This is a genomic window from Empedobacter sp. GD03865, from assembly GCF_029840775.1.
GTDB lineage: Bacteria > Bacteroidota > Bacteroidia > Flavobacteriales > Weeksellaceae > Empedobacter > Empedobacter falsenii_B.
The window spans coordinates 1-54,951 of sequence record NZ_JAOCDF010000024.1 but is presented as its reverse complement, the minus strand read 5'-3'; the positions used below and the strand labels follow the sequence as shown (position 1 = coordinate 54,951).

Genomic DNA, 54,951 nt, shown 5'->3' with positions numbered 1-54,951 from the left:
AACTAATTCTATATTTATTGTGTTTAACCAAATCCTCTACTCTACTAAATCGTTAAAAATTAATCAAAAAACAGAAGAAGTATCTTATAACATTCAAAACGTTTGTACTTTTGTCTTATAAAAAAAATATCCAATATGAAGCATCAAGCAGTAGAAGGTTTTTCGAAATTATCGAAAGAAGGAAAAATTGAATGGGTTGTCAATGAATATTTGAATGGCGATGAAAAAGCAATTCAAATCATGAAACAATATTGGAATGATGATGCAGATTTACAAAAACTGCACGACGAGTTTTCAGAAAATACAGTTTCTAATTTCTATATGCCGTTTGGTTTAGCACCAAACTTTTTAATCAACGACGAATTATATGCCATTCCAATGGCTGTTGAAGAGTCGTCTGTTGTTGCTGCGGCTTCTAAAGCTGCGAAGTTTTGGCAAACACGTGGTGGTTTCAAAACAACAATTTTATCCACAACAAAATTGGGTCACGTTCATTTTATGTACGAAGGCGACAAAGAAAAGTTACAAAATGCATTTGAAACAACGATTAAAAATCAATTAATCGAAACGACAAATGATATCACAAAAAACATGCGTGCGCGTGGTGGTGGTATTTTAGCTTTGGAATTAATTGATAAAACTGCCGATTTAGAAAACTATTATCAAATAAAAGCGTCTTTCGAAACAATGGATTCGATGGGTGCAAACTTTATCAATTCTTGTTTAGAGCAATTTGCCAAAACATTACGCAACGAGATAGAAGCTGATTCTACTTTTACAGATGATGAAAAAGATTCAGTTCAAATCGTGATGTGTATTTTATCGAATTATACGCCAGATTGTATTGTTCGTGCAGAGGTTTCTTGTCCTGTTGAGCAATTGGCAGAAGGAAATGTAACGTCAGAAGAGTTTGTAGAAAAGTTTTCGCGCGCTGTTCGCATTGCAGAAATAGAACCATATCGTGCAACAACACATAACAAAGGAATTATGAACGGAATTGATGCGGTTGTGATTGCAACAGGTAACGATTTCCGTGCTGTAGAAGCTTGTGCGCATACATATGCGGCGAAAGATGGGCAGTATTCTTCATTAACACATTGCGAAGTGAAAGATGGTATTTTCCGTTTTTGGATTGATTTACCAACTGCGCTTGGTACAATTGGTGGATTGACAGCTTTGCATCCGTTAGTAAAATTAGCAATGGGAATTCTTGGGAAACCGAATGCTAAAGAATTGATGGGATTTGTTGCTGTTGCAGGTTTAGCGCAAAACTTTGGTGCATTACGTTCTTTGGTTACAACTGGAATTCAGAAAGGTCACATGAAAATGCACTTAATGAATATCTTGAATCAGTTAGAAGCAACTGAAGAAGAAAAGAAATATTTTGTCAATTATTTTAAAGATAAAACGGTTTCTCATCACAATGTTATCGAAGAGTTTTGCAGATTACGTGGTGTAAAAAATGTAGAAGAGATCAAAAAAGAGAAGTAATCTAACAAATGCGAATTTGGTCTGTTCATCCGAAATATCTCGATGCAAAAGGAATTGTAGCACTTTGGCGCGAATCGCTTTTGGCAAAAAATGTTTTGGAAGGCAATACAAAAGGTTATAAAAATCATCCGCAATTAATTCGTTTCAAATCAATTGAAAAACCGCTTGAAGCGATTAATCAATATTTAGCAGAAGTTTGGGACGAAGCCACAAGACGAGGATATAATTTTGACCGAAATAAAATTGATTTTGATTTTACAAAGATTAAAATTGAGGTTACAACAGGTCAAATGCAATATGAATTCAACCATTTATTAAAGAAGTTAGAACAAAGAGATCCTGAGCGATTCAAACAATTTGAAAACCTCAAAATGGTTGATTGCGCAGAGATTTTCGAAGTAAAAGAAGGAGAAATAGAAAAATGGGAGATCATTTCTTAGAAGAATATTTTGCGAAAGCAAAAGAAAAACAACGTGAACATAAAAAGTTTTTGGAGAAGTTGAAAAAGAAACCACCTAAAAACTTGGATCAGAAAATGGAAGAAATCCACGAAGATGTTTTCAATCGTATTGATTGTCTTTCTTGCGCGAATTGTTGCAAAACAACTGGTCCACTTTTTACACAAAAAGATATTGAGCGTTTAGCGCATGTTTTTCGCATTAAACCAAGTCAATTTATTGATAAATATTTGCGAATTGATGAAGACAACGACTATGTTTTGCAGCAAGTTCCTTGTCCTTTTTTGGATAGTGAAAATTATTGTTTGGTTTATGAAGATCGCCCGAAAGCTTGTCGTGAATATCCGCATACAGATCGTAAGAAATTTTACCAGATTAATCATCTTACCATAAAAAACACGCTAATTTGTCCTGCAACTTACGAAGTTGTGGAACAAATGCAGAAAGAAATAAAAGTATAAATGGAAACACCTCTAAAAATAATCGCATTTATTATGTTGATATTTCCGACAATTTATCAAGGAATTGCTGGATTTAGAACCAAAGATGCTGCTGTTGTAAAAAAAGTGGCTTGGCGCGCTGTTTTGATGCAAATCATGGGAACACTTTTGGCTTATTTTATCTTCATAAAAATTGGTCAAGACAAGCAAGTTGCCATTTATGTTGGCTTTATGTTTTTTACATCGGTTGCAATTTTAGTGCTGATTCAAAACATTTTGATTTACTTAAAAAATAATAGTAATAATTAAAACGTCGTCTATGAGCGACGTTTTTTTAATATCATTAAGCTAATAAATTAACGTATTGTTCTGCTTTTTCGGTTAGTTTAGTTTTTACTTGATCATAATTTGAATCAAAAAAACTTCGTAATCTGAACTTTGATTTTTTGGTTTGAATAGTTAGAATTTGATTGCGATTCAAGCGAAAAATGTCTTCTTCTTCGTACAAATAATAAATTGCTCGATATGGAATTTCATCTTTTTTGAAAATTGTTCTGATTTCGAACGTTTCTTCTTTTAGTGTAAATAAGGTCAAATTAAACGTTAAATCGTATAAAATTGACATCGATGCAAGTAAAGAAATCATGAAAACGCCAATGCGCAAAAAAAGGTTCGTCTATCCAAAAATTTCCTCCAAACCAAAAAGCTTTGACAAACGTAAAGTTAATCATCATTAATAATAGAAAAATGATGACGAGAAGAAGTGTTTGCCAACTAAGTTTAGATTTTACCATCTGCTTGGATTTGTACTAATTTACAATTTTTTGAACAGATTTAGAAAATTTTTCTACAAATAAAAAACCTCAGATAAATCTGAGGTTCATTATATTTTAAAAATGTTATGTTATAAAATTTCAATACTAAAACTATGATTGAGATATTTCTTATATTCCAAGATTTATGCCAAACTGAATCATTTTACGATTATCAAATGTGTTATCTTTAAAATAATTGTTCAAATCTTTTCTTACAAAGACATCAATCAATCCTAAACCAATTGTTATTTCAGCACCGTAGATAAAATTATTCACATTATAATTTCCACGTTCTTTGTTGCGAACACCATCTCCTTTGTAAATATTATTCGATGATAACAACGTTCCTCCATACATATACGCTGCGATATAGTGTTTTCCTTGCGGACGATATGCAAAATCTTCGGTAATATTTTTGACTTTCGAAAAGTTGTATTTAAATCCAACTGGAACCATAAAATAAGCCGAGCGCAACTTCGATTTGTCTAACGATTTGTCATGTTTTATTAAACCAACATCTCCATTTTCATCACGATTAAAACGCATATCATCGTCAATTCTGTAAGTTCTCCAAGAGAATAGTGCTCCTGCTAAAAAGTTAACTGGACTCGTTAAGGATAATTGTCTTTCGTACATTAAACCTGCCGTAATATTACTTGAAAACTTTTCGTGTTTGTTCAATTCTTCGTCTTTTTTACCTGTAAACGCCATGTATCCAAAAGAAGCATAACCGTTAATTTGATTCGCAATTCGGTAACGTTTCGTCACATCTTGTTTTGTTTTTGGCGTAATTGGATCTTCGCCATTCATAATCGAAAATGCAACTTGTTGTTTGATGATATCATCTAAGTTAAAATTCACTTCCTGAATACGATCATTTATCGTTCCCGAATACACATTTGCAATCGCTTCTTTCTTCGCTGTAGCCTCAGAAGCATTCAGTTTTCCTTCTGCTAATTCTTTGTCAACTGCCGCAATTTTCTTTTCCATTGCAGATTTTTCTTCCTGCACAATTTGACGAATCACTAACGTAAATTCGCTAATGCGATCTTTTACAATTGGACTGATTTTTTCGTCATTTTTATCATTCAAATCAAATGTAAATTTTTGAGCATATAGTGATGTAGCTGATAAGCATAATAATCCTGCTACGATAAGTTTTTTTATCATAATCTTGCTAATTTAGGGATATTAATGTTTTATTTGAAGCCGATAGAAACCACGCGCGATTGGTTTGACTCCTTTAGATTTTCTTTATTTTCGATCGAATACAACAACATATTTGGATCTACAAAATTCTTCTTCTTTTTGTTCACTTTTACAGAATCTAATGTTGTGTTAGCTGCAATATTTTTCTTTGGTTGAGCTTCTGATTTTAACTCTTCTTTCTTCTCTGCAATAGCTTCTTTCTTCGTTGGAAAAGCCATTTCAACTTGTTGAGATTCTTCATTTATTGCAACCTGAACTTTACCATGTTGAATCGGTTTCTTCTCTTCTTGTGGTTGGGCTTCAATTTCTTTAGAAGAATCAATCTTTTCATTATTCGCTAAAATAGATTCTGAAGAGTGAATTGTATTCGAATCTAATTGAACTTTTTCAGAATTACTTTTTTCTTGATGATTTACAAATTCTTTTGGTTGATCATTTTTAGATTGATTCGAGAATAAATAAACCGACGTAGTAACTGTAAACAACGCCACAACCGCAGCAGACAACCACCATTTATAGTTTGATTTTTGTGGTGATGGAGCGACATCCATACGAGCTTGAATTCTGTCCCACGCATCATGAGAAGGATTCAATTCACGATTTTCTAAATCGTCTTTTATATAGTTTGATATTTTATCGTTGTTTTTCATTTGTCATTTTCTTTTTACTTAGAACAATTTCTTTCAGTTTTGCCTTTGCTCGAAACAATTGCGTTTTGCTGGTCGATACCGAAATATTCAGCATTTCTGCAATTTCTTGATGCGAATAATCTTCGAGAATATGAAGATTAAACACCAATCGATAAGGTTCTGAAAGTTGATCTAACACGTCTTGCACATTAAAATTTAACCACGCTTCCTCTACTTCTTCATCCGCTTCATCATAATTAGAAACTCTTACATCATCAACATAAATCAATGTTTTATTTGCACGTAAAAAAGTTAAACATTCGTTGACCATAATTCGACGCATCCAACCTTCGAAACTTCCTTTATTTTGAAATTTCTCGATATGATTAAAGACTTTACAAAAACCGTTAATCATACAATCTTCTGCATAATGCATGTCTTCGATGTAACTTCTACAAACGCTCAGCATCTTTTTGGAGTTTTGTTCGTAGAGTTCTTTTTGCGCCAAAGCATCGTTCTTTTTTAGTCGTTCGACTAAAATTTCTTCTTTACTTTTTCGATTTAGTACAAATAATTTCACGTGTGTTAATTGCTTTCTTACTTAATAGACTCAAGGTTTGTAAAAAGGTTACAGAAAATTAAACATTTTTTTTGAAATGATTTGATATAGAACGAAAAAAGCTCGCAATTAGCGAGCTTTTTAATCATATTTATCAAAAATAAATTATTTCTGAAACGAATCTTTATTCAATTCGTATAATATTTTAAGACCTTTTATTGTGTGTAAACGATCATCAATATCAATTTTATCTGTCAACGATTTGTAAACACCGCCAACTCCTCCTGTCGAAATCACATAACATTGTTCTCCTTCTTCGGCATTGATACGATCAATCATTCCTTCAACCATACTCAAAAAACCATAAACCATTCCTGATTGCATGCAAGATTCTGTATCTGATCCTAAAACAGTTTTAGGTGCTTTCAGTTCGACTGTTGGTAATTGAGCTGTTTCTCCCACCAACGAATTTAAGGCAGTAATAATTCCAGGAGCAATTACTACTCCACCAACACTTGCCGATTCGTCGATGCCTAAGAAAGTTAGCGCAGTTCCAAAATCAATGACAATTTTTTTGCCTTGATAATTTTGATAATGTGCAGCTACTGCATTCGCATATAAATCTGTTCCCATTTGGTTTGACTTATGCTTGATTGCTGATGGCGTATTACGATCTACAACCATTGGTTTGAACTTGTGAATCTTTTGTAACGCAATCTTAACGCTTGCTGTAAGTGGTGGTACAACCGAACCTATCACAATATCTGTAATATCATTTTTCGAAATTCCGAAAGGCTCGTACATGTTCGAGAATTTTGCAAAAAACTCGTATTCGGTACGATAAGGTTTTGAATTGATTGTCCATGTAATAATCTCCGTTTCACTTTTGAAAACTGCGAAACGAAGATTAGTATTTCCAATATTTACTGCTAATAACATTATTTTGTAAATACGTTATTTTTATCGTTTACATCTGCCAAACGTTTTGTTGGATCGATGGTAACTTGTTTAACTTCTTTCGAAACTTTAACATCATAGGTAGGTTTTGTCCAGAACCAATCTTCTAAAATAGTTCTTTTTGCACCTTGATATTCTACTAAGTTTTCTGTTGGTTTTTCTCCACGCATTTCACGTAAAGGAATGTAGAATAATTCTTTTGAACCATCTGTATATTCTACCAATAAATCAATAGGCATTGCAAAATCTGATTTGTTTGCAATTGTGATTGTGTTTCCGTTTACAGCTTCTACAGCGTAATCAATTTTGCGTGTTGTGTTCAAGAATAAATTAAAATACCATTTAAGATTAATTCCAGAAACTTCTTCTGCTACACGTTTGAAATCATTCCCTGATGGATGTTTGAATTTCCATTGTTTATAGAATTCTAGGAATGTTTTGTTTAAATTATCATTTCCAATAATATATCCCAATTGAATTGCTAAAACTTGACCTTTGTAATACGCTTCTAAAGAGTATGCATAATTTGTATTATAATAGTCTGCTAATAAACTTGCAGGTTCTTCTTTACCAGAAAGTGCTAAATTAATATATCCTTTGTAGGCATCTGGATTTGGATTTGAAGGCATTACTTTTAATTTATCTACAACATTAAGGTGCGCCATTTGCTCTACATATGATGTAAAACCTTCGTCGAACCACTCGTTGTATGTTTCATTGATACCAAATAATTGTTGGTACCAAGAGTGAGCTGCTTCGTGGAAAATAGTTCCGATTAAGCTATTTAAATTACTTCCTCCAGCAATTAAAGTTGCAGTACCATATTCCATACCACCGTCACCACCTTGAATAATTGAATATGTTTTCCAAGGATATTCGCCAAAGTGTTCAGAATTATAATCGAAGAAACCTAATGCGTAAGGCATTGCTTGTTTCCATGCAGAAGATTTATCATTATCTTGGTAAACTAAATAAACATCTACGCCATGTTTAGATTTTTCGTGCTCCACAATAAATTCTTTATCCGCAGCCCAAACAAAATCGTGAATATTTTCAGCTTTGAAATTCCAAGCTACTTTTCCATTCTTTGTTTTGATTGTTGGATTTTTTACATAACCTTTTACACTATTAGGGTCTTGTAATTCTCCTGAAGCTCCGATTACATAATCTTTATCGATGTTAATTGTGACATCAAAATTACCAAAAGGCGCAAAAAATTCGCGACCAATGTATTCATCTAAATGCCATCCTTCTGGATCGAATTCTGCCATTTTAGGATACCATTGTGCCATAGAAAATTCTACACCATCTTTCGAATTACGTCCAGAACGACGAATTTGTTCGGGAACTTGTGCATTCCAAACCATATCGAAAGTAGAAGTTTGTCCTTCTGCAATTGGTTTTGCTAATGTAACTTCTAAGATTGTTCCGTCTACTTTATATGAAACGGCTTTACCATCTTGTTTAAGAGATGTTACTTTTTGATAACCAATTTGATCTGGTTTTAATTCAGAAATACGGCTAACATATTTAGGATTTTCTTTTGTTCCGATATTTGTTGCCATTCTTTTATCAGGATCTGGAATGTTTTGTAAACGATTATCCATCATACTTCCTGGTTGAAAAGCATTAAAATATAAATGAAAATAAACTTTATTCAGGCTTTGACCTGAATTGTTGGTGTATTTCAATTGCATTTTTCCATCGTATTGATATGATTTTTCTTTCATATCAACATCTATTTTATAATCTACCTTTTGTTGCCAATATCCTTTACGTTGTGCAAAAGCTAATTGAACCAAACATAAGCAGATTAGTAAAGTGAATTTTCTCATTTCTAACTAATCATTAAACTTTAACTTCAAAAATACAAAAAAGATTGAGATTAAGGTGAAGGTTGGGGGGTGATGATTTTATTGAGTTTTTTTTAATTATTTTTCATTTTTGTTTTTATAAGTTGGTATTTATATTCCTCTAATTCCTCTTGAGAGGGGATTTTCTGTTACTTGTTTTTGTCAAAAAAAAGTAAACAAAAAAGATATGGTTGTAGATTGATTTTATTTAACTTTTACCTTGATGCAAAAGTTACAAAACATCAAGGCTGTGATTTTCGACGGTCAAAATAGTTTTAGTCATTGAATGTTTTAAATCATTTGCTACGCAAACAGTAAAACATTCTAACCATGATTTTCAACTTTTTTACACTCGTCTGCAAATCAAAAGCCTTTTTAAAATTTGGATATAATTTAGTGGATTGGCTTTACATTTCCCTAACATCTCTTGAGAGGTGAAATATTTATTCCTATATAGAGTGTGTTGTATCTTTTTTTGACGAAAATATAACCAAAAAAAAGCTCGTGTCAAGTACTTGACACGAGCTTTTAAATAATAAATAATAAAAAACTATATAATAATCATTCTACAATTACCACATTGGCGTTTGTAAAAATGATGATAATATTCCTGGAAAAATTCCCATCACAATTAAGATTACCATTCCGATAATTAAAAGGAAATTCGTTAATCCATCTTGTGTTTTTACTTTGTTTTTCCCTTTTTTGAAATACATGTAGTTGATGATTTTGAAGTAATAATACATACTCAAAACTGCCATAACCAATGCAATTACAATCAAAAATAGGTTTTTATCGTTTGTTCCTCCAATACTCAACGCCATAAATTTCGCAAAGAAACCTCCTGTTAATGGAATACCTGCTAATGAAATTAATGAAATTGTCATCGCTGCTGCTAAAACTGGATTTGCTTTTCCTAAACCAATGAAACTCTCAAATTTTGGATTTTTGAATTGATCAATCGCATAGAAAATAATGAAGTTCGCAACTGAATAAGCAATCGTATAGAACATCAAAGCCTCTTTAGAAGCTGAATTGATATTGAACAAAACAAATAACATGAAACCTGCTTGCGCGATTGATGAATAAGCCATCAAACGTTTGACAGATTTTTGAGAAACTGCTCCGAAGTTTCCGATAAATAACGTCAAAATGATGATTGACGCGAATAATAAACGGTAATATTCGGCATATTCTACATTTGTTGGGAATGATTTTAGGACTAAAATAAATCCTAAAAATGATCCTCCTTTGATGATTGTCGACATAAACGATGTAAACACAGTTGGTGTTCCGTCGTAAACGTCTGGTGTCCATGCGTGGAACGGTGCTGCAGAAACTTTGAAACAAAATGCGAAGATGATTAAACACCATCCTGCGTAATAAATTGTTTCGAAATCTTTGTTATAGTTTACCAATTGATCAACCATAAAAGTTCCTGTTGCGCCGTACAAAAATGTTACACCTAACATCAAAATTCCTGTTGAGAAAGCTCCCATCAAGAAATATTTTACAGAAGCTTCTGTACTTCTAAGACTTTCTTTGTTTGTTCCTGCAATAATGTACATTGGAATTGACATTAATTCGATTCCTAAGAACATAATTACTAAGTTGTGGAATTGTGCTAAAACTGCGATTCCTGTAAAAGAGAAGAAAATTAAGGCATAATATTCTGCCACATGTTTTCCTACTTTTCCAAACGAATCTTTGTTCAACAATAAGTAAAAAATTGCCAATCCTGCCAATGCGATAAAGAACGAAACGCCGTAAAGCGATTGTCCAATCATATTATCGAATTTTCCTGCGAACATTGAGCAACCTTTCAAGTCGAAAATTCCTCCTACAATCATTCCGAAAAACAGAACAACAGAAAGTATATTTAAGGCACGATTATTTTTGATGTAGAATCCACTAAACATCAAAATAATACCTGAAAGTGCTGATAAAATAATCGTATTCATATCTATTTATTCAAAAATGATTAATGTGCTAATAAATTAAAAATTGGTGTTGGATAAACTCCTAAAATAATCACGATGATTGCGATTACAGAAATAACTGCAATTGGTCCAAAACCTCCTTTTTGAGCATCTTTTTGTTTGATGTTTTTCACTTCTCCAAACAATAATGCGCTTGATAATCTCAACGTATAAACGGCAGATAAAATAACACCTAAACAAGCTACTACACATAAAACTGGATTGTGTGTAAATAATGCAGAAAGCATCATAAACTCTCCGATGAATGAGCTTGTCAATGGTAATGCTACGTTTGCTAAACCGAATATCATGAATAAGATAGATAATGTTGGATCAACTTTTGCTAAACCACCAATCGATTTGATGTCTGTCAAATCATATTTTCTTTCCATAATATCTACACATAACCATAATCCTAAAACAACTAAACCATGTGAAAACATTTGGAAATAAGCTCCTGCTACACCATTTGCTAATTCAGAAAATAATGACACAAAAATTAAAGCTAAGTGAGCAATCGAGCTATATGCAATAATTTTCTTCACATTTTTTGCACTCAAAGCTATTAACGAGGCATAAACTAATCCGAAAATTGCTAAATAAGTAATGTATTTGAACAATTCTGAAATCGTTGGAAACATTCCCAAATACCAAGTAACCACTGCAAATAATCCCATTTTCGCCATCAAAGCTGAAAGTACAACTGTTAATGGAGTTGGTGATGTTTTATAGATTGTTGGTTGCCATGTATGAAATGGAAAGATTGGAATTTTAATCACAAAAGCGATTAAGAATAACAATGCCAACGCTGTGTTTGTTGAATAATGCGGTCCTGTAACTTGTACAACATCTGTTAATAAAAATGATGCTGGTTGTAAGAAAAATCCGATGTAAATAATTCCTCCTAACATAAACATCGATCCTAAAATCGTATATAAGAAGAATGTCATATTTGCGCGAATTTTGTCTTTTCCAATTCCAAATAATCCGATTAAGAAATAAACTGGAATTAAGACAACTTCCCAGAAGAAATAGAATAAAATTAAATCTTCTGCTAAGAAAACTCCGTTTAATCCTGCTAAAGTGATTAACAATAATCCATAGAATGTATTGCTATATTTTTGTTTTGTTGTTGATAAATAAACAAAAAGAGCTAAGTAAGTAAGGTTAGTTAATAGAATCATTAATCCTCCCAAACCTTGAGCATTTAACGCGAAATAAGTTTTAACGCTGTTGAAATTGAACCATTGTGTTTGAAACGTTAACTCGTTGTTTCCACCTTTGCAAGTGATAAACAAGTACAACGCCAACAACGCTCCACCAACGAATGCTCCTAACCATCTTTGTGGTTTTTGACCTTGCATTAATAGCATAAAAACTCCTACTATTAATGGTAAAATGATAAATAAAGATAAAAGCATTACTAACCTATTTTGAAATTAAATACCCCATAAAAAAGATTGCGATACCTGCCACGATTCCTACAACCATTAGCATAATATAGAATCCTACATTTCCGTTTTGTAGCTGACGTACATTTTTTGATGCGCGACCAGAAACAGTTCCAACTCCTAAAACAAAAGCTGCAATTCCTGCTTTTTCTACATATTTTTTCAAGACATCACCCAACTCGAACAATGGTTTTACAATTGCATTGTCATATAACTCGTCGATGTACCATTTGTCTTCAAAGAATTTTGCAATTCCTGTTGCTTCACCATCTACATGGTTTGTGTATTTCTTGATTGCATAATAAATTGCACCAAGTACACAAAGTAATAAAGCTCCCATCATCATCCATTCTGTTGCATGAGAAACATGATGAGCTTCTCCGATTGATACAACTCCACTTAAGAAAGTTTGAAGTTTATGTCCGTCTTGCATAAACAACGCTGGAATTCCGATATAACCTGCAAAAACAGAAAGAACTGCTAAGATGATTAATGGAATTGTCATTGCAGCTGGACTTTCATGCGGATGAGCTTCTTTATCTCTTAAATCTCCTAAGAAAGTCATTGCATATAAACGGAACATATAGAATGCTGTCATCACAGAAACGATAAATCCGATTCCGTAAACAACTGGATTAGAAACAAACATTCCTAATAACATTTCGTCTTTCGAGAAGAAACCTGATAAACCTGGAATACCAGCGATTGCCAAACATCCAATCAAGAAAGTGATATGTGTAATTTTCATGTATTTGCTCAAACCTCCCATTTTGCGCATATCTTGCTCGTGGTGCATTCCGTGAATTACAGAACCTGCCCCTAAGAATAATAATGCTTTGAAAAATGCATGCGTCATTACGTGGAAAACTGCTGCGATATACGCTCCAGATCCAATTGCTGCGAACATTAATCCTAATTGAGAAACTGTAGAATAAGCCAATACTTTTTTGATATCGTTTTGACGCATTGCAATCGTTGCAGTAACAAAAGCTGTTGCAATTCCTACGTACTGAATAACTTGTAATGTGATTGGCGCTGCCGAAAATAATTCGTTGCAACGTGTAATCATAAAGATACCTGCCGTTACCATTGTTGCAGCGTGAATAAGTGCTGAAACTGGCGTTGGTCCTGCCATCGCGTCTGGTAACCAAGTAAATAATGGTAATTGAGCCGATTTACCTGTTGCTGCTAAGAATAACAATAATGTGATTCCTGTTAATACAAAACCTGTAAATGCAGATGGATCAATTGCTAATTGGCTGAATACTTTTACATATTCTAACGTTCCAAATTCTTTGAAAATCCAAAACATTGCCAATAAGAATCCAACATCTCCAATACGGTTCATGATGAAAGCTTTCTTTGCTGCTTTGATATATTCTGGATTTGTAAACCAAAAACCAATTAATAAGAATGAACAAAGTCCAACTCCTTCCCATCCAATAAACATCATTACGAAATTGTTTCCCATCACAAGAATCAACATGAAGAAGATGAATAAATTTAGGTAAGAAAAGAATTTTGCAAATCCTTTGTCTTCGCTCATGTAAGCCGAGCTGTACACGTGAATTAAAAATCCAACTCCTGTAATAATTAACAAGAACAAACTCGTTAATGCATCAATTTGAAATGCAAACGGAACTTGTAAAGTTGGAATATTGATAATATCAAATGCCTTAAAAATTAATGGTTGTGCATCTGCTCCTGATGGAACTGACATAAAAACCATGATTGATAAAATGAAACTTGCTAAAACTGCTCCACTTCCGATGAAAGTAACTAAGCTTTTTGAAAGTACATTTCGTCCTAAACCGTTAATCAAAAATCCTATGAATGGAATCAAAGGAATTAACCATATATACTGCTCCATTCTTAACCTTTTAAACGATTTAACACATTAATATCTACCGAGTATACTTTGCGGAACAATAAAATTATCACTGATAATCCTACAGCAACCTCAGCCGCGGCTACAACCATAATAAAGAATACTAAAAGTTGTGCATCTGTTCCTTTTTCTAATGCTGGATTTGCATGATAGTGCATTTTTGAGAACGCTACTAACAACAAATTCACAGAATTTAACATCAATTCTATACACATAAAAATGACAATTGCGTTACGACGTAGCATAACACCTGCCATTCCTATTCCGAATAGGATTAATGATAAAGTAATATAATAACTGATTGGTAACATCTTTTACTTTTTATATTTAATCCAATAATTCTTCGTCCTTTTTCGATAACATCACCGCTCCAATCATTGCAGAAATAAACAAAATACTGCTCAACTCGAATGGTAAAACATATTCTGAATATAACAATGATCCTAAGTTGTGAATCAATCCTAAATCACCTGTTCCCATTTCTACAGCTGTGTTTGCAGAAGCTTGATTTTGTGAGAAAATACCAATTGTCAAGGCAACAAATAACAAAGAGATTAAACTCGCTGCTAATATTTTTGCTGGTCGACCAAATGATTTCTTTTCACTATTCAAGTTCATCAACATCACCACGAATAAGAACAATACCATAATTGCTCCGGCATAGACAATGACATTTACAATTGCCAAAAACTGTGCGTTTAGCAATACATAATGTCCGCTGATGCAGAAGAATGTTACGATTAAATATAAAATGGAATGTACAGGATTTTTACTGAACACCATTAGTAGCGCACTTAACACCGTTAAGCTCGACAAAACATAGAATAAAATGATAGGTAATTCCATTAATTTGTAGCTTTTTTCGGGATTAATAAATCTTCTTTCGAATAGATAAAGTTTTGACGTTTGAAACTTGCTGGTGGAACTGTTTGCGATAAATAAACAGCATCTTTTGGACAAGCTTCTTCACAGAATCCACAGAAAATACAACGTAACATGTTAATTTCATATTTCGCTGCATATTTTTCTTCGCGGTAAAGATTTTCTTCACCAGGAAGTCTTTCTGCTGCTTCCATTGTAATCGCTTCTGCTGGACAAGCCAAAGCACAAAGTCCACAAGCCGTACAATTTTCGCGATCTTCTTCATCTCTATTCAAAACGTGTAATCCTCTAAATACAGGACTAAACGGTCTTTGTTTTTCTGGATAACTAATTGTTGCTTTCTTCGAAAAGAAGTGCTTCAATGTAATCATCAACCCTTTTGCGATAGAAATCAAATAGATACTTTCCCAAAAAGTAAGGGGTTTACGTTCTACTTGTTTTACTCTATTTGTAATTGGTTTCATACTTTTAATGATTTTGATGATTCTACTTGTTTAATAATAAAATCACTAAGCCTGTAATTAACATATTGATTAATGCTAAAGGCAATAATTTTTTCCAACCTAAATCCATTAATTGGTCATATCTGAAACGAGGAATCGTCCAACGCACCCACATATAGAAGAAGATGAAGAAACAAGCTTTACCGAATAATGAAAGGAAATTAAGAATTGCCGTTCCATTCACTCCGATAGAGTTTACTAATGTTGCATCGTCTACAAATGGGATATCGTATCCACCAAAATATAAGGTAGAAATTACTACAGAACTGATAAACATGTTGATGTATTCTGCGAATAAGAAGAATCCCATCTTCATCGAAGAATATTCTGAGTGATAACCTCCAATTAACTCATTTTCTGCTTCTGGTAAATCGAACGGAGTACGGTTAGTTTCTGCGAACGAACAAACCAAGAAAATAATAAATCCTAATGGTTGTAATAAGATAAACCACGCATGCTCTTGTTGATAATGTACAATATCACTCAATTTTAAAGAACCTGTCATCATCAAAATTGTGATTAACACTATTCCCATCGGTAATTCGTACGAAATAATCTGCGAAGCTGCACGCAAACCTCCCATTAAAGAGTATTTGTTGTTCGATGCCCAAGCACCAATCATAATTCCATAAACACCTAAACTTAATACACCTAAAATGTATAAAAATCCGATGTTAACATCTGCAATTTGAGGAACAACTACACGATCTCCAATCTCGAAAGCTGTCGACCATGGAATAACTGCACCTGTCATACAAGCTACAATCATTGCCAAAGATGGACCTAAGATGAATAAAAATTTATTCGAATCTTTTGGTGTAATTTCCTCTTTCGAGAATAATTTTAAACCATCGGCAAGCGGTTGTAATAAACCAAAAATACCTGCACGGTTTGGTCCGATACGATCTTGTAAGAATGCTGCAACTTTACGCTCAGCCCAAGTAGAGTACATGGCAACAACTAATGCAAAACCAATCATTACGCCTACTAAAGCTAACTTTTCTAATGCATCAGCAATAAATTCTTCTGTCATTTTGTTAATTTTATTTACGAATGATTAATCTTTAAAATCTTTACTTGTTGCTGGTCCATCAATTTTAGATAAATCACGATTTGGTTCATTTACTTCTGAAACCGAGTGAATATCTAATAAAATCTTTGGATCGCGTTTGATTACTTTCGGAAGTGTTTCTTTTGGCTCCACTTTATTCTCAAAGTAATGACCTTGACGAACAACAGAATCTTTAGAAATTTCTGATGGTTTTTCTAACGTCCAATCGTTGATATCTTTTTTATCGAAACGACATGTGTTACAAATCCAATCTTTTACTTCGTTAAATTCATCTTTGCGAGCTGTTACACGGAAAACTTCGTTTCCACGGAACCACACTTGTGCTTTACCAGAACAAGTCGGACAATCGCGATGTGCATCAACTGGTTTCAAGAACCAAACACGATTTTTGAAACGGAACGTTTTATCTGTTAGAGCTCCAACTGGACAAACATCAATAATATTTCCGATGAATTCGTTATCTAAACTTTTGTTGATATGAGTTGAAATTTCTGCGTGATCTCCACGATTCATTACACCATGCTCACGACAACCTGTGATTTGATCCGCAGTTTTTACACAACGATAACATAAAATGCATCGGTTCATGTTCAACTGAATATTTGGACCTAAATCTTCTTTTGGGAATGTACGACGATCAAATTCGTAACGTGTTGCTTCTGCTCCGTGCTCGTAACTTAAATCTTGTAATTTACATTCTCCTGCTTGATCACATACTGGACAATCTAAAGGATGGTTGATTAATAATAATTCAACAATACCTTTACGTGCCTCAACTGTACGCTCAGACGTTTTATTGCCTACAACCATTCCGTCCATAACTGTTGTACGACAAGACGGAACCAATTTTGGCATTGGACGAGGATCTGCTTCACTTCCTTTTGATACTTCTACCAAACATGTTCTACAGTTTCCTCCTGTATTTTCTAATTTACCGTAGTAACACATCGCTGGAGGTGCTACTTCTTTACCAACCATACGAGCGGCTTGAAGGATCGTTGTTCCCGCAGGTACTTCAATCGTTTCGTTATCGATGGTAACTTTAAATAATGGTGTTTCTTCTGCCATCTTCGTATTAATTTGCGGTTTCTTTAATTTCGATTGGATCAGCATAATGTGCTAAACCAAAATTACGCATCAAACATTCTTCCGGATTATTAATATGCCATTCAAACTCATCACGGAAGTGACGAATTGCCGCTGCTACTGGCCAAGCCGCTGCATCTCCTAATGGACAAATTGTATTTCCTTCGATTTTACGTTGAACATCCCATAACAATTCGATGTCAGACATTTTTCCTTTTCCTTCATCGATTCGTTTCAAGATTTTTTCCATCCAACCTGTTCCTTCACGACAAGGTGAACATTGTCCACACGATTCGTGACGATAGAAACGAGCTAATGTATACGTGTGGTAAACAACATCTTGATCTTCATCTAAAACAATAAATCCTCCGGAACCCATCATTGTTCCTGTTTGGAAACCTCCTTCTGATAAACTTTCGTAATTCATGTAACGAGGTTTACCTTCTGCAGTTTTTAACAATAAGTTTGCTGGAACAATTGGCACAGAACTTCCTCCAGGAATACATGCTTTAAGGCGTTTTCCATTTGGAATACCTCCACAATATTCGTCTGAATAAATAAATTCTTCAACCGTAATTGTCATATCAATTTCATAAACGCCTGGTTTATTAATATTACCACAAGCTGAAATTAATTTTGTTCCTGTTGAACGTCCAACTCCAATTTTAGAATATGCTTCTCCTCCAATCTCAATAATTGGAACAATAGCTGCAATTGTTTCTACATTGTTTACAACCGTTGGTCTTCCCCATAAACCTTTAACAGCTGGGAAAGGTGGTTTTAGACGTGGATTTCCACGTTTACCCTCTAACGATTCTAACAATGCCGTTTCCTCTCCACAGATATAAGCTCCACCTCCACGTTGAACATAAATTTCGCAATCGAAACCTGTTCCTTGAATGTTTTTACCTAACCAACCTGCAGCTTTTGCTTCGTCGATTGCTTCTTCTAAAATTTCTGCAACCCACGCATATTCTCCACGGATATAAATAAATGATGTATTAGATCCTAAACAGAATGATGAAATCAAAACTCCTTCAATTAATAAATGAGGAATATATTCCATCAAGAAACGGTCTTTGAACGTTCCTGGTTCAGATTCATCTGCATTTACCACTAAGTGCCTTGGAACACCTTCTGGCTTTGCCAAAAAGCTCCATTTCATTCCAGTTGGGAAACCTGCTCCACCACGACCTCTTAAACCAGAAGTTTTTACTTCTTCTAAGATTTCATCAGTTGTCATTTTAAATGCTTTTTCAGCATTTGCATAACCACCGTTTTCGCGGTAAGCTTGATACTGACGAATTCCTGGAACATCAATATTTTTTAACAGTAATTTTTGTCCCATTATGCTAATTTTTTCAATTCCTCGATTAATTCGTCTACTTTCTCGATCGTTAAATTCTCACGATACGTTTTTCCTAACTGTAGCATTGGCGCGTAACCACATGCTCCTAAACATTCGGCTGGTTTTAATGTAAATAAACCATCTGCCGAAGTTCCACCAGCTTCAATATTTAATTTTGTTTTGATGTGTTCAATAATTTTGTCTGAACCTCTTAACATACAAGGTCCTGTTTGACAAACTTCTAACACAAATTTCCCTACAGGATTTAAGTTAAACATCGAATAAAATGAAGCTACTTCGTAAACTTCTACTGGTAAAATTTCTAATACTTCTGCAACATAATCTAAATGAGGAGTGTCTAACCAACCACCAAACTCAGCTTGTGCGACATGAAGTAAAGGAATCAATGCACTTTGTTTTTTATCCGATGGATAACGTGCAATGATTTTATCTACTTTTTGTTGTGTTTCTTCTGAAAATTGAATTGCCATTTTTAATAATTTTTATTAAGCATCTAATTCTCCAGCAATCAAATTCAAACTACTCATTGTGATAATGGCATCTGAAATCATTGATCCTTCAATCAATTCTGGATAAGCTTGATAATAAATGAAACAAGGTCTACGGAAATGTAAACGGTATGGCGAACGTCCACCATCAGAAACGAAATAATAACCCAACTCACCATTTGCAGCTTCGATTGAATTATAAATTTCTCCTTTTGGCATATCTACCTCTCCCATAATAATTTTGAAGTGATAGATTAACGCTTCCATTTTTGTGTAAACATCTTTCTTTAGTGGTAAATAAAAGTCTGGAGCATCAGCATGATATTGCGTTGCTTCTTCTCCTTCTAATGCATCAATTTTTGCAATTGCTTGTTTAATGATACTTAAACTTTGCCACATTTCTTGACCACGAACTAAGAATCTATCGTAACAATCTCCCGTTGTACCAACTGGAATATCGAATTCGAATTCTTCGTAACGAGAATATGGTTTCGCTACACGAACATCATAATCTACACCAGCCGCACGTAAATTTGGTCCTGTGAAACCATAATTTAATGCACGTTCAGCCGAAATTCCTCCTACTCCTTGCGTACGATCCATAAAAATACGGTTACGTAAAAATAAGTTTTCAAACTCTGTTAAGACATCTGGAAACTCTCTCACGAAACGATGGATTTTTGTCCAAGCAACTTCAGAAAAATCACGTTCGAAACCACCGATACGACCAATATTTGTTGTTAAACGAGAACCACAAATTTCTTCGTAAATCTCATAAATCAACTCGCGGTATTTCATCATATAAAGGAATCCTGTAAATGCTCCTGTATCAACACCCATAATCGAGTTACATACAATATGATCTGCCATACGAGCCAATTCCATAATGATAACACGCAAATAAGAAACACGTTTTGGAACTTCAATTCCAACGAATTTCTCAACTGTCATGTGCCAACCTAAGTTATTTAACGGCGCCGAACAATAGTTCAATCGGTCTGTTAAAGGTGTAATTTGGTACAAAGGTTTGCGTTCAGCAATTTTCTCAAAAGCACGGTGAATATACCCAACTGTAGGAACCGCAGATTTGATGATTTCACCATCAATCTCTAAAATATTTTGAAATACCCCATGTGTTGCAGGATGCGTAGGTCCTAAGTTTAAGGTAATTGTGCTTTTTTCTAACGAACCATCTGGAAGATCAAGATGCTTTAATTTTTTAGTTTTCTCTTTTCCCATGGTTAATTTGCTTTTACATTAAAACCTCCGTAATTAAAATCTCCACCACGACCAAACATATCGTCGTCTTTGTCTTTACGTGTTTGATCCTCTAATGGGAACTCTTTGCGTAACGGATGATAATCCATTTCTGGAACATTCATGACACGAATTAAATTTGGATGTCCTACAAAATCAACTCCATAGAAATCATACGCCTCGCGCTCTAACCAGTTAGCTGTTTCGAATAATTTAGTTGCGGTAAAAATCGAAGGTTTTTCGATTGGTAAAGCAAATTTTAATCGAACCTCAACTCCTTCATATAGATTATAAACTAAATAGGTTACAACCAATTCTTCTCCAACATTATTAGGATAATGAATAGCAGTTAAATCCTTCAAAAATTTGAAAGATAATTGCTCATCATCATATAAATATTGTAAAATCTTTAGATTGAAATCTTTGTTAGCGTATAAAGTCAATACACCGAAATGCTCTTCGTATCCGTATATATTTTCTTGAAACTTCTGAACCAAACGGTCTTTTATAAATGAATTGTCCATTATTTCAACTTATTTAATTCCATAACTTGCTAAAAGTTGTTGATATTCTTCGCTACTTCTGCGACGAACACTTTCGCTCTCTACCAACTCCTGAATACGCATTACACCATCGATAATTGCTTCTGGACGAGGCGGACAACCTGGCACATATACGTCTACTGGAATTACTTCATCAATTCCTTGTAAGACCGAATATGTATCAAAAATTCCTCCCGAACTTGCACAAGCGCCAACAGCAATCACCCAACGAGGTTCTGCCATTTGGATGTAAACTTGCTTCAGAACTGGTGCCATTTTTTTAGAAATTGTACCCATTACCATCAACAAATCGCACTGACGAGGCGTAAAAGCCAAACGCTCAGATCCAAAACGTGCCAAATCGTATGTCGAACCCATAGTCGCCATAAACTCGATTCCGCAACAACTTGTCGCAAATGGTAAAGGCCAAATAGAGTTTTTACGCGCTAATCCAACTACTTTTGATAGTTGCATCGCCATAAAACCTTCACCTTCAAAACCTCCTGGAGACTCTACAATCTTCACATTGGTATTGTGTGTTACTGGTCTTTTATTATGAATCATTATACTATTATTTTAGAATTTTAATCGCTCTATTTTTCCCAATTAAGAGCTCCTTTTTTGCGTACATACAAGTACATCACAAAGAATAATCCAACGAATGTTACAACTGCTGCAAAACCTTCCCAACCTAACTCTTTAAAATTCGCTGCATATGGGTAAAAGAAGATTACCTCTACGTCGAATAACACGAATAAAATGGCTACTAAGAAGTATTTAATTGCAAATGGCTGTCTTGCATTTCCAACTTTCTCAATCCCAGACTCGAAATTCTCTAATTTTTCGTCTGTTTTTCTGGACGGTCCAAGCAAATGTGTCGCAACGATAGTACCCGCTACAAACGCAAAAGCAACCACAAAAAGAATGAGAATAGGAATATAACTTGATGCTGTTTCCATAACTACTTTACTATTTTTCCAACTAATATTTTATCGATAAAAATAATAATAAAATATTATATTATTTATGTAAATTAGTTTTCAGCGAGTTATAGTTCTTTATATGATAAATTATATATTATTTATCTATATCGGAAGTTTGATGATTGAATAAAAAAAGGAGAACTAACAACTTGGTCAATTCTCCCTATGTATTTTATTAGATTACTAATTAAAACTTAAAAAAGTTAATGAATTAATAAATTTTGTAGATTTTGCAGTGCTTCATGCACAGTTTTAATATGTTCAAATCGTACTAACAATGTTGGATACTCTTCTCCTTTTTTGGGTGATTTTTCCTTAAAATTGATGTTTTTAGGGTTATTTTGAACGTAATTTAAAATTAATCTAAATTCATCTGACTGATAAAATTCGCTTTGTGGTTTATTAATAAAATAAGCCAATAAAACACCATTTTTCATCACCAAACGTTCGAAACCTAATTTTTTACTGATCCATTTCAGTTGAATTGATTCCAATAAATTTTCGGCTTCAATTGGTAATTTTCCAAAGCGGTCAATCAAATTATTTTTAAACGTTTGTAAATCTGTTTCAGTTTCGACATCAGCTAATTCTTTGTACAACAATAAACGTTCTTCCGAACTTTCAATGTATTCGTCGGGGAACATAATTTGTAAATCCGAATCAATTTGCACATCCGATACATACGATTTTACTTCTTCCGATTTTTGATCTTCGAACAAATCTTTGAAATCTGTTTCTTTCAATTCTTCAATCGCTTCATTCAAGATTTTTTGATACGTTTCGAAACCGATATCCATCATAAATCCTGTTTGTTCAGCACCTAAAAGATTTCCAGCTCCACGAATTTCTAAATCTTTCATCGCAATATTGAATCCTGATCCTAAATCAGAAAACTGCTCAATTGCTTGCAAACGTTTACGCGCTTCGTCCGTTAAAACCGAAAGTGGTGGCGCAACCAAATAACAAAACGCTTTGCGGTTACTACGACCAACACGTCCACGCATTTGATGCAAATCTGCCAAACCGAAATTCTGCGCATCATTAATTAAAATCGTATTCGCATTCGGAACATCTAAACCAGATTCGATAATAGTTGTTGACACAAAAACATCATATCGACCATCAATAAAATCGAGTAAAACGGCTTCTAATTCTTTCCCATCCATTTGTCCATGACCAATCGCCACACGCGCATCAGGAACTAATCGTTGTACCATTCCAGCAATATCTTTTAACGATTGCACACGATTGTGAATGATATAAACTTGTCCACCACGTTGCATTTCATACATAATCGCATCACGGAAAATCTCTTCATTAAAACCAACCAATTGCGTATCGACAGGTTGTCTATTTGGTGGAGGAGTTTTGATAACCGATAAATCACGCGCAGCCATCAACGAGAATTGAAGTGTACGCGGAATTGGCGTCGCAGTCAAGGTTAATGTATCAATATTTTCGCGAAGTGTTTTCAATTTATCTTTTACACCAACACCAAATTTGTGTTCCTCATCCACAATTAATAATCCCAAATCTTTGTATTCAATTTTTGGATTAACCAATTGATGCGTTCCTATCACAATATCAACTTGACCAGATTTTAAACCATCTAAAACAGCTTTTTTCTTTGCTCCTGTTACAAATCGATTGAGATAAGCAACTTTCACAGGCAAATCTCGTAAACGCTCTGAAAATGTCTTGAAATGTTGAAAAGCTAAAATCGTTGTTGGCACTAAAACAGCAACTTGTTTTCCATCAACAGCTGCTTTCATCGCCGCACGAATCGCAACCTCTGTTTTCCCGAAACCAACATCTCCACAAACCAAACGATCCATTGGGCGTTCAGATTCCATATCCGTTTTTACATCTTGCGTCGCTTTGTACTGATCGGGCGTATCTTCATAAATAAAAGATGCTTCCAACTCATTTTGCAAATACGTATCAGGCGAATACGCAAAACCTTTTCTGGCACGGCGTTTCGCATATAATTTAATCAAATCGAAAGCAATTTCTTTTACTTTAGCTTTGGTTTTATTCTTTAAATTTTTCCAAGCTGGAGATCCAAGTTTTGAAATTTTTGGCTCAGCGCCATCTTTTCCTCTAAACTTTGCAATTTTATGCAACGAATGAATATTAACATACAGAATATCATTATTTTGATAAATCAATTTGATTGATTCTTGCGTTACGCCATTATTATTCAATCGTACCAAACCTGCAAATTTTCCGATCCCATAATCTATATGCGTCACAAAATCTCCAACTTGCAACGAATTGATTTCCTTTAGCGTAATCGCTTCTTTTTTGGAAAATGAATTTCGAAGATTGAATTTATGATATCGACCAAAAATCTGGTGATCCGTATAACACGTTAATTTGATTTCTTCGTCAATAAAACCTTGATAAATAGATCCCAAAACGGGAATATATGAAACTTCTTTTCCGATATCATCAAAAATTTCTTCGAAACGTTTGATTTGATTTTCATTGGAACAAATCAGTGCATTTTTGAAACCTTCGGCTTTATGCTCATTCAAATCATCAATTAATAACTCGAATTGCTTATTAAAACTTGGTTGAGGTTTGAATGGTGATTCTATTTCTTCAACTGTTTCAAAATAAGATTTCATGGAACATTCAATAACTCCATAAGATGAAATTTGTTGAAGAAATGCATTCTCATTCAAAAATAAATGATTCGGTTCTGCTTGTTTAATTTCTCCTTTCAATTCTGAAAAAGCAACTTCCGCTTGTTCAAAATTCTTGGTGATTTGTTTCGCTAAAACAGAAATATTTTTCGCGATAACTAAACTATCTTTCGAAATATATTCTAAGAAACTTTCTCGTTTTTCGTTAATCGATTTACTCTCAAGATTTGGAATAATCGTAATTTCTTTTGTCGTTGCAATGGACAATTGATTCTCGATATCAAACGTTCTGATGGTTTCCACCTCATCACCAAACAACGAAATTCGATAAGGATGCTCATTCGAAAACGAAAAAACATCTATAATTCCACCACGAATCGAGAATTCTCCCGGTTCAGAAACAAAATCAACACGATGAAAATTATAAGAAGATAAAACCTCCGTTAAGAAATCAATTCCTAAATCATTTCCAACCTTCACTTTAAGTGTATTCGTAGAAAGCGCTTTTTTTGTCACTACTTTTTCAGACAAGGCTTCCGCATATGTCACCACAATTTTTGGGCGTTTCGAATGCGATAATACATTTAAAACCTCTGTTCTAATAACAACATTTGCATTATTTACTTCCTCAATTTCGTAAGGACGCTTATAAGAAGACGGAAAAAATAGAATTTGTTCTTTATCAAACAAAGTTTCCAAATCATTTAACACATAAGCCGCTTCTTCTTTATCATCAAAAATTAGAATCGTAGGACGCGCAACACGATCATATAAATGACCAGTTATAATGCTCAATCCTGAACCTAAAAAACCTTTGATATTGACTTTATGCTGTGGATTATTTTTAAAATTGACAATAAGCTTCTGTACGAAATCTGAAGAATCGTATAAGCTAAAAACGTTGTGAATAGTTTTCTGTTCCAAAGTTTTGCAAATATAAAATTTTATAAACTTATTTTTAAACAATCTTTAAAAAAAGCAATGTTAAAATGCGAATTTTCAATTAATGAAAATTTTTCGGAAAATTTATAAAAAAAGTTGAGCTAAGTTAAAAAAATTAATCCTAGCTTTGGCTTATCAAAAAAAGAAAATGAAATTAGTTCACAACATTATCAACTTGATTATTTTAGTCATTCTTATCCCAGGGAGTGGTAATTAGTTGTGTACGTACAAAATAACAATTAAAGCCACTTCTTAACGAGGTGGCTTTTTTTATGGAGAAAAATTAATTAAACAATATTATGCAAAACAATTTCGTCATTATTATCATTATTATTTTAGTCTTGGTCTTACGATTAGGAAAGGTGGTTTTATGACAAATTTTTTGAACGATTTTTTATGAGCCACCTTTATTCAGGGTGGCTTTTTTTTATGTTTTTAATACAAACAATGTCAAATAAATAGTGATGAAAAACAACAACAAAGCACTAAACAAACATAGTCGAACCGTTACGCAAGATGACACTTTACCCGCGTCACAAGCGATGTTACATGGGATTGGCTTAACAAACGAAGACCTTAAAAAACCATTAATCGGAATTGCAAGCATGGGGTACGATGGAAATACTTGCAATATGCACCTAAATCAATTTGCACAGTTGGTACAAGATGGAATGAAAGCCGAAAACCTAATCGGATTGAAGTTCAACACTATCGGAATTAGCGATGGAATTACCAACGGAACTTCAGGAATGCGCTACTCTTTAGTAAGTAGAGAAATCATTGCAGATTCTATCGAAACTGTTTGTGCAGGACACTTTTACGATGGCGTAATTACTATTCCTGGTTGTGATAAAAACATGCCAGGATCGATTATGGCAATGGGACGTTTAAACCGTCCTTCGATCATGATTTATGGTGGAACAATTGCTCCGGGACATTACAAAGAAGAGGAATTAAACATTGTTTCTGCTTTCGAAGCATTAGGAAAAAAATTAAACGGAAATCTTGATGACAAAGATTTTTGTGGAATCATTCAGAATGCTTGTCCTGGTCCAGGTGCTTGTGGCGGAATGTATACAGCAAACACAATGGCAGCGGCGATTGAAGCAATGGGAATGAGTTTACCTTATTCTTCGTCTTACCCTGCTCTTAGTCAAGAAAAGAAAAACGAATGTACAACTGCGGCACATTATCTAAGAATTTTATTAGAAAAAGATATTAAACCAAGTGATATCATCACGAAGAATTCTTTAGAAAATGCAATCAAAACAATTGTTGTTTTAGGCGGAAGCACAAATGCTGTTTTGCACTTATTAGCAATTGCAGCGACTATGAATATCAAATTATCATTAGACGATATACAAGCAATTAACGATAAAACATCAGTAATAGCAGACTTAAAACCTAGTGGAAAATACTTGATGGAACATTTGAGTAAAGTTGGTGGAGTTCCTGCTGTTTTAAAGTATATGTTACAAGAAGATTTAATCGATGGAAGTTGTTTAACGGTTACTGGAAAAACATTAGCCGAAAATTTAGCATCGGTTCCTGATTTAGATTTCTCTAAACAAAATATTATTCGTCCATTATCTAATCCCATAAAAGAAACTGGACACTTACAAATGCTTTACGGAAACCTTGCTCCTGGCGGATCGGTATCTAAAATATCTGGAAAAGAAGGTTTTTATTTTAAAGGAAAAGCACAAGTTTTTAATAGCGAAGTTGAAGTTTTAAAAGCAATCGAAGATTTACAAATCAAAGCTGGAAGCGTTATCGTCATCCGAAACGAAGGTCCGAAAGGTGGTCCTGGAATGCCAGAAATGTTGAAACCAACATCTGCCATTATTGGAGCTGGATTAGGAGATAAAGTCGCTTTGATTACAGACGGACGATTTAGTGGCGGAACGCACGGATTTGTCGTCGGTCACATAACACCAGAAGCTTTTGAAGGAGGTCCAATCGCATTAGTCGAGAATAATGATCTCATCGAAATTGACATCAACAAAAATGAATTAAACCTTTTGATTGATGAAAAAACATTAGAAAATCGAAAAAATAACTGGAAACAACCCGCATTAAAAGTAAAAAATGGAGTCTTATACAAATACGCAAAGCAAGTCGGAAACGCTTCAGAAGGATGTCTTACTGACCAATAAACCAACTCAAATTTCAGGTTCACAAGCGATTATTAACGCTTTATTGTCCGAAGGAGTTACAACAGTCTTTGGCTATCCTGGTGGCGCAATTATGCCTATATATGATGCTTTGTATGATTACAAAGATAAATTAGAACACATTTTAGTTCGTCATGAACAAGGAGGCATTCACGCTGCGCAAGGTTATGCAAGAACTTCAGGAAAAGTAGGTGTAGCTTTTGCCACGAGTGGTCCAGGCGCAACGAATTTAGTCACTGGAATTGCAGATGCCATGATTGATAGCAATCCTATTGTATGTATCACAGGACAAGTTTTCGCTTCTCTTTTAGGAACCGATGCTTTTCAAGAAACTGATGTTATCAACATCACTAATCCTATTACGAAGTGGAATTATCAAATTACTGATGCGGAAGAAATCAATGATGTATTAGCAAAAGCTTTTCATATCGCACGCTCTGGAAGACCAGGACCTGTGTTGATTGACATTACAAAAAATGCTCAAATACAACTTATCGAAAAGAAAAAGTATGAGAAATGTACTCATGTTCGCAGCTATAGACCAGAACCAGAAATAAGAACAGAATATGTAAAAGCTGCTGCTGAACTTATTAATCAAGCAAAAAAACCATTTGCGATTATTGGTCAAGGAATACTGCTTGGAAAAGCAGAACAAGAATTAAAAGATTTCTTAGAAAAATCAGGAATTCCAGTCGCAACAACTTTAATGGGATTAAGTTCCTTAGATACAGATCATCCACAATATGTTGGTTTATTAGGAATGCATGGAAATTATGCGCCGAATGTCAAAACAAATGATTGCGATGTATTAATTGCTATTGGGATGAGGTTTGATGATCGCGTAACTGGGCGTTTAGACAAATATGCAAAACAAGCGAAAGTGATTCATCTTGATATTGATCCTGCAGAAATTGGTAAAAATGTAAAAGTTGCTGTACCGGTTTGGGGTGATTGCAAGAAAACACTTCCGTTATTAACAAATTTAATTGATCCTAATAACCACTCAGAATGGTTAAAAGAATTTAGAGATCTCGAAAAAGAAGAACGCACAGAAGTTATTGATAAAGAATTTCATCCAACAACTGATGTGATGTCTATGGCTGAGGTTATCAATACCTTAAATGAGTTAACAAACGGAGAAGCAGTTATTGTGACAGACGTTGGGCAACATCAAATGGCAGCTTGCCGTTACGCAAAATTCAAAGATTCTAAACTTTTAGTTACATCTGGAGGATTAGGAACAATGGGATTTGGCTTACCTGCTGCAATTGGAGCATGGTACGGAGCACCAGAAAAAGATATTGTCTTGGTTTGTGGAGATGGAGGTTTCCAAATGACGTTACAAGAAATGGGAACGATTATGCAATTCGGAGCTAAAGTAAAAATGTTAATCCTAAACAATAGCTTCCTTGGAATGGTACGTCAATGGCAAGAATTATTCAACGATAAACGCTATTCTTTCGTAGATATTACAAGTCCAGATTTTGTAGCGCTTGTAAAAGCATATCAAATAGAAGGTCAAAAAATTGAGGCGAGAAATGACTTGAAAAATGCATTAAAAGAAATGTTAGAACATGATGGTTCTTACCTTTTAGAAGTAGTTGTAGGAAAAGAAAATAATGTTTTTCCTATGGTAGAGCAAGGTACAAGTGTTTCTGAAATTAGATTAAAATAAATGATTATGGACTCAAAACGAGAATATACAATTACGCTATATACAGAAAATTCCATAGGAATTTTGGGAAGAGTTGCAGGAATTTTTACTCGAAGAAAAATTAATATTGAAAGTTTAAGCACTTCTCCATCAGAAATAGAAAATGTACACCGATTTACCATTGTGATTGAAGAATCTGAAGAAGTTGTTCGAAAACTTTGCATGCAAATCGAGAAACAAATCGATGTTCTTAAAGCTTATTTCAATAATAATGATGAATTAATTTGGCAAGAACAAGCTTTATACAAAGTGCCAACGAATATTATTGCAGAAAAGGCATATGTAGAACGTTTACTGCGTCAATATGGTGCAAATACAGTCGTTATCCGCAATGATTATACAGTTTTTGAAACAGCTGGTCATCGTGAAGAAATTGATAATCTGACACAAGAATTGACGAAATATGGCTTAATAGAATTTGTTCGAGGAGCAAGAATAGCAATTATCAAAGCAAGTGCCGGTTTTCATGAAAAATTATTACAATTCGAGAAAGACGAGCCATCAAAAGAAGTAATCGAAAATGAATTCCTAAACGAAGGAAACTCAGTTTTCACAATGTAAAGACAAACAATTCATCAAATAATTTTATTAAAAAACACAAAAATGACTAATTACTTTAATTCTCTATCATTAAGAGATCAATTATATCAACTAGGACAAGCAGAATTTCTAAATAACTCTGAATTCACAAAAGGTACAGAAGCTTTAAAAGGCAAAAAAATTGTAATTGTAGGTTGCGGTGCTCAAGGTTTAAACCAAGGATTAAACTTACGCGATAGTGGTTTAGATGTTTCGTACGCGTTACGCAAAGAGGCTATTGAACAACAAAGAGATTCTTGGAAAAATGCAACAAGTCATAATTTTACAGTTGGTACTTTCGAAGAATTAATCCCAAATGCTGATATTGTGGCGAATTTAACGCCAGACAAACAACACACGCAAGTAGTTAATACTATTCAACCTCTTATAAAAGAAAGCGCTACACTTTTATATTCTCATGGATTCAATATCGTAGAAGAAGGTATGCAAATTCGTAAAGATATCACGGTGATAATGGTTGCTCCAAAATGTCCAGGTTCGGAAGTTCGTGCAGAATATTTAAGAGGATTCGGAGTTCCAACATTAATTGCCGTTCACCCAGAAAATGATCCCGAAGGAAAAGGTTTTGATCAAGCAAAAGCATATTGTGCAGGAACTGGTGGTCACAGAGCAGGCGTTTTAAAATCGTCATTTGTTGCAGAAGTAAAATCAGATTTAATGGGAGAACAAACCATTTTATGTGGTCTTTTACAAACAGGTTCTATTCTTTCTTTCGATAAAATGGTTGAAAACGGAATTGATGCTGGTTACGCTTCAAAATTAGTTCAATATGGAGTTGAAGTAATTACAGAAGCCTTAAAACATGGTGGAGTTAGCGGTATGATGGATAGATTAAGCAATCCTGCTAAAGTAAAAGCTTTTGAATTATCAGAAGAATTAAAAGAAATTATGCGTCCATTGTTCCAAAAACATCAAGACGATATTATTTCGGGTGAATTTAGTAAAACAATGATGGAAGATTGGGCGAATGATGATAAAAACTTATTAAAATGGAGAGCTGAAACTGAAGAAACTGCTTTTGAAAAAACACCAGCTGGAGATACAAATATTACTGAACAAGAATATTTTGACAATTACACCTTAATGGTTGCTTTTGTTCGTGCTGGAGTTGAATTAGCTTTCGAAACTATGGTGGAAGCAGGTATTAAACCTGAATCTGCTTACTACGAATCATTACACGAAACACCATTGATTGCAAATACAATTGCTCGTAAAAAATTATTCGAAATGAATCGTGTAATTTCTGATACAGCAGAATATGGTTGTTATCTTTTCGATCAGGCTTGTAAACCTTTGTTAAAAGATTTTATGACAAAAGTAAACGTAGACGTTGTCGGAAAAAATTACAACGAAGGAAAAGACAATGCTGTTGACAATGCGACATTGGTACACATAAATGATGTTTTACGTAATCATCCTGTCGAAACTGTGGGAAAAAAACTTCGTAAAGCAATGACTGCTATGAAAACCATAAAAACGGCATAATCAAATATTAAAATAACTAAGAAAATAGTGAATTATGACAAAGGGACTTAGAAGTGAGAAAACTGAGACCTTAGGCGTTTCGCTTGACGAAGTAAACTTAGCACAAATGAATTTGAAAGGAGTTGCCAAAAACACTCCTTTCGATTTCAATGAAAATTTAAGTCGTCAATTTGATGCGAATGTCTATCTAAAACGAGAAGATTTACAAGTCGTCCGTTCATACAAATTACGTGGTGCTTATAATAAAATCGTTCAGTTATCAGAACAAGAAAAAAATAATGGTGTAATCTGCGCAAGTGCAGGAAATCACGCACAAGGTGTGGCGTATTCGTGTCAACAATTAAATATCAAAGGTAAAATTGTGATGCCAACGACGACACCTCAACAAAAAATAAAACAAGTAAAATGGTTTGGGAAAGATCAAATCGAAATCATTTTACATGGTGATACATTTGATGATGCATCGGCTTTTGCACATCAATTATCCCAAGAAGGAAATATTACATTTATTCATCCTTTTGATGACGAAAAAGTAATCGCAGGACAAGGAACTGTTGCTTTAGAAATTTTGAATCAATGCGATCAACCAATCGATTATATTTTCGTTCCAATAGGCGGTGGTGGTTTAGCATCTGGCGTTATTTCTGTGATGAAAACACTTAGTCCAAATACCAAAATTATTGGTGTAGAACCGGGTGGAGCAGCAAGTATGGCAGAAGCTATCAAACAAAAAAAATCTGTTGCATTAGCGAAGATTGATCCTTTTGTAGATGGTGCAGCTGTAAAAAAAGCAGGCGAAAAAACCTATAAAATCTGTGCAGAAGGTTTAGAAACAACTTGTGCAGTTCCAGAAGGAAAAGTTTGTTCGAGCATTTTGCGTTTGTACAATGAAGACGCAATTGTTGTAGAACCAGCAGGTGCTTTGAGTGTTTCGGCTTTAGATTTTTTCAAGGAAGAAATCAAAGGAAAAAATGTGGTTTGTGTGCTTAGCGGAAGCAACAACGACATTACGCGAATGGAAGAAATAAAAGAAAGAAGTTTGCAATACGAAGGTTTAAAACATTATTTCATTATCAATTTTCCTCAACGTGCCGGTGCTTTAAAAGAATTAGTGAACGAAGTTTTGGGTGAAAATGATGACATTACCTATTTTCAATACACACAAAAAAATAACAAAGAAACAGGTCCAGCAGTAGTTGGCATTGAACTAGACAAAAAAGAGGATTTAGATGGTTTAATTTTTAGGTTAGAAAATCATCATTTCGAATATCAATATCTTAACACAGACAACACACTTTTTTCGTTAATGATTGGATAATTTTTCCATCATTAATATACTATTCAAAAAAAGCAAAGCTTCTATTTAGTTAGAAACTTTGCTTTTTAATTTATTAATTATTCAACAACCAATTTTTCAACTCATCAAAATTATTGCTCATTTCAACTTTATTCGATTGTTTCGATTTCAATTCTTCTACTTCTTTTGGATAGACAATTTTATCTTGTATTTCTTTCGGAAAAACTTCAGGAAATTTACACGGATGCGCTGTCGATAAAAACACCACTAACTCTTTTTCATCTTGCTTTTTCGCTTGGTATTCCTTCGCCGCCAACCAGGCAATTGACGTATGAGGACAAGCAATATAATTGTATTCTTGATTAATTTCTACGATTGCATTTATTGTTTCTACATCAGAATAAGCTTTTGAAACCATTTTTGATTTTAATTGCTCCACATCTTGCTCAAAAAATTCCATCACGCGAACCCAATTACTCGGATTTCCAACATCCATTGCATTCGATAACGTTTGTACAGAAGGTTTTGGTTGATAATTTTCGGTTTTTAAAAATGAAGGAACTGTATCATTCGCATTCGTAGCCGCAACAAATTGTTCCACTTCCAATCCAAATTTTGAAGCTAAAATACCTGCCGTAATATTCCCAAAATTTCCACTCGGAACAACAAAAGAAACTTTCTCAAAACCTTTTCTTTTTGCTTGGGCAAATGCCTCGAAATAATAGAAAGATTGCGGAATTAAGCGAGCAATATTAATTGAATTTGCTGAGGTTAAGTTTAGATTTTTCATTAAATCTTTGTCTAAAAAAGCTCGCTTGACCAATGCTTGACAATCATCAAAAGTTCCGTCGATTTCTATGGCACGAATATTTTTTCCATTCGCCGTTAATTGCAATTCTTGTATCAGCGACACTTTTCCTTTTGGATACAAAATCGTTACTCTCGTTCCTTCTACTCCCAGAAAGCCAAGTGCTACAGCGCCTCCTGTATCGCCAGAAGTTGCGACCAAAACATCTAACAATTGATTATCTTTTTTTGAATAATGTGCCATCACGCGACTCATAAATCTTGCTCCAAAATCTTTAAAAGCAAAAGAAGGTCCGTGAAATAATTCCAAAATAGCTAAATCATCTTCTAAAAACACCAAAGGCGCAGGAAAATTAATTACATCATCAATTAAATTATTAATCGTTTCTTCAGAAAAATCATCTTTTAATAAGTGATTTGTCACCTTTTTCGCAATCTCTTGAAATGAATAATTTTCAATAGAATTCAACCAATTTTCATCTAATTTTTCCAACGACAAAGGCATATACAATCCTTTATCTTCTGGCAAAGATTGGAAAACCGCTTGTTTAAAATCGACTCTGTTATTATGATTATTTGTACTATATAATTTCATTTTTAGTGTTTTATGTAAGGTCCTTGTTGATTAATTTTAGAGACAAATGATAAATGTTCAATTTCTTTTATCGTCAAAAAATTATTTAATTTTTGTTCGATATTTTCTGCATCCAATTTACTTTTAGATAACGCCATAACTGTTGGTCCAGAACCAGAAATACCGAATGTTAATGCATTATTTTCGAGCGAAATACTTTTCATTTCATTAAAATACGGAATCAATAAAGAACGATTTGGTTCGACAATATCATCCTGCATCGAACGACCAATTTCTTCGTAATCATTCTCATAAAGCGCCGCAACCAAACTTGCAATATTCCCCCATTGTTTTATTGCTTTACTCAATTGCACTTTATCTTTAATTAATTTGCGCGCATCCTTTGTTGGCACTTCTACTTTTGAGTAAATCAGTGTGACATATAAATTTTCAGGAACAGGTAAAGAACGCACCAAAATCGACTCATAAGAAGGAATCAACGTAATTCCACCAAACAACGATGGCGCAACATTATCCGCATGAGCAGCACCACAAGCCAATCGTTCGCCTTCCATACAATAAGGTAAAAGCTCATTTTTAGAAAGTGGTTTTCCTAATAATTCATTCAATGCAAAAAGTCCAGCAACTGTACTCGCCGCGCTTGAACCTAAACCACTTCCAATTGGCATTTTTTTGTGTAATTCTATCGATAATCCAAAAGAATCTTGTAGACCTAAATCACAAAATAATTTCCATGCCGAATGAGAAACTGTATTTTTCATCGCATCCAAAGGCAATTTCCCCTCGTCACCTGTAATTGTCAGAATTTCGATTCCTAACTTTTCTGTCTTTTTCATGATTACCTCATCACCTGGATAATCCACCGCAAAGCCCAAAATATCATATCCACAGATCATATTGGCAACTGTTGCAGGAGCAAAAACATGTACTTTTTCTAAAAACTTCGCTTGATCAAGCTTATATTTATTTTCGATTATTTGATTCATCTTTTATCGTATTGAACTTATATTAACTAAATCTGCAAAAACGCCAGCTGCCGTAACTTCTGCACCAGCTCCAGGTCCTTTCACAACCAAAGGACGTTCCTTGTAACGCGCTGTTGTAAACGAAATAATATTATCGCTTCCAGACAAAGCATAAAACGGATGTTGATTATCAACCAATTCTAACGAAATTGATATTTTTCCATCTTCTAAAATCCCGATGTAACGAATCACTTTCTGCTCCTCATCTGCTTGATGTTTTATCTTTTCGAAATAATCATTTTCGTTGACTAATTCTTGATAAAAATCTTCTACAGTTGCAGCTTCTAAACAAGATTTAGGCAAAATAGAATCGATTTTTACATCTCCCGCTTCAATTTCGTAACCATTGTCACGAGCAAGAATCAACATTTTTCGCATAAAATCTATTCCACTCAAATCATCGCGAGGATCTGGTTCTGTATAACCTAATTCTTGCGCTTTCTTTACAATTTCGGCAAATGTATTTTCACCTTTAAAATGATTAAATATATACGAAATTGTTCCTGATAAAATTGCTTCAATTTTTAAGATTTGATCTCCACTCATTCTTAAATCTTTCAACACGCTAATAATTGGTAAACCTGCTCCAACATTCGTTTCATAAAGGAAATCAATGCCATATTTTCGAGCAGTTTCTTTCAATTTTTTATACTCTTGATAAGAAGATGAATTCGCAATTTTATTACATGTTACAACCGATATGCTGCTTTCGAAAATTTGTTTGTAATAATTTGGCAAATCAGAACTCGCAGTATTATCAACAAAAACACAATTTGGTAAATTATACTGTTTCATTTTTTGGATAAATTCATTCAAATCAGCTGGAGAAGAAGAATTTTCTAATTCATTTTTCCAATTCGATAAATTAATTCCGTTTTCATCAAACATCATTTTTTTTGAATTTGATAATCCAACCAATTTAATCTCGATATCATTATTTTTTGCTAAAAAATCTTTCTGTTTTTCTAATTGATTTAAAAATGTCGACCCAATATTTCCTACTCCAACATTGAAAACATGAATTGTTTTTTTCAAATGATTAAAAAACGCATCATGTACCGCATTTAAAGCTTTTGACAAATCATTTTCGTTAATCACAACCGAAATATTATACTCCGAAGAACCTTGCGCAATCGCTCTGACATTGATTCCATTTCGTCCTAATGCATAAAATAACTTGCCCGAAACACCAACCATTTTCTTCATGTTTTCTCCAACAATTGCAATAATTCCGAGATTTTCTTCAATTTCAATTGGTTCCAACCATTTTGCTGCAATTTCCAAACAAAACTCTTCTTCAATTAATTGCTTTGCTTTTTCGACTTCATTATGATGAATGGCAAGCGTGATACTATGCTCTGACGAAGATTGCGTAATCAACACAATGTTGATATGATGTTGCGCTAAAAGTGAAAAAAGTTTTCCACTAAAGCCCAATTTGCCAACCAAGCCGCTTCCTTTTATATTGACTAATGCAATATCTTTGATCGACGAAATTCCTTTAATTGGATAATCTGTTGGTTGCGAATCGAACTGAATTTTTGTTCCCTCAAAATCCGGTTGAAATGTGTTTTTAATTAAAATCGGAATTCGAAGTTTAAAAGCTGGAGCCATTGTTGGCGGATAAATCACTTTCGCACCGAAATACGACAATTCCATCGCTTCTGTATACGATAAATTTTCTAACGAAAAAGCTTTGTTCACAAAACGAGGATCCGCCGTCATCATTCCATTTACATCTGTCCAAATTTCAATTTGTTCTGCATGTAAAGCCGCACCAATCAAAGCCGCAGTGTAATCAGAACCTCCTCTTCCCAAAGTTGTCACTCGTCCTTCTTCATTAGCAGCAATAAACCCTGTTACAACTAATAATTTATCCGAATAATCTTTTGCTAATTGTTGAATATTCTGAAACGATTTTTCCTCGATAACATTCGCTTGACCAAAATTATGATCAGTCAAAATATAATCTGATGCATTAATCGCCAATGAATTTCCAACATGCTCTTGCATTACTTTTGCTATTAATAAAGCACTACATCTTTCGCCGAAACTCAAAATCAAATCTTTTGTTTGAGGGCTTAATTCTTTCAGAATTTCCACCCCTTCTAATAATGCTTCCAACTCATTCATCAACAATTTTAATTTTGTTAAAATCGGATTTTGATTCGGCACATCGATTAAAGCTTTTACAATTTCGAAATGTTTGTCTTGAAAAAGTTTTAAATCATTTTCACCAAAATTTCCTGATGAAGCTTCTTCAGACATTTTGGTTAATAAATTGGTCAAACCAGAAATAGCAGACACAACCAAAATAATCGAGTTATTTTGTTGCTTTTCCTGTTTAACAATTTCTACGACCGCGCGGATACCTTCTACCGATCCGACTGATGTTCCTCCGAATTTTAAAACTTTCATAATTTAAATTTTGATCATAAAAAAAGCATCTTCCTTTTGAGAAGATGCTTTTGCATTATTTTTTTAGAATTAAATACATAACAAAACTCCTCTAAGTGTGAACACTAGAAGTCGTCGTAATTGAAATGATTGTATTTAATCCGTTTTGTTTCATTATTGATAACGAATATACAAACTTTTTCAATAAATCATTACGTATTTATTATTTTTTTATATTTATTTCACCGAATCCTTTTTTACAGCCAATGAATCATTTGGTTCAGCAACAGGTTTTACATCACTTGCATAGCCAACAACAATTCCGTCTAGTTTATCAATTTTTCGTACTTTAAAAGTTTCTGTACCTTCTGCTCCTTTAAAAGATACTTTATAAACTGCTTCGTAAACTGTTTTGTCACCATCTTCAAGAGGCGTCATTTTCTCAAAGTTGTAGACATCAACTGGCCCATATTGTTTAACCACCGCATTCAAATCATCCACATTTACGCCTTCTACTTTCGAAAAAAGTGAATCTGGCTTATCTGCTCTGTATTTGTAAACATCTAAAACTGCTTCTTTCACCTTATAATCTGGCAAATCTGATTTTTTATTACATGCTGTTAAAGCCAAAATACCGCCAACCATAAGTAATGCACTTGCTTTCATAATTCCTATTTTTTGTGTTAATTGATTATAACTAATGTAAAAATAAATAAGATAAAAAACAAGTATTTTTATTGAAATCAAATAGATAGAAACAAAAAAAGTCGATTCTGTTGCAGAACCGACTTTTGAATATATCTTATTGTAAAATAAATTTTATACTTCAAAATTGACGTAAAAACCTTCGTGACCTCGAACATTGAAAACGGTATTGTCTTCAAAAATCAAGTATTGACCTTTTATTCCTTTCAAAACACCTTTTATTTCTGGCGTTTTTTTCAAGTTTAATGATTTTACTTTTTCTGGATAAGATAAAACTGGATAGTCTAACTTCCAAACTTCTGGCTCATCAACCAAAAATTTTTGAAAATCTGGATTCACTTCATTTCTGATTTCGTGATACTTTTCGAACAAATTAATTTCTGGCACATCGTTTTTCAACATTCTTTGCCAATTTGTTTTATCAGCAATAACATTTTTCAACGAAACCTCTATCATTCCAGCTTCGTAACGATTATCCGTTCGCGCAATAATAATAGCTTCTGAAGCTCCTTGATCGATCCAACGTGTCGGCACTTGCGTTAAACGCGTTACACCAACTTTTATTCCTGATGAATTTGCCAAATACACAATATGCGGTTGCAATTCGAATTTCGTTTCAAACTCTAAATCACGTTGCGCAATTCCCAAATGTGCTGTAGAAAGTTCTGGATTGATAATACTTGGATTAGCTTCTGGAACTGTAAAAAAACAATTTTTACAATATCCCATCTGATAAATCTCTTTGTCCTCGTGACAGTTTAAACATTCGTAATGATCAAAGTTAATCTTGATTTTTTTTCCTAACAATTGATTCATAACAATAAAATCATTCTTGAAATTCCAATAATAATTGATTGGCGTTCCATTTTCAGTTGTCATTTTACGAATTTGTCCTTCAAACTGCATCTTGCTAAAAAAGTTTAATTAATTTTGTGTAAATCTACAAAACTTTTAGCGGATGGGAATAGTCAATAAGATTATGGAAATTATGATGCGTAGCCGAATGAATATCATCGAGGAAAGTATCAAAAATCCAGTTGGTACGCAAGAACGTGTGTTATTTGAGAATATCAAAAAAGCCAAATCGACTATTTACGGAAAAGAATTTCATTTTGACGAAATCAAAACGACACATAAATTTCAAGAGCAAGTCCCTGCAGTGCATTACGAGGATTTTCAACCTTATATTGAATTAGCAAGAAAAGGTGAAAAAGATGTTACTTGGCATGGAAAAATAAAATGGTTTGCGAAATCTTCTGGAACAACAAATGCCAAAAGTAAATTTATTCCGATTAGTAATGAATCCTTAGAAGATTGCCATTACGCAGCAGGAAAAACAATGTTTGCATTGTACTTAAACGCTTATCCCGAAACGGATATTTTTATGCACAAAAACCTAAGAATTGGCGGAAGTAGTGAACTTTATCAAAAATATGATACGCGTTTTGGTGATTTATCAGCTATTTTGATTGATAATTTGCCTTTTTATGCAGAAATGAAAAATATTCCGAATCGTGAGATTTCTTTAATGTCTGATTGGAATGTAAAGATGAATGCTATTATTAATGCAACAAAAAATGAAGATGTTGGTTCTTTAACTGGTGTTCCTTCGTGGATGTTAGTCGTTTTGAATAAATTATTAGCCGAAACTGGAAAGAATTATTTGGACGAATTATGGCCAAATCTCGAAGTGTTTTTTCATGGTGGAATCAGCTTCAAACCTTATGCAGAAAACTATAATTTAATTACTCAGAAAAAATTAAATTATTTCGAATTATATAATGCTTCCGAAGGTTTTTTTGGAATTCAGGATCAATTGCACAGCAAAGATTTGTTGTTATTATTAGACAACGGAATTTTTTACGAATTTATTCCAATGGAAGAATTTGGTTCAGAAACTCAACGATTTTTAACAATTGGAGAAGTTGAAGTTGGTAAAAATTACGCCATGGTAATTACAACAAATGGAGGTTTATGGCGCTATATTATTGGTGATACAGTTCGTTTTACGTCTACAAATCCACACAGAATTGTTGTTTCTGGACGAACAAAACATTATATCAATGCATTTGGAGAAGAATTGATGATAGAAAATGCAGAAGAAGCTTTGAAACGTGCTTGTATGCAAACAAATTCGATCGTTTCTGAATATAGTGCTGGTCCAATTTTTATGCAAGGAAAAGAAAAAGGCGCTCACGAATGGATAATAGAGTTTGATAAAGAACCTCAAAATTTTGAGCAATTTATTGATTGTTTAGATAAAGGTTTGCAAGAAGTTAATTCCGATTACGAAGCAAAACGTTACAATAATATGACACTTAATCGACCGATTGTACACAAAGCACGCACAAAATTATTCATCGAATGGATGGCTTCAAGAGGTAAATTAGGTGGACAAAATAAAGTTCCTCGTTTATCAAATACAAGAGAGTTTATTGAACCATTAATTGAATTAAATAATCGATCATAATAAAAAAGAGAATCAATACGATTCTCTTTTTTTGGTTTAAAATAAATAGGATAATTACCTCGAAACAAGTAAATTTACTATTAAGAGAAAAAATACCTATTAATGCGAAGTACGAATTTATCTGAACTTAAGTTCCACCAAATTGTGGAAAATAAGTTTCAAATTTACAACAGTCTCTTTATGAGTCTACCCTACGAAAAAATGCAAAACATCGGATCGTTGATCCCGTTTTTGTATGATGAAAGTCAAAAAGGTTTACCTGAAGGTAAATCGCCAAATGAAATCATCAACAATTTTTTTGAGAAATACACCGATTTAAAAACCGAACAAGAACAAATCGATTTGATGTTTCGAATGATACAATACATCGAGCGACAAGTTGTTTTGTTTGATAGTATCGAAGATGCTGCATTTCCGTCATTACATTCCGAAAATGAAAAAGGAAGTTTGGAAAGCATTTACCATATTGCACAAGCGCAAGGTAAAATGGAGCAAGTAAAAACCAGAATCGAAGATTTTGTGACGAGAGTTGTTTTTACAGCACATCCAACGCAATTTTATCCGACAAATGTTCAACAAATTATTCAGGATTTACGCGATGCAATTCAACAAGATTCGGTAAGTAAAATTGATTTATTGTTGCAACAATTAGGAAAAACACCTTTTATCAACGAAGAAAAACCAACTCCTTACGATGAAGCTGTTTCTATTATTTATTATTTGAGAAATGTATATTATCAAACAATTGGACGATTGTATAACGAAATCAACCAATTGTTTTTTACAGAAAGTGAACCTCTAAAATCTCCTGTTATTCAATTAGGTTTTTGGCCTGGAGGCGATCGCGATGGAAATCCATTTGTAACAGCAGAAATTACATGGAAAGTTGCAAGTTTATTGCGTACAAGTATCTTAAAAAATTATTACAATCATCTTAAAATTGTTCAACGTAGATTAACATTCAAGCATGTTACAGAACCTTTGAAAGCGTTGAGTAATTTGATTTACGAAAATATGTTCAATGAAAATGGAACAATTACAATTGATGAAATCAAGACACGTTTACAGACTATTCGTACAATTTTGATTGAACAACACAACGGAATTTTCTTGGATATTTTAGACGATTTTATCACACGTGTTGATATTTTCGGGTTACATTTTGCTTCGTTGGATATCCGTCAAGATTCGCGTGTTCATCAAAAAGTAATTAACCAAATTATTGAAAAATATACTGGAATTAATCTGAAAGATTTAAGCGAAGCAGAACAAATCGAATTGTTAACAAATCCTTCTTTTACAGCTAAGCCTGAAGATTTTGAAGATGATATTGTCGTCGATACAATCAGAAATATTTATCAATTAAAAACGATTCAGCAACGAAATGGTGAATTAGGTGTTAACCGATACATTATTTCAAATTCTGAAACCATTTTCGATGTCTTAAATGTTTACGCTTTATTCAAATTTTGTGGTTACAAAGATGACGAAATTAAGTTTGATATTATGCCACTTTTCGAGACGATTAGAGGTTTAGATGGTGCTGAGAATACGATGAATAAATTGTATAATCTACCAATTTATGCACAACATTTAGAACGTAGAAAACAGCGTCAATCGATTATGCTAGGCTTTTCGGATGGGACAAAAGATGGCGGTTACATCAAAGCGAATTGGGAAATTTATCGCACCAAAGAAATCCTTTCGAATGTTTCGGATAAAAATCAAATCGAAGTTATTTTCTTTGATGGTCGTGGTGGACCTCCTGCACGTGGCGGTGGAAAAACACACGAATTTTATGCTTCTCAAGGGAAAACAATTGCGAATCACGAAATTCAAATTACGATTCAAGGGCAAACAATTACGTCGAATTATGGAACAATGCCGCAGGCAAAATATAATTTTGAACAATTGTACACGGCTGGTATCATTTCGGATGTTTTCTCTACAAGCACAAGTCAGATTTCGCCAGATGAGCGAATTTTGATTGATAAATTAGCCACAATTAGTTATCAGAAATACGAAGATTTGAAAGCGCATCCTTCATTTTTACCTTATTTAGAAAATATGAGTACGCTTAACTATTATGGAAAAACGAATATCGGAAGCCGTCCGAGTAAACGAGGTGGTGATAAAAAATTAGAGTTCGATGATTTGCGTGCTATTCCATTTGTGGGTTCTTGGAGTCAATTAAAACAAAATGTTCCGGGATATTTTGGTGTTGGAACAGCTATAAATGAATTGAAAAAACAAGGTCATTTAGAGGATGTAAAAGATTTATTCAAGAATTCGAGCTTCTTCAAAACATTGATCCAGAATAGTATGATGTCGATGGAAAAAACTTATTTTCCATTAACATCTTATATGAAAAATGATCCTGAATATGGTGAATTTTGGAATATTTTGCACGATGAATTTGAATTATCAAAAGCATTATGTTTAGAAATTTCGGGTTACACAGAATTGATGCAAGACGAACCATTGAACAAATCTTCGGTACAAATGCGCGAAAAAATTGTGTTACCATTATTAACGATTCAACAATTTGCGTTGAACAAAATTCATCATGAAAGTGAGTTCAAATCAATCTATGAGCAAATTGTGATGCGTTCGTTATTCGGAAATATTAATGCGAGTCGAAATTCGGCTTAATTTTCAGAATATCTTAATACCTTCGCAACGATGGAAAAGATTATTTTAGGGATTGATCCTGGAACAATGGTGATGGGTTTTGGTTTGATTGAAGTCAAAAATAACAAAATAAAGTTGATTACTTTAGACGAATTGTTGTTGCACAAACTTCCGAACCAGCAAACTAAATTGAAAAAGATTTTCGAAAAAACTTTAGCCATTATCGATCAATATCATCCTGATGAATTAGCCATTGAAGCGCAGTTTTTTGGCGTTAATGTTCAGTCTATGTTAAAACTTGGACGTGCACAAGGCGTTTGTATTGCCGCTTGCCTGCATCGCGATATGCCTGTGGTAGAATATGCGCCAAAAAAAATTAAGATGGCGATTACTGGAAACGGAAATGCATCAAAAGAACAAGTTGCGGGCATGTTACAACATTTACTTGGTTTGAAAGAAATTCCGAAACGTTTGGATGCCACAGATGGTCTTGCCGTTGCGGTTTGTCATTATCTAAATTCGGGTAAAACAACTGGGACGTCAAATTCTTATTCGAGTTGGGATGCCTTTGTAAAAAATAATCCGAATCGAACAAAATAAAATATATTTGTAGTAGAATTAGCAACCTAATTCGTAAAACATAAAACACATCAAATGAAAAAATATTTAATCGCAGCATCAGTTTGTGCAACAGTTTTCTCTTCAGTGTTATTTTCTTGTAAAGATTCGACTGGAAAAAACAATACTGCAATCACTGAAATTGTTTCGAAAATTGAACAAAACAAATACAAAATTGGCGACAAAATCAATATTCCTTTAACTAATTTAGATGGAATTACGAAAGTTGTAGTTTCAGTGGATGGACAAGAAGTTCCTGCTGATTTTACGATTGACGGGAAAACAATTGGATTAGGAAATCATACGGTTAATTTGAAATTCTTCAAAGGAGAAGAAGAAACAAATTCGCGCGATTTTACGTTTGTGGTTTATGCAAATGAGCCGGCTGCGCAATGGAATTATGAAATTGTAGGAACTTATCCACATAATCCAGATTATTTTACGCAAGGTTTTTATTTCAAAAACGGAAATATTTTCGAAGGAACTGGACTTCGCGGAGGAAAAACACGTTTGATTGAATATAAATTGGGGGCAACTGAACCTACAAAATTATATCAAATTAAAGACGATGTTTTTGGAGAAGGAATTACAGAACTGAATGGTTTTATTTATCAATTAACATGGCAAGATCGTGTCATTTATAAATATGATTTGAACTTTAATCAAGTTGAAAAATTTGATATGCCAGCTCAAATTATCGAAGGCTGGGGAATTACTACAATTGGTAAAGAATTGGCTATTACAGAAGGTTCTCAACGTATTCATTTTTTCGACGAGAATTTTAATTATTTAAGAACTGTTCAAGCTTTTGACAGTCAACAACCATATAGTTATTTGAATGAAATTGAATACCACGATGGTTTAATTTATGCAAATGTTTACCTAAAATCTGGACACGCAGATAACAGTAATATCGTGGTAATAGATCCGCAAACTGGCGCTGTAAAAGCTGAGTTCAATTTTGCTGAATTGAAAGGAAAACAAGGAAATCCACAAGCACAAGAATTGAACGGAATCGCTTTCAAAGACAACGGAAATATGTTAGTTACTGGAAAGCTTTGGGACAAAATCTTTGAAGTGAAGATTAAGAAATAATTTCCTTAACACATAAAAAAGCAAAAAGCTCGACCTGCAAAATCGAGCTTTTCTTTTTCAAAAATCATCTAAAAAATTATAAGTAAAAATTTATGGTTACGAAAGATCTATAACCAAAATTGATCTTTCCAATCTGTGTTAGTTAAAAGTGAATTAAATTGTTCTTTAATTACTTTTAACTTTTTTTGTGTTGCATTTTTCTCAAATTCAGGAAACATTTGTTTCTCCTCAAATCTGATATGCAAATCCAATTCTTCTTCGATATAAATCAAACTTTTCATCGGATTTTTTGCATCTATTTTAAACAAGCGTCTCAAACGTCTATGTTCTTTCAATGCTCTTTTTACCAAGTAATGATCTTCATCTAAAAGCGAAAACAAGTAATTTTCTTCTATCTCAAATTTTTTGAATAATACTTTTTCCCCATACCAATTTACATAATCAACAATTCGTTGAATATCGACTCCTTTATCTATTCCAGCACGAATATTCCAACAAAAAAATAATGTTTTATGATGCCTTTCGCACGCTTCATTTAGATTTACTGTTACAGTATAACTCATCTGAGAAGCAGTTGTTTGAGGAAGTTCTATTAATAGGTTCATTGTTATAATTTTTTAATTCGGATAATCGGATATTTTTATCTTATTTTTAATCAAATTTTTTTAATGCTTAAGAAAAGCAATTCCTTTCTCTAGATCATCAATCAAATTAAACATCGATGTCTTTTCTAGCATACCTCGCAAATCATTACGAATTGCAAAAACACGGCTATGTAAAGCACAAGGTTTGTTAGCATCGCATTCTACTAAACCTAAAATGCAACTATGATAAAGACCATCTCCGTCAATCGCTTTGATGATATTCACTAATTTGATATCTTCTAAATGCGCTGCATCCATTTGGAAACCTCCCATTTTTCCTTTGACAGATGAAATCACATTTGCTTTAACTAATTGTTGAAGAATTTTGGCTGTGTAAGCTTCTGGAGAATTAATCGAATTTGCAATTTGTTTTAAATTGACTCTCTTTCCTTCTACAGATTCTTGTGCAATAAACACACAAGCCTTAATTCCATATTCGCACGCTTTAGAAAACATTAATTTCTTTTATTCATTATAAATTATGAAGCAAATATACAACTAATTTTAAATCGGACAAATTTATCTTATTAAATTTTTAAAAATAAAAAACCACTCAAAAATGAGTGGTTTAATATTATCTGAAAAGAAAATTTCTTAATCTTCGTCTTCGTCTTGATCAGCATCCTTAACAGCGTTACGAGAAGTACGAATAGCTACTACTACTGCGTTATCTGGATGAGCGAATGTGTAGTTATCATTTTTCAATGTTTCTACATACATTTTGTGACCAATTCTCATTGGAGTGATATCGATTTCGATTTCGTCTGGTAAGTTTGCTGGAATAGCACGAACTTTTAATTTACGCATGTTGAAACGTAAAACCCCACCAGCTACTAAACCACGAGCACGTCCTACTAAACGAACTGGAACTTCCATAGTTACCGGTTTGTCCTCGTTTAATTGGTAAAAATCTACGTGTAAGATTTTATCCGTTACTGGGTGAAATTGGATGTCTTGTAAAATTGCTTGAATTTTAGCTCCATCAGCTAACTCGATAGTTGCTGTATGAGCATCTGGAGTGTAAACTAATGATTTGAATGCTTTTTCATCAGCTGAAAAGTGGATAGGCTCTCCAGAACCGTAAACCACACAAGGTACTTGTTCAGCATTACGTAGGTTACGTGTAGCCACTTTACCTAAGTCTTCTCTTTTTACACCTTGAATTGTAATTGACTTCATAATAATATGTATATAATAAAAATAATTTAATTTTAAGCTAAATCATTAGATAACAAAGCGTTGACTAATAGATTTATTACTATGTACTAAATGCATAACATCAGCAAAAAGCGGAGCGCAAGATAATACTTTTATTTTAGATACGGAAGTATTTTTTAATGGAATACTATCAGTTATAGCAATTTCCGTTAACAAAGAGTTATCAAGACGCTCATAAGCTGGTCCAGATAAAACTCCGTGTGTTGCAATTGCGCGAACAGATTTTGCTCCTTTTTCCATAATCAATTCAGCAGCTTTTGCAAGTGTACCCGCTGTATCAATCATGTCATCCACTAAAATAACGTTTTTACCTTCAACCTCACCGATTAACATCATGCTATCAACTTGGTTTGCAACTTTACGTTCTTTGTGACAAATTACGATATCTGCATTAAGGTATTTAGCATATGTATTTGCACGTTTAGCACCTCCCATGTCTGGAGAAGCGATACAAATATTATCTAAACCTAAACCTTTGATATATTCAACGAAAATTGTTGAAGCAAATAAATGATCAACAGGAACTTCAAAAAATCCTTGAATTTGATCAGCGTGTAAATCCATAGTCATTACACGAGTTGCTCCAGCTGTCATTAACATTTTTGCAACTAATTTTGCTCCAATTGGCACACGTGGAGCATCCTTACGATCTTGACGAGCAAAACCAAAATAAGGAATAACAACTGTAATACTTTTAGCAGATGCGCGTTTTGCTGCATCACACATTAAAAGTAATTCCATTAAATTGTCTGTTGGTTGCATTGTTGAACCAATTAAGAAAACGCGAGCACCGCGAATTGGTTGTTCAAAAGCGGGTACAAATTCGCCATCGCTAAACTCTACAATTTTAGATTTACCAAGTTCTTGACCATATTGATCGGCAATTTTTTGTGCTAATTCTAATGATCCTCTGGTCGAAAAAAGAAATGCTGATTGTTCCATTGTTTGTTTTGGGAAATATTTATGCAAAAATAATTTAAATGATTTAAAAATGATATAAGAAAATCAAAAATTAATTTCGGCACAATTATTGAATATTTTTTAAACAAGTTAAAATAATCATAAAGACATAATCATGACTTTCGTTAGTTATAGTGTTTTTTAACAGTTTTTGATTGATTCGTTTTTAAGTATTTATATAAATTTGCAATTAAATATATCCTCATGAAAAAGATTTCATACCTATTAAGTGTAATTGGATTAGGGATTTTTGCTCAAGCGCAAGAAGTTACTGAAACAGTTAACAATGATTACAACAAATGGTCTATTGAGGCCAATGGTGGAGCAAACAAAGCAACTAAAGGTTTTTCTAATGGTTACTTTATGCAAACTCCAAGTTTTTACCATGTAGACTTAGGTGTTCGTTATATGTTTAATCCTAAATTTGGTTTAAAATTAGACGGAGCTTATGATCGTTTAAAAGAAGGTGAAGATTCTAAAAGATTTAGAACAAACTATTACCGTGTAGACTTACAAGGAGTAGCAAATCTAGGTCGTATTATGAACTTTGAAGATTGGACTAAATCTATTGGTTTATTAGCACATGCAGGTGCTGGTTACTCTTGGATGACAAGAGAAGATGATGGTTTGTTTGATAATGCAGATAATATGGGTAATATTATTGTAGGTTTAACACCTCAATTAAAATTATCTGATCGTATTGCATTAACAGGTGACGTTACTTACATCAGAAACATTCGCCAACAAAACAATTATGACTTCACTTCTAAAATGGATACAAGAGGTTTAGATGGCGATATGTGGAATGCTACATTAGGTTTAACATTCTATCTTGGAGGTAACCAGAAACATGCCGATTGGACTTTTGAAACTACAAGAAAAGATTTAGAAGACAGAATTGCCAACATCGAACAAATGTTAAAAGATACTGATGGTGATGGTGTTGCTGATTACTTAGATCAAGAGCCAGATTCAGCTCCAGGCGCTGTTGTTGACACTCACGGTGTTACAATTGACCACAATGGAAACGGAATTCCAGATAATATTGAAGAATACATTAAACAAAATGCAGGAGGAAATACAACTATCGTTAATGATGCTGATTTCTTAGAGCAAATGATTAACTCTGGTATTATCAACGTTTACTTTGATTACAATTCTGATAAACCATACCAACAATCAGTTGGAGGTATCAAATTTGTATCTGAGTACTTAAAAGCTAAGCCAAATGCTCAAATTGACATTTTAGGTTACGCTGACCCAGTTGGAAGTGATTCTTACAACAAAAATTTATCTCGTAGAAGAGCAGAAAATGTAAAAGCTATTTTAGTTAGTCAAGGAGCAAATGCTTCTCAATTAACTACTGTTGGTGAAGGGGAAGATAAAGAGTTCAAAAACTCTCAAGTTTCTTCTCATCAATTAGCAAGAAGAGTTGTTTTCAGAGTAAAATAATTCTCTCTTAATTTAAGATATTAATCAGGGATAGATTTTTCCATTTTTTGGAGTCTCTATTCCTGATTTTTTTATTATCTTTATCACCACTTAAATTACTAAAATATTGAATCCTTTTAACCAACACTTTAATGCTCCTAGATGGGTAGTATTAGTGCTAGACATACTTATAGTTTTCTTTAGCTATGTAATAACCAATTTTATACTTAATAGTTTTCTAAATTCTTTTAGTTTAGAAAAATTATTATTTAAATTACCATTTGTTGTAGCAGCATATACTCTATGTTTCCTATACTTCAAAACATATAAGGGAATTGTAAAAAAAACGGGGTTAAAAGATGCTGAAAATGTTTTTGTTTCAAATACAACAGCTTTTCTGATTCTTTTCTTCATCTCTTTTATCTATAGACAATTCATTGAATCTAATCTTTCGGAGAACACTCCTGTTTCATATGTTTTCAGAATGTCTTACTCTGTTATCTTTGTCCATTTATTTATTTCAACAGTAATAATGGTTATTGCCAGATTATATTATAAATGGATTTACGATTATTTTTTTTCTAAAAATAAAGCTCAACAAAAAACATTGATTTACGGAGCTGGAGATTCAGGATTAATCACTCGAGATATTTTACAAAACGATACTCAATTTAACTATAAAGTAGTAGGTTTTATTGATGACAAACCTTCTAAAATTGGAACGTTTATCGATGGCGCTAAAATTTATTCTATAAATGATGTTGATGATAAATTCATTGAACGAAATGATATTTCAGAAATCATTATTTCTATTCAAAATATTAAAACTAATGAGTTATTAAACCTTTCTAAATCTTTAGAAGATTTAAATGTTAATATTAAAATAATTCCTCCTATTTCTAATTGGATTGATGGTACATACAAGCCTGCTCAAATCAAACAATTAAAAATTGAAGATTTATTAGGGCGTGAATCAATTAAGTTGAAAAACCCTATTATTAATGAAAATGTACAAGGTAAGGTAATACTTGTTACTGGTGCTGCAGGTTCTATAGGAAGTGAAATTTCAAGGCAACTTGCTATGATGGATTTTGCTCAACTAATTTTGATTGATCAGGCAGAATCGGCTCTATATGATGTTCAACAGTCTTTAAAAAATGAAATTTCTGAAGAAAAACAAAATAGAATAGATTATATCGTTTCGAGTGTAAGAGATCGAAAACGAATGTTAAGCCTTTTTGATAAATATCATCCGCAAATTATTTTTCATGCAGCTGCATATAAGCATGTTCCGTTGATGGAAAAATTTCCTTATGAGGCAATCAACACAAATATTTATGGAACAAAAATAATTGCTGATTTAGCAAATGAATTTGGTGCTGAAAAGTTTGTAATGGTTTCTACTGATAAAGCTGTAAATCCTACAAACGTGATGGGCGCAACTAAACGAGTTGCCGAAATTTATGTAAATTGTACAAATGAAATTTCTAAAACTAATTATATTGTCACACGATTTGGTAATGTGTTAGGATCTAATGGATCTGTAATACCTTTATTCAAGCGTCAATTGGAAAACGGAGGTCCATTAACTGTAACTCATCCTGATATTACACGTTTTTTTATGACAATACCAGAAGCGTGTCAGTTAGTACTTGAAGCAGCAATAATGGGAAAAGGTGGCGAGATTTTTGTATTTGATATGGGCGAGTCTATGAAGATTATTGATCTTGCTAAAAGGATGATTAAACTTAGTGGATTTAAATATCCTGAGGAAATTGATATAAAAATTGTAGGTTTACGCCCAGGTGAAAAAATTTATGAAGAATTATTAGCCAATGATGAAAATACAGTTAAAACACATCATGAAAAAATAATGATAGCAAAAGTTAACACAAACAAATGTCAAGACAATAAAAAACTAATTGAAGAACTATGCTTAATGTCATCAACTATTGAAAAACATGAACAAGTCATGCATTTAGTGGCTAAAATAAAAGAGATAGTACCTGAATTTAAATCTCAAAACTCCGAATTTGAAAAACTTGATAACTTAATTTATGAAAAATAAAATTTTCCAATTTTTATGTCTTCTATCTTTAATTGTAGTTACGTCGTGTGGCTCAAGTAAAGAAATTGTTTATTTTCAAACCCCAGAAGAATTAACAACTAATTTTGAACAACATATACCAAAAATACAACCAACAGATCAATTAGCAATTGTTATATCTGCTGCTGATGTTGCAGCTGCAGCACCTTTTAATCAATTAAGTACAATTCAAACAACCGCTAATAGTAATACATTATCTCCATATAGCCCAACCTATACTGTAGATGAAAATGGAGAGATTAGTTTACCTATGATTGGAAATATAAAGATTGGTGGACTTACAAGAAGTCAAGCGATTGAAATAATAAAAACTAAAGTAAGTAAATATATAGTTAATCCAGGTGTTAATGTAAATTTTGTAAACTTCAGAATTAGTGTATTAGGAGAAGTAGCTCGTCCAGGAAGTTTTATTGTTCCGACAGAAAGAATCACACTTTTGGATGCTTTAGGTATGGCTGGAGATCTTACCATTAAAGGGAAACGAGAAAACGTAACGGTGATTAGAGAAAGTAATGGAGTGAAAGAACGTTATAATGTTGATTTAACTTCTGAATCTGCTCTCAATTCTCCTGTTTATTATTTAGCACAAAACGATGTGGTTTATGTAGAGCCAAATTCTGCACAAGTTTCTGCATCAAAATTTACACCTAACTATTCGTTATGGATTTCGATGGCAGGTGTTATTATTTCTGTAATTTCTGTATTAACAAGGTAAGATGAATCAAATTAATAATTCGACAAATAACTCTTCTTTTGAAGAAGAAGAGAATATTAATCTTAGACAAGTTTTAGAGCAATATTTATATTATTGGAAATGGTTTGTTTTGGGATTAATCGTAGCCATTATAGGGGCGTTATTTTATTTAAAATATACACAAAAACAATATCAAGTTTCTGCAAAAATCTTATTAAATGAGAAAGAATCAGCGGCGGGTGAATTAGCCGGTTTGGCAGATGCAGCAACTATCTTTGGTACGAGTTCTAATGCAGAAGTTGGTGACCAAATCGAAATTCTGAAATCAAGACGTTTAATTTCTAAAGTAGTTGAACAAAATAATTTCAATATTCGCTATTTTAGTGTTGGTAGAATTGCTGAAATTGAAACTACTGCTGCTGAATCGCCTATCAAAATTTTGTTTTTGAATGAAGCAGATAAACTGAGTGAGGAATTATTTGAAGAATTAGAAGTTAAGATAGAATCGACGACTAAATTTAAGCTTTCAAATAAAAATACAAAAGAATCCAACACCTATTCGTTTGGACAAAAGATTAGCACCGATTTTGGTGATATTATTATCAGCCCAAATAAGAATATAGCAAAAAGTATTGATGCCGAATATTTAATCAAGTTATATTCATTGGATTATACAATAAGTTATTATCAGTCAAAAATCCAGATTGAACCTAACAGCGATAAAAATTCTAAAGTTGTTAACTTTAACTTAGTTGGAACAGTACCGAAAATTTCTAAAAAATTCATCAATGATTTGATTAATCAATACAATTTAGATCTTGTTACAGATAATAATAAATTGACTGAAGCTACTTCTAAATTTATCGATTCGAGGTTAGATATTGTTACAGGCGATTTACAAGGTGTTGACAGAGATTTAGAACGTTATAAATTAAGCAATAACATTACTGACGTTACTTCTGAAGCGAATATTTTCTTACAAAATGCATCAGATAATGAAAAGAAATTATTAGAATCATCTACTCAGCTACAATTAGTTGATTACATGAATTCAGCTTTAAATTCTAACAAAACAGATCTTTTGCCAACTAATATTGGTTTACAAGATCAAACAATTGCGTCACAAATTGCTTCGTATAATGAATTGGTTTTAACGAAAGAAGATATGTTAAAATCTGTTACAAACGAACATCCAAATGTGGTTAAATTACAGGAGCAAATTGGTGATGTTAAACGAAACTTGAAGAATAGTTTGCGTTTGTACCGAAATAATACTCAAACAACTCTAAGCACAATTCAGAACAAACAAAATCAAATAACAAGCAGAATACAAAAAGTACCAAGCCAAGAACGAGGTTTTAGAGATATTTCTCGTCAACAGCAAATTGTTGAAGCTTTATATTTATTCTTATTACAAAAACGTGAAGAGAACGAAATAAAAGCAGCTGCTACACCAGATAATATAAAAGTTATTGACTATGCTTATGATTCTAAGATTCCCGTTTCACCTAAGAAAAGTATTATACTATTAGGAGCTCTAATTCTAGGATTAGTTATTCCATTTATATGTATATATATTTATAAATTATTGAATAATAATGTAAACTCTAAAGAGGATGTTGAAGATGCAGTTGGAGCTCCAATTGCTGGACAAGTACCTAAAAGTGATATTTCTATTATCGAGCAAAATGATAATTCTAGTGTTGCTGAAGCTTTTAGAATTCTTAGAACAAACATGAATTTTTTACTTAAAAATTCAACAGATCCTCAGTCTATCTATATAACTTCTACTACAAGCGGAGAAGGTAAAACATTTATATCAACTAATTTAGCTCAAATATTAACAATGTCAGGTAAATCTGTTTTATTAATTGGAGCAGATATTAGAAGTCCTAAAGTTTTAGATTATTTAGGAATTACTGATCAATACAGACACAAATATGGTGTTACAGAATATTTGATTTCAAATGATATTAATATTAGTGATATCATCATCAAAAATCCTGCTGATTATAAATTTGATGTTATTTATTCTGGACAGGTAGCTCCAAATCCTTCAGAGCTATTGATGAACGGACGTTTTGATGATATTGTCAAATATGGAAAAGCAAACTATGATTATGTATTAATAGATACTGCCCCTGTTAGTTTAGTTACTGATACTTTATTAATTTCTGACAGTGCAGATATTACAATGTACGTTGTTCGTGCTAATTATTTGGACAAACGAATGCTGGCTATTCCTAAAGAATTATATCAAGATAACCGTCTTAAAAATATGGCAATGGTTGTTAACGATGTTGACTTTACAAAAGGATACGGATATGGATACGGATATGGGTACGGATATGGTGAAAATCATAATAAAGGAAACTCTTTCTTTAGTAAACTATTCGGTAAAAAATAAAAATAAAAGCCACTTCGAAAGAAGTGGCTTTTATTTTTATTATAATCTATCTTATTGTCTTTGCCTCACAGCTTCGTAAACACAAATCGCTGCTGCGTTACTCACATTTAGCGAATCTACAAAACCTAACATCGGAATTTTAATCAACGAATCTGAATGATCAGCCCAAAAATCAGAAAGCCCTGTTGCTTCTGTTCCTAAAATAATGGCAGATGATTTTGTAAAATCAGTTTCGTATAAATTTTTCGTTTCATCTCTCAAAAATGTGGAAACAACTTGAATTGAATGAGATTTTAAAAACTCTAAAACAGCCTCTTTACTCGCCGATGCAATTTGATTAGTAAACAATGTTCCAACCGAAGAACGAATCACATTC

At 33.3% G+C, this 54,951-nt stretch carries 48 protein-coding genes; 17 read left to right on the top strand and 31 right to left on the bottom strand.

The features are described 5' to 3' along the window. Window positions 1-117: 117 nt before the first annotated feature. Genes N5D46_RS10050 through N5D46_RS10035 form a run of 4 tightly spaced genes read left to right on the top strand, consistent with a single transcriptional unit; the run spans window position 118 to window position 2,698 of the window. The gene (locus N5D46_RS10050; protein WP_280049876.1) at window positions 118-1,491 is read left to right on the top strand and encodes a hydroxymethylglutaryl-CoA reductase, degradative; all 1,374 of its coding nucleotides are present in this window, start codon (window positions 118-120) and stop codon (window positions 1,489-1,491) included. 8 nt (window positions 1,492-1,499) lie between these two features. Next, entirely contained in the window at window positions 1,500-1,931 is a 432-nt protein-coding gene (locus N5D46_RS10045) for a pyrimidine dimer DNA glycosylase/endonuclease V (RefSeq protein WP_280036262.1), read from the top strand. Further along, entirely contained in the window at window positions 1,913-2,410 is a 498-nt protein-coding gene (locus tag N5D46_RS10040) for a YkgJ family cysteine cluster protein (RefSeq protein ID WP_171623750.1), read from the top strand. The genes N5D46_RS10045 and N5D46_RS10040 overlap by 19 nt, the downstream gene beginning before the upstream one ends. After that, window positions 2,411-2,698 carry a hypothetical protein gene (locus tag N5D46_RS10035; RefSeq protein WP_038333316.1) on the top strand — a complete coding sequence of 96 codons (288 nt, stop codon included), beginning with the start codon at window positions 2,411-2,413 and terminating at the stop codon, window positions 2,696-2,698. Window positions 2,699-2,732: 34 nt separating this feature from the next. Here N5D46_RS10035 and N5D46_RS10030 read toward each other — a convergent pair whose 3' ends face one another. The 21 genes from N5D46_RS10030 to mfd form a co-directional block, all read right to left on the bottom strand. Next, complete coding sequence (locus N5D46_RS10030) at window positions 2,733-3,035, bottom strand: hypothetical protein (protein ID WP_280049875.1); 303 nt, start codon at window positions 3,033-3,035, stop codon at window positions 2,733-2,735. 298 nt (window positions 3,036-3,333) lie between these two features. Continuing rightward, a complete protein-coding gene (locus N5D46_RS10025) occupies window positions 3,334-4,374 on the bottom strand; it encodes a PorT family protein (protein WP_280049874.1) in 1,041 nt (346 codons plus the stop codon). Window positions 4,375-4,403: 29 nt separating this feature from the next. Beyond that, the gene (locus N5D46_RS10020) at window positions 4,404-5,063 is read right to left on the bottom strand and encodes a hypothetical protein (RefSeq protein WP_125348908.1); all 660 of its coding nucleotides are present in this window, start codon (window positions 5,061-5,063) and stop codon (window positions 4,404-4,406) included. Further along, window positions 5,047-5,622, bottom strand: a complete 576-nt coding sequence (locus N5D46_RS10015; RefSeq protein ID WP_125348907.1) for an RNA polymerase sigma factor — start codon at window positions 5,620-5,622, stop codon at window positions 5,047-5,049. Before N5D46_RS10015 ends, N5D46_RS10020 begins: the two co-directional genes overlap by 17 nt. 144 nt (window positions 5,623-5,766) lie before the next feature. After that, the gene (locus N5D46_RS10010; RefSeq protein ID WP_181816351.1) at window positions 5,767-6,540 is read right to left on the bottom strand and encodes a type III pantothenate kinase; all 774 of its coding nucleotides are present in this window, start codon (window positions 6,538-6,540) and stop codon (window positions 5,767-5,769) included. Then, window positions 6,540-8,393 (bottom strand): M1 family metallopeptidase, encoded by a 1,854-nt coding sequence (locus N5D46_RS10005; RefSeq protein WP_280049873.1) that lies wholly within the window; start codon window positions 8,391-8,393, stop codon window positions 6,540-6,542. The genes N5D46_RS10010 and N5D46_RS10005 overlap by 1 nt, the downstream gene beginning before the upstream one ends. 590 nt (window positions 8,394-8,983) lie before the next feature. Continuing rightward, a complete protein-coding gene (locus tag N5D46_RS10000) occupies window positions 8,984-10,372 on the bottom strand; it encodes an NADH-quinone oxidoreductase subunit N (RefSeq protein WP_125348903.1) in 1,389 nt (462 codons plus the stop codon). 20 nt (window positions 10,373-10,392) lie between these two features. Beyond that, window positions 10,393-11,811 carry an NADH-quinone oxidoreductase subunit M gene (locus tag N5D46_RS09995; protein ID WP_125348902.1) on the bottom strand — a complete coding sequence of 473 codons (1,419 nt, stop codon included), beginning with the start codon at window positions 11,809-11,811 and terminating at the stop codon, window positions 10,393-10,395. A gap of 7 nt (window positions 11,812-11,818) precedes the next feature. After that, window positions 11,819-13,711 carry an NADH-quinone oxidoreductase subunit L gene (nuoL, locus tag N5D46_RS09990; RefSeq protein ID WP_125348901.1) on the bottom strand — a complete coding sequence of 631 codons (1,893 nt, stop codon included), beginning with the start codon at window positions 13,709-13,711 and terminating at the stop codon, window positions 11,819-11,821. A gap of 2 nt (window positions 13,712-13,713) precedes the next feature. After that, window positions 13,714-14,040: an NADH-quinone oxidoreductase subunit NuoK gene (gene nuoK / locus N5D46_RS09985; RefSeq protein ID WP_219034517.1), complete on the bottom strand. Its 327-nt coding sequence runs from the start codon at window positions 14,038-14,040 to the stop codon at window positions 13,714-13,716. 16 nt (window positions 14,041-14,056) lie between these two features. Next, complete coding sequence (locus N5D46_RS09980) at window positions 14,057-14,575, bottom strand: NADH-quinone oxidoreductase subunit J (RefSeq protein WP_038333350.1); 519 nt, start codon at window positions 14,573-14,575, stop codon at window positions 14,057-14,059. Then, window positions 14,575-15,075: an NADH-quinone oxidoreductase subunit NuoI gene (nuoI, locus tag N5D46_RS09975; RefSeq protein ID WP_038333352.1), complete on the bottom strand. Its 501-nt coding sequence runs from the start codon at window positions 15,073-15,075 to the stop codon at window positions 14,575-14,577. Before nuoI ends, N5D46_RS09980 begins: the two co-directional genes overlap by 1 nt. 22 nt (window positions 15,076-15,097) lie before the next feature. Beyond that, window positions 15,098-16,147 (bottom strand): NADH-quinone oxidoreductase subunit NuoH, encoded by a 1,050-nt coding sequence (gene nuoH, locus N5D46_RS09970; RefSeq protein WP_038333358.1) that lies wholly within the window; start codon window positions 16,145-16,147, stop codon window positions 15,098-15,100. A 24-nt stretch (window positions 16,148-16,171) separates the two neighbouring features. Next, a complete protein-coding gene (locus N5D46_RS09965) occupies window positions 16,172-17,254 on the bottom strand; it encodes a 2Fe-2S iron-sulfur cluster-binding protein (protein WP_115002357.1) in 1,083 nt (360 codons plus the stop codon). Between the two features lie 7 nt (window positions 17,255-17,261). Next, a complete protein-coding gene (gene nuoF / locus N5D46_RS09960) occupies window positions 17,262-18,620 on the bottom strand; it encodes an NADH-quinone oxidoreductase subunit NuoF (RefSeq protein ID WP_115002289.1) in 1,359 nt (452 codons plus the stop codon). Beyond that, entirely contained in the window at window positions 18,620-19,111 is a 492-nt protein-coding gene (locus N5D46_RS09955; protein ID WP_115002287.1) for an NAD(P)H-dependent oxidoreductase subunit E, read from the bottom strand. Before N5D46_RS09955 ends, nuoF begins: the two co-directional genes overlap by 1 nt. Before the next feature lie 15 nt (window positions 19,112-19,126). Further along, window positions 19,127-20,368, bottom strand: coding sequence for an NADH-quinone oxidoreductase subunit D (locus N5D46_RS09950; protein WP_038333370.1), 1,242 nt, complete (start codon window positions 20,366-20,368; stop codon window positions 19,127-19,129). A gap of 2 nt (window positions 20,369-20,370) precedes the next feature. Continuing rightward, on the bottom strand, window positions 20,371-20,910 hold the full coding sequence (locus N5D46_RS09945) for an NADH-quinone oxidoreductase subunit C (RefSeq protein WP_038333373.1): 540 nt from the start codon (window positions 20,908-20,910) through the stop codon (window positions 20,371-20,373). Between the two features lie 9 nt (window positions 20,911-20,919). Continuing rightward, the gene (locus N5D46_RS09940; RefSeq protein WP_038333376.1) at window positions 20,920-21,492 is read right to left on the bottom strand and encodes an NADH-quinone oxidoreductase subunit B; all 573 of its coding nucleotides are present in this window, start codon (window positions 21,490-21,492) and stop codon (window positions 20,920-20,922) included. Between the two features lie 29 nt (window positions 21,493-21,521). Further along, the gene (locus N5D46_RS09935; RefSeq protein WP_038333379.1) at window positions 21,522-21,887 is read right to left on the bottom strand and encodes an NADH-quinone oxidoreductase subunit A; all 366 of its coding nucleotides are present in this window, start codon (window positions 21,885-21,887) and stop codon (window positions 21,522-21,524) included. A gap of 227 nt (window positions 21,888-22,114) precedes the next feature. Further along, window positions 22,115-25,483, bottom strand: a complete 3,369-nt coding sequence (gene mfd, locus N5D46_RS09930) for a transcription-repair coupling factor (protein ID WP_280049872.1) — start codon at window positions 25,481-25,483, stop codon at window positions 22,115-22,117. Between the two features lie 482 nt (window positions 25,484-25,965). Here mfd and ilvD point away from each other — a divergent pair, with 482 nt between their 5' ends. From ilvD to ilvA, 5 genes are read left to right on the top strand one after another with little or no spacing between them, the layout of a single operon-like run. Next, a complete protein-coding gene (gene ilvD, locus N5D46_RS09925; RefSeq protein WP_221854713.1) occupies window positions 25,966-27,657 on the top strand; it encodes a dihydroxy-acid dehydratase in 1,692 nt (563 codons plus the stop codon). Further along, window positions 27,590-29,350 (top strand): biosynthetic-type acetolactate synthase large subunit, encoded by a 1,761-nt coding sequence (ilvB, locus tag N5D46_RS09920; RefSeq protein WP_280049871.1) that lies wholly within the window; start codon window positions 27,590-27,592, stop codon window positions 29,348-29,350. Before ilvD ends, ilvB begins: the two co-directional genes overlap by 68 nt. Window positions 29,351-29,356: 6 nt before the next feature. After that, on the top strand, window positions 29,357-29,950 hold the full coding sequence (gene ilvN, locus N5D46_RS09915; RefSeq protein ID WP_260509569.1) for an acetolactate synthase small subunit: 594 nt from the start codon (window positions 29,357-29,359) through the stop codon (window positions 29,948-29,950). Window positions 29,951-29,992: 42 nt separating this feature from the next. Beyond that, window positions 29,993-31,474, top strand: a complete 1,482-nt coding sequence (gene ilvC, locus N5D46_RS09910) for a ketol-acid reductoisomerase (RefSeq protein WP_280049870.1) — start codon at window positions 29,993-29,995, stop codon at window positions 31,472-31,474. A gap of 34 nt (window positions 31,475-31,508) precedes the next feature. Further along, window positions 31,509-32,792 carry a threonine ammonia-lyase IlvA gene (ilvA, locus tag N5D46_RS09905; protein ID WP_280049869.1) on the top strand — a complete coding sequence of 428 codons (1,284 nt, stop codon included), beginning with the start codon at window positions 31,509-31,511 and terminating at the stop codon, window positions 32,790-32,792. Between the two features lie 73 nt (window positions 32,793-32,865). On the opposite strand, the gene thrC is transcribed toward ilvA, so the two are convergent. The 5 genes from thrC to N5D46_RS09880 all read right to left on the bottom strand — a co-directional run bounded on the left by thrC (window position 32,866) and on the right by N5D46_RS09880 (window position 39,206). Next, window positions 32,866-34,173 carry a threonine synthase gene (gene thrC / locus N5D46_RS09900; protein WP_280049868.1) on the bottom strand — a complete coding sequence of 436 codons (1,308 nt, stop codon included), beginning with the start codon at window positions 34,171-34,173 and terminating at the stop codon, window positions 32,866-32,868. A gap of 2 nt (window positions 34,174-34,175) precedes the next feature. Next, window positions 34,176-35,159 (bottom strand): homoserine kinase, encoded by a 984-nt coding sequence (locus N5D46_RS09895; protein ID WP_125348891.1) that lies wholly within the window; start codon window positions 35,157-35,159, stop codon window positions 34,176-34,178. A gap of 3 nt (window positions 35,160-35,162) precedes the next feature. After that, on the bottom strand, window positions 35,163-37,616 hold the full coding sequence (thrA, locus tag N5D46_RS09890; protein ID WP_115002271.1) for a bifunctional aspartate kinase/homoserine dehydrogenase I: 2,454 nt from the start codon (window positions 37,614-37,616) through the stop codon (window positions 35,163-35,165). 216 nt (window positions 37,617-37,832) lie between these two features. Then, window positions 37,833-38,261 (bottom strand): hypothetical protein, encoded by a 429-nt coding sequence (locus N5D46_RS09885; RefSeq protein WP_147280028.1) that lies wholly within the window; start codon window positions 38,259-38,261, stop codon window positions 37,833-37,835. A 153-nt stretch (window positions 38,262-38,414) separates the two neighbouring features. Next, on the bottom strand, window positions 38,415-39,206 hold the full coding sequence (locus N5D46_RS09880; RefSeq protein ID WP_125348888.1) for a DUF2797 domain-containing protein: 792 nt from the start codon (window positions 39,204-39,206) through the stop codon (window positions 38,415-38,417). Window positions 39,207-39,258: 52 nt separating this feature from the next. Between N5D46_RS09880 and N5D46_RS09875 the strand changes: the two genes are divergently transcribed. The 4 genes from N5D46_RS09875 to N5D46_RS09860 all read left to right on the top strand — a co-directional run bounded on the left by N5D46_RS09875 (window position 39,259) and on the right by N5D46_RS09860 (window position 45,114). Continuing rightward, the gene (locus N5D46_RS09875) at window positions 39,259-40,770 is read left to right on the top strand and encodes a GH3 auxin-responsive promoter family protein (RefSeq protein WP_280036234.1); all 1,512 of its coding nucleotides are present in this window, start codon (window positions 39,259-39,261) and stop codon (window positions 40,768-40,770) included. Between the two features lie 102 nt (window positions 40,771-40,872). Next, a complete protein-coding gene (locus N5D46_RS09870; RefSeq protein ID WP_125348886.1) occupies window positions 40,873-43,422 on the top strand; it encodes a phosphoenolpyruvate carboxylase in 2,550 nt (849 codons plus the stop codon). A 30-nt stretch (window positions 43,423-43,452) separates the two neighbouring features. Next, window positions 43,453-44,001 (top strand): crossover junction endodeoxyribonuclease RuvC, encoded by a 549-nt coding sequence (ruvC, locus tag N5D46_RS09865; protein ID WP_125348885.1) that lies wholly within the window; start codon window positions 43,453-43,455, stop codon window positions 43,999-44,001. Window positions 44,002-44,055: 54 nt separating this feature from the next. Further along, entirely contained in the window at window positions 44,056-45,114 is a 1,059-nt protein-coding gene (locus N5D46_RS09860) for a glutaminyl-peptide cyclotransferase (RefSeq protein WP_280049867.1), read from the top strand. 107 nt (window positions 45,115-45,221) lie between these two features. Here N5D46_RS09860 and N5D46_RS09855 read toward each other — a convergent pair whose 3' ends face one another. The 4 genes from N5D46_RS09855 to N5D46_RS09840 all read right to left on the bottom strand — a co-directional run bounded on the left by N5D46_RS09855 (window position 45,222) and on the right by N5D46_RS09840 (window position 47,918). After that, a complete protein-coding gene (locus tag N5D46_RS09855; protein WP_221854727.1) occupies window positions 45,222-45,719 on the bottom strand; it encodes a hemerythrin domain-containing protein in 498 nt (165 codons plus the stop codon). A 60-nt stretch (window positions 45,720-45,779) separates the two neighbouring features. Next, entirely contained in the window at window positions 45,780-46,214 is a 435-nt protein-coding gene (locus N5D46_RS09850) for an Rrf2 family transcriptional regulator (protein ID WP_038336279.1), read from the bottom strand. A 138-nt stretch (window positions 46,215-46,352) separates the two neighbouring features. Further along, window positions 46,353-46,937: a 50S ribosomal protein L25/general stress protein Ctc gene (locus N5D46_RS09845; protein WP_038336278.1), complete on the bottom strand. Its 585-nt coding sequence runs from the start codon at window positions 46,935-46,937 to the stop codon at window positions 46,353-46,355. Window positions 46,938-46,982: 45 nt separating this feature from the next. Beyond that, window positions 46,983-47,918: a ribose-phosphate pyrophosphokinase gene (locus tag N5D46_RS09840; protein WP_038336277.1), complete on the bottom strand. Its 936-nt coding sequence runs from the start codon at window positions 47,916-47,918 to the stop codon at window positions 46,983-46,985. Between the two features lie 222 nt (window positions 47,919-48,140). On the opposite strand from N5D46_RS09840, the gene N5D46_RS09835 reads away from it, so the two are divergent. From N5D46_RS09835 to N5D46_RS09820, 4 genes are all read left to right on the top strand, one after another. Further along, complete coding sequence (locus N5D46_RS09835) at window positions 48,141-49,388, top strand: OmpA family protein (RefSeq protein ID WP_280049866.1); 1,248 nt, start codon at window positions 48,141-48,143, stop codon at window positions 49,386-49,388. 106 nt (window positions 49,389-49,494) lie between these two features. Then, complete coding sequence (locus tag N5D46_RS09830; RefSeq protein ID WP_280049865.1) at window positions 49,495-51,435, top strand: nucleoside-diphosphate sugar epimerase/dehydratase; 1,941 nt, start codon at window positions 49,495-49,497, stop codon at window positions 51,433-51,435. Then, window positions 51,425-52,189: a polysaccharide biosynthesis/export family protein gene (locus N5D46_RS09825; protein WP_280049864.1), complete on the top strand. Its 765-nt coding sequence runs from the start codon at window positions 51,425-51,427 to the stop codon at window positions 52,187-52,189. Before N5D46_RS09830 ends, N5D46_RS09825 begins: the two co-directional genes overlap by 11 nt. Window position 52,190: 1 nt before the next feature. Beyond that, entirely contained in the window at window positions 52,191-54,575 is a 2,385-nt protein-coding gene (locus N5D46_RS09820) for a polysaccharide biosynthesis tyrosine autokinase (RefSeq protein ID WP_280049863.1), read from the top strand. A 51-nt stretch (window positions 54,576-54,626) separates the two neighbouring features. Here the strand turns inward: N5D46_RS09820 and N5D46_RS09815 are convergent. Further along, window positions 54,627-54,951, bottom strand: a 325-nt coding sequence (locus tag N5D46_RS09815; protein ID WP_280049862.1) for a TrmH family RNA methyltransferase, incomplete at its 5' end; no start/stop codon positions are given.

What these genes read in the sequence shown, in the direction of transcription:
- N5D46_RS10045 (WP_280036262.1), top strand. Translation starts at nt 1,500, where the DNA reads ATGCGAATTTGGTCTGTTCATCCGAAATATCTCGATGCAAAAGGAATT.
- N5D46_RS10040 (WP_171623750.1), top strand. Translation starts at nt 1,913, where the DNA reads ATGGGAGATCATTTCTTAGAAGAATATTTTGCGAAAGCAAAAGAAAAA.
- N5D46_RS10035 (WP_038333316.1), top strand. Translation starts at nt 2,411, where the DNA reads ATGGAAACACCTCTAAAAATAATCGCATTTATTATGTTGATATTTCCG.
- N5D46_RS10030 (WP_280049875.1), bottom strand. Translation starts at nt 3,035, where the DNA reads ATGATTTCTTTACTTGCATCGATGTCAATTTTATACGATTTAACGTTT.
- N5D46_RS10025 (WP_280049874.1), bottom strand. Translation starts at nt 4,374, where the DNA reads ATGATAAAAAAACTTATCGTAGCAGGATTATTATGCTTATCAGCTACA.
- N5D46_RS10020 (WP_125348908.1), bottom strand. Translation starts at nt 5,063, where the DNA reads ATGAAAAACAACGATAAAATATCAAACTATATAAAAGACGATTTAGAA.
- N5D46_RS10010 (WP_181816351.1), bottom strand. Translation starts at nt 6,540, where the DNA reads ATGTTATTAGCAGTAAATATTGGAAATACTAATCTTCGTTTCGCAGTT.
- N5D46_RS10005 (WP_280049873.1), bottom strand. Translation starts at nt 8,393, where the DNA reads ATGAGAAAATTCACTTTACTAATCTGCTTATGTTTGGTTCAATTAGCT.
- N5D46_RS10000 (WP_125348903.1), bottom strand. Translation starts at nt 10,372, where the DNA reads ATGAATACGATTATTTTATCAGCACTTTCAGGTATTATTTTGATGTTT.
- N5D46_RS09995 (WP_125348902.1), bottom strand. Translation starts at nt 11,811, where the DNA reads ATGCTTTTATCTTTATTTATCATTTTACCATTAATAGTAGGAGTTTTT.
- nuoL (WP_125348901.1), bottom strand. Translation starts at nt 13,711, where the DNA reads ATGGAGCAGTATATATGGTTAATTCCTTTGATTCCATTCATAGGATTT.
- nuoK (WP_219034517.1), bottom strand. Translation starts at nt 14,040, where the DNA reads ATGTTACCAATCAGTTATTATATTACTTTATCATTAATCCTATTCGGA.
- N5D46_RS09980 (WP_038333350.1), bottom strand. Translation starts at nt 14,575, where the DNA reads ATGGAATTACCTATCATTTTATTCTATGTTTTGTCGAGCTTAACGGTG.
- nuoI (WP_038333352.1), bottom strand. Translation starts at nt 15,075, where the DNA reads ATGAAACCAATTACAAATAGAGTAAAACAAGTAGAACGTAAACCCCTT.
- nuoH (WP_038333358.1), bottom strand. Translation starts at nt 16,147, where the DNA reads ATGACAGAAGAATTTATTGCTGATGCATTAGAAAAGTTAGCTTTAGTA.
- N5D46_RS09965 (WP_115002357.1), bottom strand. Translation starts at nt 17,254, where the DNA reads ATGGCAGAAGAAACACCATTATTTAAAGTTACCATCGATAACGAAACG.
- nuoF (WP_115002289.1), bottom strand. Translation starts at nt 18,620, where the DNA reads ATGGGACAAAAATTACTGTTAAAAAATATTGATGTTCCAGGAATTCGT.
- N5D46_RS09955 (WP_115002287.1), bottom strand. Translation starts at nt 19,111, where the DNA reads ATGGCAATTCAATTTTCAGAAGAAACACAACAAAAAGTAGATAAAATC.
- N5D46_RS09950 (WP_038333370.1), bottom strand. Translation starts at nt 20,368, where the DNA reads ATGGGAAAAGAGAAAACTAAAAAATTAAAGCATCTTGATCTTCCAGAT.
- N5D46_RS09945 (WP_038333373.1), bottom strand. Translation starts at nt 20,910, where the DNA reads ATGGACAATTCATTTATAAAAGACCGTTTGGTTCAGAAGTTTCAAGAA.
- N5D46_RS09940 (WP_038333376.1), bottom strand. Translation starts at nt 21,492, where the DNA reads ATGATTCATAATAAAAGACCAGTAACACACAATACCAATGTGAAGATT.
- N5D46_RS09935 (WP_038333379.1), bottom strand. Translation starts at nt 21,887, where the DNA reads ATGGAAACAGCATCAAGTTATATTCCTATTCTCATTCTTTTTGTGGTT.
- ilvD (WP_221854713.1), top strand. Translation starts at nt 25,966, where the DNA reads ATGAAAAACAACAACAAAGCACTAAACAAACATAGTCGAACCGTTACG.
- ilvB (WP_280049871.1), top strand. Translation starts at nt 27,590, where the DNA reads ATGGAGTCTTATACAAATACGCAAAGCAAGTCGGAAACGCTTCAGAAG.
- ilvN (WP_260509569.1), top strand. Translation starts at nt 29,357, where the DNA reads ATGGACTCAAAACGAGAATATACAATTACGCTATATACAGAAAATTCC.
- ilvC (WP_280049870.1), top strand. Translation starts at nt 29,993, where the DNA reads ATGACTAATTACTTTAATTCTCTATCATTAAGAGATCAATTATATCAA.
- ilvA (WP_280049869.1), top strand. Translation starts at nt 31,509, where the DNA reads ATGACAAAGGGACTTAGAAGTGAGAAAACTGAGACCTTAGGCGTTTCG.
- thrC (WP_280049868.1), bottom strand. Translation starts at nt 34,173, where the DNA reads ATGAAATTATATAGTACAAATAATCATAATAACAGAGTCGATTTTAAA.
- N5D46_RS09895 (WP_125348891.1), bottom strand. Translation starts at nt 35,159, where the DNA reads ATGAATCAAATAATCGAAAATAAATATAAGCTTGATCAAGCGAAGTTT.
- thrA (WP_115002271.1), bottom strand. Translation starts at nt 37,616, where the DNA reads ATGAAAGTTTTAAAATTCGGAGGAACATCAGTCGGATCGGTAGAAGGT.
- N5D46_RS09885 (WP_147280028.1), bottom strand. Translation starts at nt 38,261, where the DNA reads ATGAAAGCAAGTGCATTACTTATGGTTGGCGGTATTTTGGCTTTAACA.
- N5D46_RS09880 (WP_125348888.1), bottom strand. Translation starts at nt 39,206, where the DNA reads ATGCAGTTTGAAGGACAAATTCGTAAAATGACAACTGAAAATGGAACG.
- N5D46_RS09875 (WP_280036234.1), top strand. Translation starts at nt 39,259, where the DNA reads ATGGGAATAGTCAATAAGATTATGGAAATTATGATGCGTAGCCGAATG.
- N5D46_RS09870 (WP_125348886.1), top strand. Translation starts at nt 40,873, where the DNA reads ATGCGAAGTACGAATTTATCTGAACTTAAGTTCCACCAAATTGTGGAA.
- ruvC (WP_125348885.1), top strand. Translation starts at nt 43,453, where the DNA reads ATGGAAAAGATTATTTTAGGGATTGATCCTGGAACAATGGTGATGGGT.
- N5D46_RS09860 (WP_280049867.1), top strand. Translation starts at nt 44,056, where the DNA reads ATGAAAAAATATTTAATCGCAGCATCAGTTTGTGCAACAGTTTTCTCT.
- N5D46_RS09855 (WP_221854727.1), bottom strand. Translation starts at nt 45,719, where the DNA reads ATGAACCTATTAATAGAACTTCCTCAAACAACTGCTTCTCAGATGAGT.
- N5D46_RS09850 (WP_038336279.1), bottom strand. Translation starts at nt 46,214, where the DNA reads ATGTTTTCTAAAGCGTGCGAATATGGAATTAAGGCTTGTGTGTTTATT.
- N5D46_RS09845 (WP_038336278.1), bottom strand. Translation starts at nt 46,937, where the DNA reads ATGAAGTCAATTACAATTCAAGGTGTAAAAAGAGAAGACTTAGGTAAA.
- N5D46_RS09840 (WP_038336277.1), bottom strand. Translation starts at nt 47,918, where the DNA reads ATGGAACAATCAGCATTTCTTTTTTCGACCAGAGGATCATTAGAATTA.
- N5D46_RS09835 (WP_280049866.1), top strand. Translation starts at nt 48,141, where the DNA reads ATGAAAAAGATTTCATACCTATTAAGTGTAATTGGATTAGGGATTTTT.
- N5D46_RS09825 (WP_280049864.1), top strand. Translation starts at nt 51,425, where the DNA reads ATGAAAAATAAAATTTTCCAATTTTTATGTCTTCTATCTTTAATTGTA.
- N5D46_RS09820 (WP_280049863.1), top strand. Translation starts at nt 52,191, where the DNA reads ATGAATCAAATTAATAATTCGACAAATAACTCTTCTTTTGAAGAAGAA.